The organism is Paenibacillus marinisediminis, assembly GCF_054343325.1.
On the sequence record NZ_JBTGUH010000006.1, the window covers coordinates 57,672 to 115,342 of the forward strand.

53 protein-coding genes (2 of these 53 cut by a window edge) are annotated in these 57,671 nt (G+C 47.2%); 18 read left to right on the plus strand and 35 right to left on the minus strand.

Features of this window, described 5'->3' with window-relative positions; genetic code table 11:
* On the minus strand, nt 1-73 hold the 5' end (the start) of the coding sequence (locus ACXX53_RS14570; protein WP_458569386.1) for a cold-shock protein. Its footprint begins 146 nt before the window's first position; the window shows 73 of its 219 coding nt (coding positions 1-73); the start codon lies at nt 71-73; its stop codon lies off the left edge, out of view.
* A gap of 522 nt (nt 74-595) precedes the next feature.
* Here ACXX53_RS14570 and ACXX53_RS14575 point away from each other — a divergent pair.
* Nucleotides 596-1,576, plus strand: a complete 981-nt coding sequence (locus tag ACXX53_RS14575; RefSeq protein WP_458569387.1) for a Gfo/Idh/MocA family protein — start codon at nt 596-598, stop codon at nt 1,574-1,576.
* Between the two features lie 125 nt (nt 1,577-1,701).
* On the opposite strand, the gene ACXX53_RS14580 is transcribed toward ACXX53_RS14575, so the two are convergent.
* Nucleotides 1,702-2,496, minus strand: coding sequence for an AAC(3) family N-acetyltransferase (locus ACXX53_RS14580; protein WP_458569388.1), 795 nt, complete (start codon nt 2,494-2,496; stop codon nt 1,702-1,704).
* A gap of 96 nt (nt 2,497-2,592) precedes the next feature.
* On the minus strand, nt 2,593-2,904 hold the full coding sequence (locus ACXX53_RS14585) for an antibiotic biosynthesis monooxygenase (protein WP_458569389.1): 312 nt from the start codon (nt 2,902-2,904) through the stop codon (nt 2,593-2,595).
* A 261-nt stretch (nt 2,905-3,165) separates the two neighbouring features.
* On the opposite strand from ACXX53_RS14585, the gene ACXX53_RS14590 reads away from it, so the two are divergent.
* From ACXX53_RS14590 to ACXX53_RS14630, 9 genes are all read left to right on the plus strand, one after another.
* A complete protein-coding gene (locus ACXX53_RS14590) occupies nt 3,166-3,693 on the plus strand; it encodes a hypothetical protein (RefSeq protein WP_458569390.1) in 528 nt (175 codons plus the stop codon).
* Between the two features lie 184 nt (nt 3,694-3,877).
* Complete coding sequence (locus ACXX53_RS14595; protein ID WP_458569391.1) at nt 3,878-4,258, plus strand: spore coat protein; 381 nt, start codon at nt 3,878-3,880, stop codon at nt 4,256-4,258.
* A gap of 59 nt (nt 4,259-4,317) precedes the next feature.
* Nucleotides 4,318-4,776 carry a spore coat protein gene (locus ACXX53_RS14600; RefSeq protein WP_458569392.1) on the plus strand — a complete coding sequence of 153 codons (459 nt, stop codon included), beginning with the start codon at nt 4,318-4,320 and terminating at the stop codon, nt 4,774-4,776.
* Nucleotides 4,777-4,816: 40 nt separating this feature from the next.
* A complete protein-coding gene (locus tag ACXX53_RS14605) occupies nt 4,817-5,053 on the plus strand; it encodes a hypothetical protein (RefSeq protein ID WP_458569393.1) in 237 nt (78 codons plus the stop codon).
* A 553-nt stretch (nt 5,054-5,606) separates the two neighbouring features.
* Complete coding sequence (gene qoxA / locus ACXX53_RS14610; protein ID WP_458569394.1) at nt 5,607-6,548, plus strand: cytochrome aa3 quinol oxidase subunit II; 942 nt, start codon at nt 5,607-5,609, stop codon at nt 6,546-6,548.
* Nucleotides 6,549-6,587: 39 nt separating this feature from the next.
* Entirely contained in the window at nt 6,588-8,531 is a 1,944-nt protein-coding gene (gene qoxB / locus ACXX53_RS14615; RefSeq protein ID WP_458569395.1) for a cytochrome aa3 quinol oxidase subunit I, read from the plus strand.
* Nucleotides 8,528-9,124 carry a cytochrome aa3 quinol oxidase subunit III gene (gene qoxC, locus ACXX53_RS14620; RefSeq protein WP_458569396.1) on the plus strand — a complete coding sequence of 199 codons (597 nt, stop codon included), beginning with the start codon at nt 8,528-8,530 and terminating at the stop codon, nt 9,122-9,124. Before qoxB ends, qoxC begins: the two co-directional genes overlap by 4 nt.
* Nucleotide 9,125: 1 nt before the next feature.
* Nucleotides 9,126-9,419 carry a cytochrome aa3 quinol oxidase subunit IV gene (qoxD, locus tag ACXX53_RS14625; protein WP_458569397.1) on the plus strand — a complete coding sequence of 98 codons (294 nt, stop codon included), beginning with the start codon at nt 9,126-9,128 and terminating at the stop codon, nt 9,417-9,419.
* A gap of 322 nt (nt 9,420-9,741) precedes the next feature.
* Complete coding sequence (locus tag ACXX53_RS14630; protein WP_458569398.1) at nt 9,742-10,881, plus strand: ATP-binding protein; 1,140 nt, start codon at nt 9,742-9,744, stop codon at nt 10,879-10,881.
* Between the two features lie 84 nt (nt 10,882-10,965).
* Here ACXX53_RS14630 and ACXX53_RS14635 read toward each other — a convergent pair whose 3' ends face one another.
* The gene (locus ACXX53_RS14635) at nt 10,966-12,246 is read right to left on the minus strand and encodes a Gfo/Idh/MocA family oxidoreductase (RefSeq protein ID WP_458569399.1); all 1,281 of its coding nucleotides are present in this window, start codon (nt 12,244-12,246) and stop codon (nt 10,966-10,968) included.
* A gap of 251 nt (nt 12,247-12,497) precedes the next feature.
* The gene (locus tag ACXX53_RS14640; RefSeq protein ID WP_458569400.1) at nt 12,498-13,010 is read right to left on the minus strand and encodes a GNAT family N-acetyltransferase; all 513 of its coding nucleotides are present in this window, start codon (nt 13,008-13,010) and stop codon (nt 12,498-12,500) included.
* A gap of 161 nt (nt 13,011-13,171) precedes the next feature.
* Here ACXX53_RS14640 and pepT point away from each other — a divergent pair, with 161 nt between their 5' ends.
* Nucleotides 13,172-14,404 carry a peptidase T gene (gene pepT, locus ACXX53_RS14645; RefSeq protein ID WP_458569401.1) on the plus strand — a complete coding sequence of 411 codons (1,233 nt, stop codon included), beginning with the start codon at nt 13,172-13,174 and terminating at the stop codon, nt 14,402-14,404.
* A 189-nt stretch (nt 14,405-14,593) separates the two neighbouring features.
* Nucleotides 14,594-15,445 carry an ROK family protein gene (locus tag ACXX53_RS14650; RefSeq protein ID WP_458569402.1) on the plus strand — a complete coding sequence of 284 codons (852 nt, stop codon included), beginning with the start codon at nt 14,594-14,596 and terminating at the stop codon, nt 15,443-15,445.
* 81 nt (nt 15,446-15,526) lie between these two features.
* On the opposite strand, the gene ACXX53_RS14655 is transcribed toward ACXX53_RS14650, so the two are convergent.
* The 15 genes from ACXX53_RS14655 to ACXX53_RS14725 all read right to left on the minus strand — a co-directional run bounded on the left by ACXX53_RS14655 (nt 15,527) and on the right by ACXX53_RS14725 (nt 29,459).
* Nucleotides 15,527-16,066: a GNAT family N-acetyltransferase gene (locus ACXX53_RS14655; protein ID WP_458569403.1), complete on the minus strand. Its 540-nt coding sequence runs from the start codon at nt 16,064-16,066 to the stop codon at nt 15,527-15,529.
* Complete coding sequence (locus tag ACXX53_RS14660) at nt 16,057-16,398, minus strand: hypothetical protein (protein WP_458569404.1); 342 nt, start codon at nt 16,396-16,398, stop codon at nt 16,057-16,059. Before ACXX53_RS14660 ends, ACXX53_RS14655 begins: the two co-directional genes overlap by 10 nt.
* A gap of 333 nt (nt 16,399-16,731) precedes the next feature.
* Nucleotides 16,732-16,986, minus strand: coding sequence for a hypothetical protein (locus ACXX53_RS14665; protein ID WP_458569405.1), 255 nt, complete (start codon nt 16,984-16,986; stop codon nt 16,732-16,734).
* Between the two features lie 62 nt (nt 16,987-17,048).
* Nucleotides 17,049-18,047 (minus strand): phosphotransferase enzyme family protein, encoded by a 999-nt coding sequence (locus ACXX53_RS14670; RefSeq protein ID WP_458569406.1) that lies wholly within the window; start codon nt 18,045-18,047, stop codon nt 17,049-17,051.
* A 170-nt stretch (nt 18,048-18,217) separates the two neighbouring features.
* Nucleotides 18,218-18,925: a DNA alkylation repair protein gene (locus tag ACXX53_RS14675; protein WP_458569407.1), complete on the minus strand. Its 708-nt coding sequence runs from the start codon at nt 18,923-18,925 to the stop codon at nt 18,218-18,220.
* 70 nt (nt 18,926-18,995) lie between these two features.
* Nucleotides 18,996-19,601: an SdpI family protein gene (locus ACXX53_RS14680; protein ID WP_458569408.1), complete on the minus strand. Its 606-nt coding sequence runs from the start codon at nt 19,599-19,601 to the stop codon at nt 18,996-18,998.
* Nucleotides 19,602-19,614: 13 nt separating this feature from the next.
* The gene (locus tag ACXX53_RS14685; protein ID WP_458569409.1) at nt 19,615-19,875 is read right to left on the minus strand and encodes an autorepressor SdpR family transcription factor; all 261 of its coding nucleotides are present in this window, start codon (nt 19,873-19,875) and stop codon (nt 19,615-19,617) included.
* A gap of 136 nt (nt 19,876-20,011) precedes the next feature.
* A complete protein-coding gene (locus tag ACXX53_RS14690) occupies nt 20,012-23,620 on the minus strand; it encodes an S-layer homology domain-containing protein (protein ID WP_458569410.1) in 3,609 nt (1,202 codons plus the stop codon).
* Between the two features lie 405 nt (nt 23,621-24,025).
* Nucleotides 24,026-24,709: an N-acetylmuramoyl-L-alanine amidase family protein gene (locus tag ACXX53_RS14695; protein ID WP_458569411.1), complete on the minus strand. Its 684-nt coding sequence runs from the start codon at nt 24,707-24,709 to the stop codon at nt 24,026-24,028.
* Between the two features lie 243 nt (nt 24,710-24,952).
* Nucleotides 24,953-25,780 carry a ZIP family metal transporter gene (locus ACXX53_RS14700; RefSeq protein WP_458569412.1) on the minus strand — a complete coding sequence of 276 codons (828 nt, stop codon included), beginning with the start codon at nt 25,778-25,780 and terminating at the stop codon, nt 24,953-24,955.
* A gap of 172 nt (nt 25,781-25,952) precedes the next feature.
* The gene (gene pyrH, locus ACXX53_RS14705; RefSeq protein ID WP_458569413.1) at nt 25,953-26,705 is read right to left on the minus strand and encodes a UMP kinase; all 753 of its coding nucleotides are present in this window, start codon (nt 26,703-26,705) and stop codon (nt 25,953-25,955) included.
* A gap of 463 nt (nt 26,706-27,168) precedes the next feature.
* A complete protein-coding gene (locus ACXX53_RS14710; protein ID WP_458569613.1) occupies nt 27,169-27,780 on the minus strand; it encodes an alpha/beta hydrolase in 612 nt (203 codons plus the stop codon).
* Nucleotides 27,780-28,727, minus strand: a complete 948-nt coding sequence (locus ACXX53_RS14715; RefSeq protein WP_458569414.1) for a ring-cleaving dioxygenase — start codon at nt 28,725-28,727, stop codon at nt 27,780-27,782. The genes ACXX53_RS14710 and ACXX53_RS14715 overlap by 1 nt, the downstream gene beginning before the upstream one ends.
* A 74-nt stretch (nt 28,728-28,801) precedes the next feature.
* Complete coding sequence (locus ACXX53_RS14720) at nt 28,802-28,942, minus strand: hypothetical protein (protein WP_458569415.1); 141 nt, start codon at nt 28,940-28,942, stop codon at nt 28,802-28,804.
* A gap of 28 nt (nt 28,943-28,970) precedes the next feature.
* Complete coding sequence (locus tag ACXX53_RS14725) at nt 28,971-29,459, minus strand: hypothetical protein (protein WP_458569416.1); 489 nt, start codon at nt 29,457-29,459, stop codon at nt 28,971-28,973.
* Between the two features lie 279 nt (nt 29,460-29,738).
* Here ACXX53_RS14725 and ACXX53_RS14730 point away from each other — a divergent pair, with 279 nt between their 5' ends.
* Nucleotides 29,739-31,022, plus strand: a complete 1,284-nt coding sequence (locus ACXX53_RS14730) for a histidine--tRNA ligase (RefSeq protein WP_458569417.1) — start codon at nt 29,739-29,741, stop codon at nt 31,020-31,022.
* 88 nt (nt 31,023-31,110) lie between these two features.
* Here the strand turns inward: ACXX53_RS14730 and ACXX53_RS14735 are convergent, their stop codons facing one another.
* From ACXX53_RS14735 to ACXX53_RS14755, 5 genes are all read right to left on the minus strand, one after another.
* A complete protein-coding gene (locus ACXX53_RS14735) occupies nt 31,111-32,085 on the minus strand; it encodes an aldo/keto reductase (RefSeq protein WP_458569418.1) in 975 nt (324 codons plus the stop codon).
* Between the two features lie 98 nt (nt 32,086-32,183).
* Nucleotides 32,184-33,104 carry a DMT family transporter gene (locus ACXX53_RS14740; RefSeq protein WP_458569419.1) on the minus strand — a complete coding sequence of 307 codons (921 nt, stop codon included), beginning with the start codon at nt 33,102-33,104 and terminating at the stop codon, nt 32,184-32,186.
* Nucleotides 33,105-33,276: 172 nt separating this feature from the next.
* Nucleotides 33,277-34,014: a MerR family transcriptional regulator gene (locus ACXX53_RS14745; protein ID WP_458569420.1), complete on the minus strand. Its 738-nt coding sequence runs from the start codon at nt 34,012-34,014 to the stop codon at nt 33,277-33,279.
* 154 nt (nt 34,015-34,168) lie between these two features.
* Complete coding sequence (locus tag ACXX53_RS14750) at nt 34,169-39,001, minus strand: S-layer homology domain-containing protein (RefSeq protein ID WP_458569421.1); 4,833 nt, start codon at nt 38,999-39,001, stop codon at nt 34,169-34,171.
* Nucleotides 39,002-39,177: 176 nt separating this feature from the next.
* Entirely contained in the window at nt 39,178-39,819 is a 642-nt protein-coding gene (locus ACXX53_RS14755) for a TVP38/TMEM64 family protein (RefSeq protein WP_458569422.1), read from the minus strand.
* A 226-nt stretch (nt 39,820-40,045) separates the two neighbouring features.
* On the opposite strand from ACXX53_RS14755, the gene ACXX53_RS14760 reads away from it, so the two are divergent.
* Nucleotides 40,046-40,582, plus strand: a complete 537-nt coding sequence (locus ACXX53_RS14760) for a CueP family metal-binding protein (RefSeq protein WP_458569423.1) — start codon at nt 40,046-40,048, stop codon at nt 40,580-40,582.
* Nucleotides 40,583-41,104: 522 nt separating this feature from the next.
* On the opposite strand, the gene ACXX53_RS14765 is transcribed toward ACXX53_RS14760, so the two are convergent.
* Both ACXX53_RS14765 and ACXX53_RS14770 read right to left on the minus strand, forming a co-directional pair.
* Nucleotides 41,105-41,392 carry a DUF6509 family protein gene (locus ACXX53_RS14765; protein ID WP_458569424.1) on the minus strand — a complete coding sequence of 96 codons (288 nt, stop codon included), beginning with the start codon at nt 41,390-41,392 and terminating at the stop codon, nt 41,105-41,107.
* Nucleotides 41,393-41,544: 152 nt separating this feature from the next.
* Nucleotides 41,545-42,612 (minus strand): branched-chain amino acid aminotransferase, encoded by a 1,068-nt coding sequence (locus tag ACXX53_RS14770; protein ID WP_458569425.1) that lies wholly within the window; start codon nt 42,610-42,612, stop codon nt 41,545-41,547.
* A gap of 125 nt (nt 42,613-42,737) precedes the next feature.
* On the opposite strand from ACXX53_RS14770, the gene ACXX53_RS14775 reads away from it, so the two are divergent.
* Nucleotides 42,738-43,649, plus strand: coding sequence for a LysR family transcriptional regulator (locus tag ACXX53_RS14775; protein WP_458569426.1), 912 nt, complete (start codon nt 42,738-42,740; stop codon nt 43,647-43,649).
* 229 nt (nt 43,650-43,878) lie between these two features.
* On the opposite strand, the gene ACXX53_RS14780 is transcribed toward ACXX53_RS14775, so the two are convergent.
* The 5 genes from ACXX53_RS14780 to ACXX53_RS14800 all read right to left on the minus strand — a co-directional run bounded on the left by ACXX53_RS14780 (nt 43,879) and on the right by ACXX53_RS14800 (nt 49,461).
* Nucleotides 43,879-45,051: a GNAT family N-acetyltransferase gene (locus ACXX53_RS14780; RefSeq protein WP_458569427.1), complete on the minus strand. Its 1,173-nt coding sequence runs from the start codon at nt 45,049-45,051 to the stop codon at nt 43,879-43,881.
* 148 nt (nt 45,052-45,199) lie between these two features.
* A complete protein-coding gene (locus ACXX53_RS14785) occupies nt 45,200-46,204 on the minus strand; it encodes a hydroxyacid dehydrogenase (protein WP_458569428.1) in 1,005 nt (334 codons plus the stop codon).
* A gap of 15 nt (nt 46,205-46,219) precedes the next feature.
* Nucleotides 46,220-47,725, minus strand: coding sequence for a hypothetical protein (locus ACXX53_RS14790; RefSeq protein WP_458569429.1), 1,506 nt, complete (start codon nt 47,723-47,725; stop codon nt 46,220-46,222).
* 159 nt (nt 47,726-47,884) lie between these two features.
* Nucleotides 47,885-48,370, minus strand: a complete 486-nt coding sequence (locus ACXX53_RS14795) for a GNAT family N-acetyltransferase (RefSeq protein ID WP_458569430.1) — start codon at nt 48,368-48,370, stop codon at nt 47,885-47,887.
* Nucleotides 48,371-48,387: 17 nt separating this feature from the next.
* The gene (locus tag ACXX53_RS14800; RefSeq protein WP_458569431.1) at nt 48,388-49,461 is read right to left on the minus strand and encodes a helix-turn-helix domain-containing protein; all 1,074 of its coding nucleotides are present in this window, start codon (nt 49,459-49,461) and stop codon (nt 48,388-48,390) included.
* 249 nt (nt 49,462-49,710) lie between these two features.
* Here ACXX53_RS14800 and ACXX53_RS14805 point away from each other — a divergent pair, with 249 nt between their 5' ends.
* Both ACXX53_RS14805 and ACXX53_RS14810 read left to right on the plus strand, forming a co-directional pair.
* Nucleotides 49,711-50,721 carry a YeiH family protein gene (locus ACXX53_RS14805; protein WP_458569432.1) on the plus strand — a complete coding sequence of 337 codons (1,011 nt, stop codon included), beginning with the start codon at nt 49,711-49,713 and terminating at the stop codon, nt 50,719-50,721.
* A 205-nt stretch (nt 50,722-50,926) separates the two neighbouring features.
* On the plus strand, nt 50,927-51,811 hold the full coding sequence (locus tag ACXX53_RS14810; RefSeq protein WP_458569433.1) for a pirin family protein: 885 nt from the start codon (nt 50,927-50,929) through the stop codon (nt 51,809-51,811).
* A 25-nt stretch (nt 51,812-51,836) separates the two neighbouring features.
* On the opposite strand, the gene ACXX53_RS14815 is transcribed toward ACXX53_RS14810, so the two are convergent.
* Nucleotides 51,837-52,316 carry a MarR family winged helix-turn-helix transcriptional regulator gene (locus tag ACXX53_RS14815; protein WP_458569434.1) on the minus strand — a complete coding sequence of 160 codons (480 nt, stop codon included), beginning with the start codon at nt 52,314-52,316 and terminating at the stop codon, nt 51,837-51,839.
* 366 nt (nt 52,317-52,682) lie between these two features.
* Between ACXX53_RS14815 and ACXX53_RS14820 the strand changes: the two genes are divergently transcribed.
* Nucleotides 52,683-53,309: an FMN-dependent NADH-azoreductase gene (locus tag ACXX53_RS14820; RefSeq protein ID WP_458569435.1), complete on the plus strand. Its 627-nt coding sequence runs from the start codon at nt 52,683-52,685 to the stop codon at nt 53,307-53,309.
* A 67-nt stretch (nt 53,310-53,376) separates the two neighbouring features.
* Here ACXX53_RS14820 and ACXX53_RS14825 read toward each other — a convergent pair whose 3' ends face one another.
* The gene (locus ACXX53_RS14825; RefSeq protein ID WP_458569436.1) at nt 53,377-56,625 is read right to left on the minus strand and encodes a hypothetical protein; all 3,249 of its coding nucleotides are present in this window, start codon (nt 56,623-56,625) and stop codon (nt 53,377-53,379) included.
* Nucleotides 56,622-57,671, minus strand: partial view of a glycosyltransferase family 2 protein gene (locus tag ACXX53_RS14830; RefSeq protein ID WP_458569437.1) — the 3' portion only. 363 nt of this gene lie beyond the right edge of the window; 1,050 of the gene's 1,413 nt are visible here — the last part of the coding sequence; its start codon lies beyond the right edge, outside the window; its stop codon occupies nt 56,622-56,624. Before ACXX53_RS14830 ends, ACXX53_RS14825 begins: the two co-directional genes overlap by 4 nt.

The following is a 57,671-nucleotide window of genomic DNA, read 5'->3' on the forward strand; positions in this document are numbered from 1 at the left end:
TATCTGTTTCACATGACCATATCGCAGTACTCACTTCGGGGATATCCTCTACCGCATTTTTTCGATTATACATGACAGTCCCTCCTACAATCCCTTAACAAGCATACTGTACTCATCATGCGACAAGCCGTAAGCTGTTTATGTGCGCTTGCAGATACCAAACCATGCTTACGGTCCATAAGCGATATTATGACCCGCAACATTACATTTTATTTACAGTGCCGCCTAATTATGACTAACACCTCAAAAATGAACGGAACCTACTATTACATAGTCCCTCAACATCTTATTATACCCTATATTTTCCGAAAAAGGTTGGCCTTTTCAGAACCTGTACAATAAAGTGAGTTGGCAAAAAACGCTAATTACAACTATAGCAGGCTTCACCATTAATAATATGAGTGTTCTCATATATTTTCACATATTTTATTTACGTGATGAACCATGTAGAAATATGGCTGCCTGAATGCGACAGCACCATTTGGGGCAACGTGATGTAGAGCCTTGATCAGATCGATATGCCTTCCTGACCTCATACTCTGGTATAATCAATAACAACATCCTACATAAAAGTACATAAAAGGCGGGAACCTCTATGATTCGTTTTGGAATGATTGGTACGAATAAGATTGCTGATGAATTCGTTAAAGCGGCGGCAGCTGTCGACAATGTTCGAATTGCAGCGGTATATTCACGCTTGAATGACACTGCTGCTTCATTTGCCCACAAACATGCGATTGCACGGACTTATACCGATTTGGACACTTTCGCATCCGACCCCGAGCTGGATGCCATCTATATCGCTACTCCCAACATTGTGCATGCGCCGCAAGCGATGCTGTTTCTGCGCCATGGCAAGCATGTATTGTGCGAGAAGCCGATCACAACAAATGTTCGTGAGCTTCAGCAATTAATTGCCGCTGCCAAGCAGCATGGAGTGCTGCTGATGGAAGCGATGAAGCCCGCTTGCCTGCCGGCGATGGCAGAACTCCGCTCTCTTATAGAGAGCATAGGCCCGGTTCGCCGGGCTGTATTCTCTTACTGCCAGTACTCTTCTCGTTACGATGCCTTTAAACGAGGAGAGGTGATGAACGCCTTTAAGCCTGAGCTCGGCAATGGTTCATTGATGGATATTGGCGTATATTGCGTCCATCCGTTAGTGGCTTTATTTGGCGCTCCCGCGAATATTCACGCGAAAGGCTATACACTATCTACTGGTGTAGACGGCAGCGGCCTGCTCACGCTAAGCTATCCGGAGATGGATGCGCTCATCTCCCATTCTAAGATCACAGATTCCTATCTGCCGAGTGAGATTCAAGGCGAACAAGGCACCATACTGATCGATCGAATCTCTACCCCGCAACAGCTTGTGCTGCATCTAAGAGGCAAAGAGCCGCAGATACTGGATTATACTTGTGAACTTCCTATTATGGCTTATGAAATTCAACACTTTGCAAACTCGGTCGAACAAGGGCTGACTGAAGCGCCGCTTGTCCCTCACGCGGTGTCATTAGAGACGACGCGCATTATGCAAGAAGCTCGTCGCCAGATCGGGCTGGTCTATCCGCGCGATTGATCCTGACTGAGCTGCATATACAGCAATAGACCCGATCCCTCATATAGGGACCGGGTCTTGTTCTATAAGAGACTGCGCCGTCTTCACATCGTATGTAATAGCGCTGTATGACAGCAGTTCTGTTGTTAGTATTCATTTGGCACACGAAATCGGGTGATCAGCTCTTCCTTCAGAGGCTCTGAATTCGAGAACAGATCTGGATCAAGCTCCAATAATCGCGATATGAGCTCCGTCATCCATACTGTTTCACATATCCATACATCGGAATCGCCGAATCTGCCTCGCTGAATCGCTCCTCTGCTCTCCAGCAGCTCTTCTAGCTTACCAAAGTAATGGTGCGAGGAAAGAGAATGACGGCGTGAAGGAACTTGAATCTCTGTTCCATCAGGCAGCACCGTAATCAACCTCTCGTGGTCTTCCGTCAAACGACCGGGGATGTCTTCCCATTCCTCAATGCCATGAATAATGGTATTTCGCGTCAAGTCTACACCTGCAAGCAGAATCTGCGCTTCTCGATCCAACAGCTTGCCCCAAGCAGAGCCGCGAGCAACCGGTGTATCAAACCGTTCGTCCCCCGTTACAAAGGATACGGCATCTTCACCTAATGCAGCTACCGAATGAGTAGGATGCCACGAACGCACTACACCTGAACGCTTGCGAAACAGTTCTGGCAGAATACCAACGCAGACAGGAGTGTCCTCAACGTAATAGCGCGGGTTATCCGCATTTATAGTAGACCACGTATGCGTTGGGAGGACCAGTAACCCATCCTTCATATACTCTGATAAAGCATCCAACACGGTGTCAGCTCCGCCTTCCACGTCTCCGATCTGCTTCATTGAAGAGTGGACGAGTAAGGTCCCTTGGGGACGGATATCCATCCTCTTCAATTGTGCTAATAGACTCTGCTTCGTATGCATGCAGCTCACCCTCCATATCTGGTATGGTACGCTTTCATACTAACATCATTATGCTCCATTTGAAACTTTGTTTAGACGGGCACAGCCATATTGAGATTAATCAGCTTGATGCGATACGACAAGTTCATATTGATTCAGTGCAGCACCAAGCATGTATTCCTTCAGATCTCCCGACCCGCGATGCGATTCGCGGAAAGCATCAGATGAGGTCCATGCCCGGAAGGAGGCTTCGTCCTTCCATAGTGTACATACCTTCAACTCTTCTTCGCCTTCCTTGCCAGCTCCTAGCCATACTTCCAGCCGAACAAAGCCCGGCATCTGCTGCACACCCTTCGCCTGAGCAAAGCGCGCAGCTACTTGTTGGCCATATCCTTCCTTAACACGAATGGTATTCGTTACAACTAACATCGTCTCGCCTCCATCTCTCTGCTAATGATCTGAGCATCAGTCCACTTTCAGACGATGTAAGCGCTGAAGGGACATGCATGTTCTTCTCTATTATACGTTATGACGTGATATTTATCCAAAATATTCAATATATCTGTAGTGAATCCATCTACGTCCAAACCATTTGTCAGGGCTGCACATAGAATAATTCACATAGAAACACACCCGTCTGGTACACAGGAATACATCGTCTACAAAAAAAACATAGGAGGCACGGTTACATTGAGTGAAGAAAAAGAAAAAGATAGTAAGTTTATACTACCTAACAGTGTAGTCGATCTATTGATATTAGACACCTTCAAGCGTAATGGGGCAGACACTGCTCCTCCCACAGAGCCGTTACCGGACCATGAGAGACAGATGCTTCGCAATCTAGTCACCGATCTATCGAAGCAGGTAGACGGCTTCGTGAAAGCGCAAAAGAAGAATGAGGAGAATATCCGAAAAGCGACGTTGGATCCGGCTAATATTGAGTATGTGAACCAACTGAAGCTAAAGGCTGCTATCCAAGAGGAAGAAGCAAGGAGAGAGAAAGAGAAAGAAGCCGCTCCTCCACCAGCTAAAGAAAGAGAAAGAGAACGAGAACGAGGAAGAGAACGAGAAAGAAGCAAGCCAAGAGCAAGAAGATTTGATGAGGAAGAGGAAGCAATCTACCGAGAATTCATGCAGCCGAAGGCACAGCCTAAGGAAAAACGTCCAGAGCCGAAAATAGAAGAACAGCCTAAACCCCGCCGCAAGAGAGATTGGTAGTTCAACGCCCATCTATAAAGACGCCGCTAGGCGTCTTTTTTTATTCATAGTACCAATAGTCTATGTCTGTAAGCCTCAGCGCTATATTAGCCCTATTATTCAAAATATAGGGATTTAGGAACCAATTCGTCTATACCATCCCCTCTGTCAGCACATAGAAATAGAGTAAAGGAGGTGAGATCCTATGAAAGGTCCAGATGTAGAACAACAAGCAGAACAATCTATCGATACATGGCAAGGTTCTCATGAATTGATTCATATTAAGGATTCGTGCGGTGTTAAAGTCCAATCTACAGATACGAAGCTGGCTGCTTCTCTACAAGTGGCTCTCCAAGCGGCTATCGCTATTGTAGTCAGCATTTCGATCGCTGATGGTGAACGTGCCAAGGCTGTAACGCAAGAATTGCTGCAAAAGATCCATGTAAAACAGCAAAATCACCAGAAAACAGTCATCTTACGCTCCGCAAACGTTTCGGTTTCTACGACAGACACAGATGTGTCACTGAATATCCAGGCTCTGTTGCAGATTCTTTTGGCGCTTGTCATTCGTATAGATATCCTCTAATCCTACTAGTTAAAAGATTCGCAACCCCCATACTAAAGATGTAAGCGAGGTGTACAACGTTGAGAAAAGAAGAAAAATGCGAAGAAGAAGAAGAATTCTATTGGTCGGCTACAGACAATTGTCAATGCAAGCATCCGATGGATCATGCGACAGTGAATCAAGAAGCGAAGCAAAGCATTGACAATACTCAAATTTCCCGAGAATTAATCTTGATCAAGGACTCCTGCAACGTCGAGGTTAGTACAACGGATACTAAAGTAGCTGTGTCTATTCAAGCTGCATTGCAAGCTGCTTTGGTCGCAGTAATCAGCATTTCACTCGGCAGCTCGACACGGGCTGAAGCTATAGTGCAAGATCTGATGCAGAAGATTCGTGTTGATCAAGAAAATCGCCAGAAGATCCTTATCGAGAACTCCAAAGAGGTCTTTATCACAACGACTGATACGTTCATTGCCGTCAACATTCAGGTGCTCTTTCAGATCTTGCTTGCTCTTGTCGTTCGCATCGATGTTCTATAATTCCGCCCGAACCCTACTTCCCTAGAGAGGAGGGATCGAATTGGATAATCTGAAGTCAATGGACGACGTATTAGAGCGATTGAAGGCTCTTAATGAGAAGAAGCTGGAAGAAATGATGAATTCGTACGGTCGTGTCCGCGCTAAGCGGAAAAGAGAACGTCTTGTCGCTCCAATTAATGATATTCCTGAAGTCGTCGAAAAAGCATCTCAATCCTCTGCAGTAGACGCTTCGATGGATCAATGGCTTAAGCTCCTTAATGAATTAGGAAGAAAATAAGCAATCCACACTGCCACTGCAACCGAATTTGATATAGATACTTCATCATAAGCAGAAGCCCCAGCGCTCCGATCGAGAGCCGCCGGGGCTTCTATTCGTGTTCGCCCTAATTATAGCAAGACAAGCAGAGGGGCTGATTCGATTCGATCTTCCACGGTTATTAATCTATATCCAGCGTATTCCATAGGAGGATAATATGTTCTAATTATCACAATACCAAGCTTTTCATGTATTTTCCATCGCGTTATATGATGTGAATATTATCACAACACAGCTTTTCAAATGTGACAATATAGCGAAATGATATTGTGACAGAGTCAATTATGAACAATATGCAAAGTCGGAGAAAACGGACGATATTGGACATAAATCGCCGAATTTCCGATAAAAAATTGTGAACAAGCACTCTTCTCGTCTTCAAAACTGGATTCAATTGTAAAATGTGGTTTTATTTATGTGGTGCTTCTTTTTAAAGTTGTGACTACTATATATCTGACCAGAATTATTATCCAATTATAACTTTAATAGTTCATCTTAGAGAAAGGGGTACGTTATGAAAAAGAAAGGTTTATTACTCACCGTTCTTTTATCCCTCTTAGTTCTGTTGACCGGATGTGAACCGCTTACGGTTCTTGATCCAATGGGTCCTCAGGCAGAGACGCAAGCAAAGGTAATCATCTTCTCCATCATCTCGATGGCGACAGTACTGCTTGTGGTGTACGTGCTGTTTGTCGTCATTCTGACGAAGTACCGCGCTTCCAAGGCAGCACCAGATTATGAGCCTCCGCATGAGGAAGGAAGCAAATGGATGGAAATTACATGGACAATGATCCCGGTAATTATCGTGGCCGTGTTGTCTGTAGTCACCGTCCAAACTACTACCGCAGTTGAGAAAGTTCCTGTAGGTTATGAGGATCAAAAGCCGCTCGTGATCTACGCCTCCTCTTCCAACTGGAAATGGCATTTCAGTTATCCGGAGGAAGGGATTGAAACCGTTAACTATGTAAACATCCCTACTAATCGTCCTATTGAGTTCCGTATGTATTCGTATGGTCCTATTACGAGCTTGTGGATCCCGCAGCTTGGCGGTCAGAAATATGCCATGAGCGATATGGTAACAAAGCTTAACTTTGTTGCTGAACAGGAAGGCTCGATGATGGGTAAAAACGCAAACTTCTCAGGTAAAGGCTTCGCGAGTATGGAATTCGAAACTTTGGCCATGTCACCTGCAGCTTATGATGAATGGGTGAAGGATGTTAAGAAAACTGCACCTGAGCTGACAGAAGACGAGTTCAATACGCTGCTTGATACAGAGATTGTTGGCCGTAAGTCATATTCATCTACTCACTTGGAATTCAGTCCTCCGCCTGAAGGGGAAAATGCTTCACATCATCACGGCTCTGATGCAAATGCAGATGCAGATGCCGACGCTGATCATAACATGGAAGATTCCAATATGGATCACTCCAATATGGATCACTCCGGGCATAAGTAACCAAGCAACTAGGAATTCATCGAAAGGAGTCTAATCTCTATGAAATGGGACGAATTTTTCGTTACCGGCGAACCGATGATCTACGGCGCTATGGTCAGTATCGTCGTCGTGTCACTCGCCATCATCATTGGTTTAACCTATTTTAAGAAATGGGGATACCTGTGGCGCGAATGGCTGACAACGGTCGATCACAAGCGCATCGGTATTATGTATCTTATATCTGCGCTGATTATGCTGTTCCGCGGCGGTGTTGACGGATTGTTGATGCGTGCACAGCTAGCCGTACCAGAGTCGGGATTTCTCGATGCGCAGCATTACAATGAAATATTTACAACACATGGTATCATCATGATTCTATTTATGGCTATGCCGTTTATCATAGGTCTGATGAACCTCGTCATTCCGCTTCAGATCGGTGCGCGTGACGTTGCATTCCCGCGGCTGAACGCCTTAAGCTTCTGGCTGTTCTTCGTAGGAGCAATGCTGTTCAATCTCTCGTTCGTTATCGGGGGCTCCCCGGATGCAGGCTGGACCGCATACTTCCCGCTTGCAAGCAATGAATTCAGCCCTTCAGTGGGCATGAACTATTATTCTATCGCACTTCAGATCGCTGGTATCGGTACACTCATGACAGGTGTTAACTTTATCACGACGATCTTGAAGATGCGCGCTCCTGGCATGACGCTGATGAAGATGCCAATGTTTACTTGGTCGATTCTGATCACAAGCGCGATAATCGTATTTGCTTTCCCTGCATTGACTGTTGCGCTTGCGCTTATGATGTTCGACCGTCTGTTCGGTACCCAGTTCTTTACGATGGCTAACGGCGGTATGGATATGCTGTGGGCTAACTTGTTCTGGGTATGGGGCCATCCAGAAGTTTATATCGTTATCTTGCCAGCCTTCGGTATCTTCAGTGAGGTCATCTCGACATTCTCACGCAAGAACTTGTACGGCTATAAATCAATGGTTATCAGTATGGTTGCTATCTCACTCTTGTCCTTCCTCGTATGGGCGCATCACTTCTATACGATGGGACATGGCGCGGTCGTCAACGGATTCTTCTCCATTACGACGATGGCCATCGCGGTACCGACCGGGGTCAAGATCTTCAACTGGCTCTTTACGATGCGTAGAGGCAGGATCGAGTTTACGACTCCAATGATGTACGCGCTGGCGTTTATCCCGATCTTCACTATCGGTGGTGTAACGGGTGTCATGCTTGCGATGGCAAGTGCCGACTATCAATATCACAATACGATGTTCTTGGTCGCTCACTTCCACTACACGCTGATTCCTGGTACTGTATTCGGAGTTCTTTCAGGTCTGTACTATTGGTTCCCGAAATTCTTCGGATTCAAGCTCAACGAACGTCAGGGCAAGCGTGCCTTCTGGTTCATTGCTATTTCGTTCAACGTTACCTTCTTCCCGCTGTTCTTCCTGGGACTGAATGGTATGACGCGCCGGATGTACACCTACTCCGAAAGCACAGGCTTCGGACCGCTTAACATGATTGCCTCTATCGGTGCAATGGGACTTGCTATCGGTTTTGCTCTCTTGGTGTACAACATCTACTGGAGCTTCCGCTACCAGCCAAGAGAAACATCCAGCGATCCATGGAATGCGCGTACGCTGGAATGGGCAACTCATAGCCCAGTTCCTGAATATAACTTTGCGCTCACACCTACTGTCAAGAGCGCTGAGGCATTCTGGGACTTCAAGAAGAAGAAATATCCGTTATTTGAAGGCAAGATTGAAGAGATTCATATGCCTAATAACAGCGGACAACCGGTTATTATGAGCGGTCTCTTCTTCGTGGGAGGATTCTGCATGGTGTTCAGTTGGTGGACGCCTGCCATTATTTGTGGTATCGCCATTTTGATTATGCTCGCAATGCGTTCTTTCGAGCAGGATCATGGACGACATATTTCGGTGAAAGAAGTTAAAGAGACGGAACAACGATTGCGGGGTGAACAAGCATGAAGATAGATAAGACGCTTCCGCTAGAATACAGCACAGAGGAGAACAGAAACCGAATATTCGGTTTCTGGATCTTCCTTGGAGCAGAGATCGTGCTCTTCGCCGTTCTCTTCTCCACATATCTGACACTTTGGAATCGACCAGGCAATGGTCCATCAGCACAAGACATCTTTGTGATGAAGCCTGTATTGATCGAGACGTTCCTGTTGCTCACAAGCAGCTTTACGATCGGGTTGGCTGTCAACGCTATGCGACTTGGCATGAAGAAGGCCATGATGTGGTTCTTCGCCATCACGCTTCTTCTGGGTCTAGGGTTCCTTAGTGTAGAGATCTTTGAGTTTATGACTTACATTCATGAGGGTGCGACACTGCAGACTAGCGGCTTTACTTCCAGCTTGTTTGTACTGCTCGGCACACACGGCGCTCACGTAACGATGGGTCTTCTATGGGGCACTGGCATCATGATTCAGCTGAAGAGCCGCGGCTTGAATAAGGATACAGCGAACAAATCATTTATATTCTCGCTGTACTGGCACTTCCTGGACGTAGTATGGATCTTCATCTTCAGCTTCGTATACTTGAAAGGACTGATGTGATATGAAACAACTATTCCCTATACGTCATGTAATGGGATACGTATTCTCCCTCGTCCTTACAGTAGTTGCGATGGTCGTCCTTCTTCCGGACTTCCAGATGTCACACGGAGTGGAGATTGCAATCCTGATCATCACTGCTGCGGTACAGACAAGTGTACAATTGTTCCTGTTCATGCATATTGATGAGGATAAATCCAGTAAGTCATCGTTGTATACCAATATCGCTTACGCCCTGTTTGTTGCTCTCGTAACGGTATTCGGTACACTGTTTACGATGATCTGGGGTTACTTGTAGAATATATCGCAGTAAACAACAGAGGCTGTCTTGTCCTTGAAGTCATTGACTTCAGGATAAGACAGCCTCTTCTTTATTTATACTGATTCCTACTGTGCTGCCATTTCCATATCGCGTGAATCACCTGCTTGTATTTTTTTCATGATTATCAACCGATCTCAACACAGCATACCACAAAAAAAAATCTTTGAATGTTTTGTATTTACATGGTTTGGTTAATTTGTTATTATTGATTTATGATGTTACGTAATTACGTAATATTGTGATACTCAGTTTGCGTTATACGTAAAAGGTGCAGTCGAATAATGATGAGGTGATTCCTATGGTGCAAGGCAATGAACGGGATTATGGCAATGAATTGGATGAATTGAAGGCTCAGATGAAGGAGCTGCAGCAGCTTGTCCAACAATTATGCACACCTTCTTCAATGAGCAGCAACATGCTTCTTCCTCATGACACACATTCAGACCATTCACTAGAGCCTGCGGAGCAGCAAGAAAGTGTAGTTTATTATTCGGGACAATATCGCAGTGAAAAGTCGCATTATCGATGGGAATCGCAAGCAAGAACGCTCCATCAATTGTTGGAGCAGGACGGCGAGAAGATGGCGCGCGTATTGGGGGCTCTTGGGCATAAACAAAGAGTGGACATTCTGCGCTCCCTGATGATTCAGCCCATGTCAGGTCCTGAACTAGTAGAACGATTGAATATGGGAACGACCGGCCAGCTTTATCATCATATTAAAGCATTAATCGGCGCTGATCTCCTCCTTCAGGAAGAACGCGGCGGCAAGTATGCTGTTACCGCACATCGTGCGCTGCCGCTGCTCTTGCTGTTTACGGGAGCCGCTGAATTGTTCGATGCAAGCGATTATATGGAAATGACGGATGCACGCAAACATCCGGAACAGTATCTGGGCGATAAGGGCGACGGTGTCGATCTGGAAGGCTACGATCGTCATATGCTGCTGCGGGCTGTAGTCGAGAACTGCATTCTCGAGCATCAAGCCGGATATTGCACGGATATCGGTATCTTCCAGCACGAGGATGGTAGCATCACAGTCGCGGATAATGGCCGCGGTATTCCAGCAGTGGCCTTATCGCATATGTATAAGTCCCGAATTCAAGACGTGCTCACGAATATGGGGCATCTGAACCCTAGCGCGGCTTATGTCGCACCGGGCAGTGAGAAGGGCATCACGATGAGCGTCGTTAATGCCTTGTCGCGCAAGCTCAGCGTAGAGATTCGCCGCGACGGCAAGGTGATGCGTCAAGAATACAGTCTGGGTCATCCGCATACGGAGCTGCGTACCATTGGCGTCACTCAGGAGACGGGAACAAGCATTACCTTCCAACCGGATCATCAGCTCTTCGGCAATATCGGCTTTATCCCGGATATACTGTGCCAGTATGCCGATGAGATCATGTCCGCTTATCCTGGTTTAACCGTCAACGTCTATTAAGCGTGACATGCACAGGCTAAGCCTATCACACAAAAAAACTCGCTGACCCGTCAGCGAGTTCTTCTTCATGCTATGCGTATGGATTTATCTCTGAGGCTGTGCCGCAAACTGGTTGTAGAACTTTTGAATCTCTACAGGCGCGCCGCCATTCAAACGAGATTGTTCAGCCGCGAATGCCATCAGATGGCTGCGTACCGAGATAGAAGCAGAGGACAAGCTCTCGACGCCCTCTTGACCAAAGTTGCGCACTCCATCTAGGAATGACGCAACAATGCCGAAGTCGCCGCCGCCATGTCCGGAAGCCGTTTCCTCAAGCTTCACTTCACGGGATTCCTTCGTTACCAAGTTGGTAACCTCGAAGGAGTAATCCTCCATATTCCCACGAATCTCACCCTTGGTTCCCATAATCTGAACGATGCGAGTATTGTCCTTCGTGAAGCCGCACATGCTGAACATGGCCGTAGCTCCGCTCTTGAACTCCATATTCACGACTTGGTGATCTACGACATCATTGTCAGTCTGATAGACGCATCGTCCGTAAGGGCCATCCGTCAACGCAGCAAGAATCTCCTCGTCCGTCCCCTTATCCACGAACTTTCTCGCCCAACCTCTGCCCTCTTCACTTAAATAATAATTTACCGCATGATACTGGCAGTTCTTCTCAGCCGGGCAGCCTTGAATACAATAAGCTGGTGCGCCTTCAGGCTTATTCGCTTCATTATAATGCATCAAAGATCCAAAGGAACTGATCCGCTCACAAGGCTCATCCATTAGATAAGCAAGAATGTCCATATCATGACAGGACTTTTGCAGAATCATCGGGCTTGATTCCTGGCTGTTCCGCCAATTGCCTCGTACAAAGCTATGGGACATGTGCATGTTGCCTACATTTTCATTTAACTGTATAGAAACGATCTGGCCGATCTCTCCATTATCAATCTCTTTCTTAATAGCCTGCCAGAACGGCGTATAACGCAAGACATGGCAAATGGTTAACAGGCGTTGATGCTTCTTCGCAGCAAGCTCCATCTCGACGCATTCCTGAGGATCAGGCGACATTGGCTTCTCTAGCAGAACATGATAGCCGAGCTCAAGCGCCTTTAAAGTAGGTTCCCGGTGCATACGGTCCATCGTGCATATGATAGCTACATCCGCTAATCGTTCTTTGCCCAGAATAGATTCCCATGAATCATACTGCTGCTCTAGTGTTAATCCATGCGTCTCTGCAAATCGCTCACGGCGCTCCTGTATAGGCTCAGCCACACCTACAAATCGAATCTCAGAGGGATGCTGCAGTGCATACGGCGCATAGGCTCGTTCCCCTCGGTCTCCTGCTCCAATGACGATAGCTGTTACTGCTTTCATCTCTATCTCTTCCTCCCTAATTGAAAATGTCTGTGGGCTCATGACACAAGAAGATCATTCTTACTCTGGCAAGCATCTTGTACAATTCATCGAACCCAATCTGCAGAATATCTCCATTCAAATATTCGACATTCGGAGATCATTTCCTTCAAGTTCTGAGATAATTATGACTTTTTTAATCATTTTTTTGTTCATATCAATCGTTTTATTGCTAAATTAGATAGAAATATGTAAAAATTAACATCCAATTACTAAAGCTTCGGAATGATATACTCGTATACCGGCTCCTCTTGTCCAGTATCCTCGAACCATTCCATACCCGCTGACGTAAACCCTGCTTTCTCCAGCGTCTTGAACGAGGCTGCATTACTAGGATCTGCTGAAGCATGTATACGTCTTACCCTTCCGTCCGCTTTAGCGAGCTGAACACAGGCTGTTGCCGCTTCTGTGGCGTATCCCTTTCCCCAACTGGTTTTGGCATAATGATAAATGAGCTCGATCTCTTCTACACCTTCCGTTACATTGAAGCCACAGGCGCCAATTACAGTACCGCTGACCTTCTCCACCACGGCATATACAGACAGCCCCAATTTCTCATCGCATGCTATGTATCCGGCAAGCACCTTCGGCAAGAGTTCGAGTGGAGTAGCCCCTAAACAATACTTCATCACTTCATCATCGCCCCAGAACGATGCCGCCGCTTCACGATCCGTCTCTTCAAACACTCGCAGTTGCAGTCGTTCCGTCTCACATACCATTTTCATCTGACTCCGCCTCCCCCCAATCATTAACAACTAATATTGTAAATTACACCAGATAGGATTACAATTCAAACAACTCTTTAAGGACAGTACTGCATAGTTACTGTTTGCAGGTGCAGAACATGATAATATGAAATGAAGGAAGATGAAGGGAGCGATTGAACTTGAAGCAAGAGCTAATCGATCGATTAATCACTTATGCAAAGGTAGATACGCAATCGAATGAAGACAGCACCACCTGCCCGACAACACCGGGACAGCTTACGCTTGCCAACATGTTAGTAGAAGAATTGAAGCAGATCGGGATGGAAGAGGTGACGATTGACGCGAACGGTTATGTCATGGCCACTCTCCCGTCCAACACGGACAAGCAGGTGCCTACGATTGGATTCCTGGCTCATGTAGATACAGCGACTGACTTCACTGGCACCAATGTGAACCCTCAAGTGATCGAACAGTACGACGGCAAGGATATCGTCTTGAATAAACAGCTGAACGTCGTTCTTTCGACCAAGGACTTTCCTGAGTTAGGCCGCTATAAAGGACATACGTTAATTACGACAGACGGCACGACATTGCTTGGTGCTGATGACAAGGCTGGTATCGCTGAGATTATGACCGCCATGTCCTATCTGATTCAGCATCCTGAGATCAAGCACGGTCGCATTCGCGTTGCATTTACACCTGATGAAGAGATTGGCAGAGGACCGCAGAAGTTCGATGTGCAAGCGTTTGATGCTGTATATGCGTACACGATAGACGGCGGACCGCTTGGCGAGCTGGAGTACGAGAGCTTTAATGCCGCTGCGGCCAAGATTACGATAAAGGGAGTTAACGTCCATCCCGGCACAGCGAAAGACAAGATGATTCATTCCTCCAAGATCGCCATGAAGCTGCATGCACGTCTGCCAGAGGAAGAAGCGCCAGAGCATACGGATGGGTACGACGGCTTCTATCACCTCATCTCCTTCGAGGGTAATACAGAGTTGACGAAGCTGCATTACATCATACGCGACTTCGATCGCGACAACTTTGAAGCGAGAAAGGCGAATATGCAGAGCATCGTCGATGAGTTCAAACAGATCTACGGCGACGAACGCGTCCAGCTCGATATGTATGATCAATACTACAATATGCGGGATAAAATTGAGCCTGTCATCGAGATCGTCAACATCGCCCGCGAAGCGATGGAATCGCTCGACATCAAACCGGTCATGAAGCCGATTCGCGGCGGTACGGACGGCTCCCAACTATCCTATATGGGACTGCCTACACCTAACATCTTCACCGGCGGCGAGAACTATCACGGCAAGTTCGAATATGTCTCCGTCGACAACATGATGAAAGCGGCTCAAGTGATCATCGAGGTGGTACAACGCTTTGAACGGCAAGCATAAGCTTACAACGCATTGCTTCACCGTCTAACGATTCTGTTCTGAATTCAAGAATCATAAGATATAAACCATAACAGCATGGAGCTTGTTCAGGAGAGTACAGCTATCACTCCGTTCAAGTTCCGTGCTGTTTCTATCTTACTCACCTTATCTTGTTCGACCTAAACACTATAATAAGGAGGGACATCTCGTATGAACCGATATGTAGGCGTTGATATTGGCGGCACAAAGATGTATATGATGGCGGAAGCACCGGATGGAATAATAGAACATAGAGCTCCGACAGGTGCAGGATGTACACGCGCACAGATGAAACAGGCACTTGATGACTTCATCGCGCAGCTGCCTTACACGCCGGATGGAATCGGAATGGGCATACCTGGGCTCGTGGACGGCAGCGACAAAGTGGAGATGACCGATCTTCTCACCACTTTGAACGGTGTGACAGCGGATTATTTCGCAACGGATTGCCCCGTTGCGTTCATCAATGATGTGAAAGCGGCTGCGATAGCTGGAGCCGCGGATCATGCGGAGAGCCATACAGTAGCCGTCATCATGGCAGGTACCGGCATCGCGGTAGGTGTCGTTGAGAAGGGCGAATTGCTGCTTGGCTCAAGGGGCTGGAGCGGTGAGATGGGCTATATGATGCTGGCGACCGACAGCGCGAATGGAAAGGCGGAGAGGATTGACAATCTCGCCGGCGGATACGCGATCCTGCAGCAAGCAGGCACCGATGTGACGACGTTTCTGCAGCAACTGGAAGATGGAGATGAGCATGCCGCTTCGATCATTAGGCGTGCGGGATTCTACTTCGGGCTGTCGCTCACGAATGTGCTGCACTTATACAACCCCGACGTGATAGTGGTTGGCGGCAGCGCTTCTACCTATAAGGGCTACATGGAGGCAGCCCTTGAAACGCTGCGGGCTCATGCTCTGCCTGAGTTGCTGGCCTGCTGCACCATCACACAGCCGAAGGACTTGAAGCGCATCGTCGCATTAGGCGCTCGCGAGTGGGTGCGCAAGCTGAACGCCCGTGCATACTAAGCTCGATTGAATCCGAACAAATGAAGCAGCGGCAGCCTTGGACGGGGAAATAAAGTCCTAGACTACCGCCTTTTTATTGAGCTATCGTTCTCCGATAGTTGAGGACTGCTGGCACCACTCTTCTCGCAACATTGCATAGTAATACTCATCCCACCATTCATTTTCATGGGGAATACATTTTTTGAAATAACCTTCTCGTCTCATCCCGATCTTCTCCATAACCCGATAAGATGGAATATTTTCTGGCTGACAGGTTGCAATAATTCGGTGCAAATTCATTTCCTCAAATCCATATTTCAATATGGCTAATGCCGCTTGAGAAGCGTAACCGCGATTGTGATACTCAGGATTGAACACCCATCCAATCTCATATGTATGCTCACCAAAATACTTGTGGAATACAATGTGACCAATAAGTGTTCCATTATCCTTTAATATAACAGGGAAATTCCGGGCCTCGTCGCCAATGTTTTTCCTAATAAATTCTTTAACTGTCTCTTCGTTCAAAACCCCATCTGGCATATATTTCATGTTATTAATTTTTGAAGTATATTCAAGTACTGCTGTCCAATCCTCGAAATCAAAACTTCGAATGATCAATTTATCCGTTGTCACATACATCGTCTTCCATCTCCTTGAATGATTAGATCTACCTGACGAATAAAATCTTCCGCAAGTTCAAGCTGCTTAGTTGCAAATTCCAAATCTCCGTTGCCTGCAAGGGCGAAATCCAGATTGCCTAATGTGGACATGAGTATACGTGCGATAATAGCAAATCGAAAAGCTTCTAGATCTGATCTATTGTTTATTTGGCTCAATATATATTTAAAGGTTGGCTCCTGAACTCCGTTGAATAATGCACGAATACTAACAAATGAAGCCAGATCCCAGTATGCAGGCATCAGGGATATATCTTCAAAGTCCGCCCAGATCCAACCTTCAGGACTTGGCAATAAGTTTACCTTTTTCAGACACTAAAACAGCTCCTCAACAAAGTATAATCATATCCTAGCACCATAATTTTCTTGCTGATAGGTAAAAAACCTTTATAACCATTAATTCAAAATAAAAAAGAGAATGCTCCCGCGCCTAAGCTTGGGCTGCATCCTCACATCTATCACCTTATATAAAATAAAGCTCATACCTCGGAAGGACTAATATGTAGGCGTTGATATTGGCGGCACGAAGAGCTCAGAATGATCAACTATGTTGTATAACGTACAACATAATGCCTATTATCGCGGACTATTGCAAATATTGTTGTATTCCGTACAACATTTTGCCGATTACAATACAATTCCATCACTGTCGGCCTTCGGCTGCTGTTGCAGCCGTAACCCCTTAACCCGCTGCTCATACCGCTCGCGGATCTTCGGTATCGCCTCTTCGCGTGCCTTTTGGAATCTCTCCTCCGCTAAACGATCGAGCTTCTCTTTCTGCTCCGGACTGACCTTGTACACATAAGTCGTTATGACTTCGGCTGTTTCAAACACCGTTTCCGCTTTTTCCAGAGCCATTTTCTCCTTGTCCAAGTTCGACATGCTCCCCCGCCTCCGTGCAAAGCTAAAGTTGTGAAAGTTAGCTTATTGGCTGATGAACTAGATTATAGCTGCAGTTCCATGCATGGCACACCATGATCGATATCCTGCAGATTATGCTTCAACCATGCCTTACGCTCAGGACTGCCACTGCTCGACTCTTGGCAGGAAGCATACAGCAGCAGGCACAGCTCCAAACGCCGCTTCTCCACGAAGAGCGGCAGCTGCTTCAACCATTTCGCATCCAACTGATACTCGCGATTGTATCCTATCATGAAGGACGCAAGCAGTTCATTCGCCAGCTTCGATACACGCGCGTTCTCATACTCAGGCGTTCTCCACGCGCCAAATACTGCTCCGTAATATACCGCCATCGCGATATCCTGCACGTAGTAGTCATACCCGCAATCGTCAAAATCAAACGCGATCATGTTGCTCTCATGCACATAGAAGTTGCCATGGTGCAGATCTCGATGACATAGCCCGTATGCGCCCGCTTCATGCGGGAGAGCGTTAATCTCCTTATCTACCTCTTGCAATCTATCGTATATCTTATGCTCTTCTGGGCCGAAGCTCGACTTATTGAATCCAAGAACATCCTGATGCGGTCTTGCTGTCATGTCCGCAGGCAGGATGTATTCTTGCGCCAATGCATGCATCTTCCCTGTAATCTCGCCCCACTGCTCGAACAGCCTCGGTCCCCAATCCTTGTGATTACAATCGATATGACCGCCTGCCGCTTTCTCGAACATCGTTAAGATAAAGATGGCATCCTCACTCTCTAGCGTCTCTATTAGCTGCCCCGATGGAAAGGCTACAGGCCTTGCAATGCGAACACCGTGCTTCGCGAGGTAATCCATAAAGTGCATCTCGGAAGCCATCAGTTCTACCGTGCGATGAGAGCTGTGCCCTACCCGCAGGATGAGATCCTGCCCTCCCTGCTGGAAGCTGTATACGACATTTTCAAAGCCTCCACAGTGAATAATCGATTCTTGCTCAACACCAATACGCTGCGCGGCCTGCGCCAGCAACTCCTCATTGAACTGCTGCTGCCAGTTTGGCATGATATCTCCTCCTCTATCTTGTGCATCTTTGAAATGGTCCATTAAATCAATCGTATCCGTGCCCCGTATTGTTATATTCTGCATATCGCTCTTCATTACCTTCATACAGAAAAAAGGGAGTCTACCCGCATCATTGTCGGATAAGCTCCCTTTCGTTAAGTATCGCGTCATTAGCATATGCACGTCTTCTTCTTCATGCCTAGCTTGCCTGCCGCTTCAACCTTATGAATATAATCTACCGCTAATGGTACTTTACATGCCGTCCTGCCGACATTAACATGTACCTTGCCTATCGCTTCTCCAACTCTCAATGCTTCCTCGTGCAGGTCTATAATAGACGATCCAACCATGATGACAAATGAATTCATCGTATACCGCACTCGATTCGGCTGCTCATGAATCGTAGTCTCCACTCGATGCAGGAGCGCTCTGATCTCCTCTATATCCAGCTGGTCATCCGGAGTCAGCGAGATATAATTCGCATACGTCGACCAACCGCAAGTCGCCACTATTTCCTCATCAGACTGTATCCATTTCCGCGCCAGCTCTAATCCGAACGGACTCTCAGCCGCAACTCCCGCTACGATCGTCTCCGCAATCATATGCCAACTCGCCTTGCTTACCCACTCCTGCAGCTGCTCCTTGGACATCTGCTTAGGATTGACTGCAAGTCCCGCCAGATACATGGCATCACTATTGCCAGAATGATAGAGAGCTAAAACGAGATCTTGGTCTTTCTTCACTTCTCGAACAAGCTTCTTCAAATCTCCTATTTTCACACCGAATAGCGGCTCCATCGCACCATGTCTAAGAAATGTCCGCTTCGTCTGTTCCGTGCCGAGCGCTTCAAGCTTGCTCATAACCTCATCATAATTCATGGTAACCCTCCTCGTTTCATGTCTCCCCTTATATAGCCAATTTCATACAACTAATCTGACCGTTGTTGAATTAGACGTTTAAACCCTTGGATTTTCTATAGAAGAACCATAAGGAGTACAGGCCGGGAATAAGAATCCACGTTAGAATACTAGTTGCCGTTACCTTCTCAACAGGGAAGAAGAAGGCTGATACAAACATCGCAATAGCGATAGGAAATGAAGCATACCCAACCACCTTGTGCGCCAGTCTCCATGTATCTTCGTCCCGTATCGTCCATGGAAGTCTTAGTCCCATATTGCGATTAAATGGAATCTTTGGCGCAGCATTGCCAAATGCCATCATAAACACCGCAATTAAACCCACCGCGATAAGTTCACTCGTTCTTGCGGAAAAGACGCCCTCAAGCGGTTCCAGCACCATGAATATAAATACCAATGCAACTGTGCTTAGCGTCAGTCTATTTAGATTGCGCATCGTCTTCACTTTCGGATTATCTGGGGACAGCTTAGCGATCCGAGGAGCTTGAATATCGAATATAACTAAAGCTATAATCACTGCCGCCCCGATAATGGCATTGGTCACATGGCCATCCGGTACGAAGATCCCCACAGCTAAGATCAGTATGGAAATGACAATAAAAAATAGGCTTGTAAAGGTAATATCAGACTTTCTCATCTCTAATTCCTCCCTACTTATTATTAAATAGGCTCAAAAAGCCTCCTAAAACATCCTGCAGCACCGTTGTGTTAATGGAATAGATCACATACTGGCCCTTCTTCTCCGAGCTGACCAGTTCCGCTTCCCTCAATATATCTAAGTGCTTGGAAATAGACGGCTTGGACATATTAAAATGATCGGATATCTCACCGGCACTCATATCTCGGGTGTGGAGCAGCTGTAATATGGATCTGCGCGTCTCATCGCTTAAAGCTTTAAAAGCTTTATGCATAGGGGAACTCCTTTCTGCTCATTGTAAAGTTATTTAGCTAATTAGTTAAATATATTATAGATGTGGGCGATGGAAAATGCAATAGAGAAAGGGTTATCCTTATGGATAACCCCATGGCAAACTATATGCGCTCCGCTTATCTATGGTCCAGCATTCGTAGAATCATCACCACAGCCTCAGCCCGGGTTGCATTATTATGCGCCTCCAAGCGGCCGTTGCTTCCTTCCACTATGCCTTCGCGTCTCAGCGTCTCCGCCATTGCCTTGACCCAAGCCGGTATAGAGGCGTCATCATCGAAGCCCGTCTTCTTCACATTGAGCGGCTCGATGCCCATCGTACGGCCGATGATGGCCGTCATCTCCGCGCGGCTAATTGACGCATTCGGGCGGAAGCTTCCGTCTTCGTACCCCGTTACTATCCCCAGTCTCACCGCCTGGGAGACCGCCTTCTCAGCCCAAGATGGAATCTTCGCCTGATCTGTAAAGGTGATCCTGGATTCCGACGTATTCAGATCCAATGCATTCATGACCATGACGACGAACTCCGCACGCGATACGGAAGCATTAGGTCGGAATCTTCCGTCCGGATCTCCTTTCACAATCCCCATCTCAGCAGCGCGAATAATGGCATCCTTGGCCCAATGCCTTGCGATGTCCGTGAAGGATATCGGCTTGTTGCCATTGTCGCCTCCATTACCGTTTCCACTGCCTCTGCCGATAACCGCAAATATGGCGGAAGATCCGATATTGTCAACGTCAATCGTTATCCGACTGCCGTCGACCGTGCTGTTCTTCTCTACCCATCTCTTGTTCGCTTTATCGTAGAAGTACACGCCTGGATCGCTATTCCGGCTTAACTTCGTACGGTCGTAGGACATCGAGATCGTGATCGGCTTCAAGAACTTGTTGGAGTGATTCTTCTCTAGCTGATAGACCGGGCTTAACAGCACATAGCCGCTATCCAACGGCTTATCCTGTCCGCTTACCTGCTCCAAGTACATACACAACGGCATATCAGTAGCATCTGCCGGGACTTTAACTGTGATCAGATCCGCAATACTCATTTCCCCCGCTTTCCATGCAGATAAGCGAAGGGTGTAGGACTTAAGATCACACCATGGCGGTGTCATCGGCTCGGAAATGTTGCGGATATCCACCTGCTTTACACTTTCATTGCCCGCTGCATCCTTCACATATACCGTACACGTACCGTTGGAGGTTACTCTGAACTTCGCCGTCGATGTAATGTCGTTGCCGTCTGCAGCAAAGTATGCTACATTACGATCTCCCGCAGCCCACTTGATCTTCGAGATGGCGTTGCCTGTACCGTGCACAGTCGCAGATACAGTAACATCAACCGATCCTGCATTGGAAGTCTGCGGATAGCTGGACGTTGCGATCGTCGGCTTCGTCAACAAGATATTGATGATCTCAATCGTCTTAATGGTGACATTGCTTGCCGAATCTTTGGCATAGATCGTATACGTATCGCTCTCGGATACGGTAAATTTCTTAGCTGCTGTAATATCAGTACCTTTGCCCGCAAAATAAGCCTCATCACGCTTTCCTACAGCCCATTTTAACGATGCGATCGTATCATCCGCTCCCTGAGCGTTGGCAGTCACAATCACTTCTACTGGTTTATTGGTCAATGTGGATGGCAGCAGCGTAGTCGTGACCGTCGGTTTTGAGGTTAAGATGTTGCTGACTTCGACTTGGCTAACAGCTTCATTGCCTGCTTTATCCTTGGCATAGACGGTATAGGTGCCGTTCTTGGATACGGTAAATTTCTTGGTCGAAGTAATCTCTGTGCCTCCGTCCGCGAAGTAAGCTGTGTCGCGTTTGTCTGCCGCCCATTTGATCAGAGTAATCGTATTGCCTTCTCCTTGCGCATTCGCTGTTACGCTTACTTGTACGGGTTGACTGGTGGATTCGGATGGCGTTAGTTTGGCGGTTATCGTTGGCTTCGATGCTAAGATGTTGCTAACTTCGACTTGGCTAACGACTTCATTGCCTGCCTTATCCTTAGCATAGACGGTATAGATGCCGTTCTTGGATACGGTAAATTTCTTGGTCGAAGTAATCTCCGTTCCTCCGTCCGCGAAGTAAGCTGTGTCGCGTTTATCTGCCGCCCATTTGATCAGAGTAATCGTATTGCCTTCTCCTTGCGCATTCGCTGTTACGCTTACTTGTACGGGTTGATTGGTGGATTCAGATGGTGTGAGTGTGGCGGTTATCGTCGGCTTCGAGGTTAAAATGTTGCTGACTTCGACTTGGCTGACGGCTTCATTGCCTGCCTTATCCTTGGCATAGACGGTATATGTGCCGTTCTTAGATACGGTAAACTTCATGGCTGAAGTGATCTCAGTGCCTTCGTCCGCAAAGTAGGCTGCGTCGCGTTTGTCTGCCGCCCATTTTAATAAGACGATCGTATTGTCTTTCCCTTGAGAGCTTGCCTTTACATTCACTTGCACCGGACCGATAGTCGGCGTATCTGGTGTGACACTTAATGTGATCTTCGGCGCCGCATTCAGTCCGTATTCATAGGCTCCCATGTCCACAACGCCGTTGACGATCCGCGGCGAACCGTTCAAGTCTGTCACGATCTTCGACAGGTTCGGAATCTGTCCAGACTCATATACGATGTTCGACCCCTTATCAATCGCTGGGGATGCCGCCTTTAGCTGGTAGCTTCCAGCCCCTTGGAACAGCGGGTCGGAATCTAGGTTACCGCCTTCATTTTTGCCAAGAGCCGCAGCCAGCTTGCCATCGGCCTTGGAATCCTGAACTAAGCTATGGGAGATAAGAGACTTTCCTTTATCGTTGTATATGCTTCCTTCCGCTGGATCTTGATTGCCCCAAACGATACTGTTGCGCAGCTTCAGAACCGCAGCTTTAGCATTATAGATTCCTCCGCCAGACTTCTGTGCTTCATTACCGCTTATCGTCACGTTGGTCATGACTGCATCCGAATCCGCCGCATTAAACACACCGCCGCCGCGCTGTGCCTTATTATTAATAATAAGGACATTCGTCATCGTCGTTCGGCTCTGCGAACTGTTATGGATCCCGCCGCCTGATTCGGCACTGTTGTTGCTAATCGTGACGTTGGTGAGCACTGGACTGCCATCATTACTCATGGCCCCGCCGTTCACAGCCTTGTTCCGGTCAAATGTCACATTGGTCAGCGTCGGACTGCTCTCGGAGTTCAGCATCCCCCCGCCAGCTTGAAGCCACCCATCTGCATTTCCGCCGGTGATGGTTACACCATCTAGGACAGCCGTGTTGTTGAGACCGTTGTTTACAAATACATTGTAAACATTGTTATCCAGCTTTCCATCCTTGTCGATATCGCCGCTTAGGATCGTTTCATTCTTCTTGAATTGACGATTAGCGAGAATATCGGATGCAGACGATGACTGCACATCCTCCGAGCCTTCAAATCCACCGCGAATGGCAACTCCATTCATCATCTCAAAATGCATTCTGCGAACATCATCGGCTGACATATTGCCGCTCGGCATATAGGTTCCCTTTGCAATCCACACTTCGGTCTTGCCTTCTTTGCCCGCTTCCGTCAGCGCTTGATGCAAGTCCGTGTATGCATGAGTCCAACTGCTGCCGTCATTGTTGCCAGCGGCATCCGCCTTTACGTAGATAATGCTTCCGCCCTCCGCCGCATGAACTGATATTCCTCCTATCAGTAATGCAAACATCAGACTAAGCCACAAGAGCCTTTTCTTCACCCATTTAGCACCCCCTGTTTTTACCATTCATTGTAAATGACGTAACTTATATACAAATAGTTGCGGTCATAAATGCACAATTGATACATTTTGTATACTTTGTGGGTGGAAAAGGGTCGGCGTCTGGTGAGGGGGGGCGTGCGGCGTGGGGGCTCGCTCGCTGTAACGGGGTTTTTACCCGTTACAGCGTGTGCAGCTCGCACCTCGAGGCGCCGTAACGGGGTAGTTCCCGCTTACAGGCGTAGAACGGGGCGACTCAGGGGAGGTCGCGTACGCGGTAACGGGCCTTTTACCCGTTACCGCGTGTGCGGGGCGCTACTTCGAGCACCGTAACGGGGTAATTCCCGCTTACAGGCATGATACGGCGAGACCAAGGGGGGACCGCGCTCGCGCTAACCCGAAAAATCAGCGCAGCTTGGATTCGTTCGTTGTGAAGTACTCTTTTAATCCGGTGACGATAGCTTCTGCCGTGCGATTCTGCCACGTCTTGTTAAACATGTTGGCTTCCTCGCTCCCGTTGGTGAGATACCCCACTTCAACCAGCACGGCCGGTACTTGGCTATGGGTCAGTACTCTCCAATCTTTTTTCCGCACATCGCGATCATTGAAGTCTACACTTTTGACTAGTCTTTGGTGTATCGTATATGCCAATAGCACACTATCATCCGCATAGTAATACGTCTCCATTCCATGTACACTGGAGTCCTCGAAGGTATTGCCGTGAATCGAGATCAGCACATCAGCATTTAGGCGATTCGCATAAGCCGCCCGATCCTCTAATTCGATAAATGTATCGTCACTCCGCGTCATATGTGGTTCAAACATCGCTTCCTTCTTCAGCAATCGATAAACTTCTTCCGCAAGCGCGAGCGTATATTCCTTTTCATATTTGCCGCTTACCCCCTCTGCTCCGGGGTCTTCTCCTCCATGTCCAGCATCAATTACGATCGTGTACTTAGAATCAGATGCGCCAGCCATCGCCACTAGATAATCCTTGATCTGCAAGACCATATAACCGATCAGAAATAGAGAACACAGAAGGATCATCACTCTCTTAACACGATTACGTTTCTTCCTTCTTTTCTTCATAGCTTCTCCCTTTTGGTGATCAGGACAACCACCTTTCCATTATGTTCCTAGTATACAATGGCGTGCAGATTTATAGCGCATGTCTCCAGTGATCTTCATAGTAAAATCATTATTTGTAGAGTTGTGGCAGGCTATTCCCAGCTTGCAGGCGGCTTTTTTCGTTATCACCCGAGCCATGTATGCAAAAAAGCCATCAAAGTAATAACTACTCCAATGACTTTTTATGAAAATGAACCTGTGTTCTTATCCCAACGCGACATCAAGCACCATCATTACGGTGAATCCAAGAATACAGCCGATCGTAGCCAAGTCAGCGCTGGAATTCTTCCCATCGCGATTGCTGGACTGCGCTTCGGGAATCAACTCTTCCACCACGACAAAGATCATCGCGCCTGCCGCAAAGGCCAGTGCATAAGGCAGTATGTCCTGCACATAGATAACGAGCGCAGCACCGATAACACCTGCGATCGGCTCTACGATACCAGATGCTTGCCCATACATAAAGCTCTTCATTCTCGATAGGCCTTCACGTCTCAATGGAATCGAGACGGCGGCCCCTTCCGGAAAATTCTGAATTCCGATACCGATTGCTACAGCTAGAGCTGCCGTGATCGTGCCACCATTCAGATCATTCGCCGCTGCGCCGAAGGCGACACCAACTGCGAGCCCCTCCGGAATGTTGTGCAGTGTAATAGAGAGTACGAGCAGAATACTCCGCCGCAATCTCGTAGGAACCCCTTCGCTCTCCCCATGCCCAGCGTTCAAGTGCATATGTGGAATCAGCTTATCGGCCAACCATAAGAATGCCGCGCCGCTTAGAAAACCGATTGCTGCGATGAGCCAAGCTGGTAACGTTCTGCCTTCAGCCATCTCGATGGCTGGAGCTAGCAGCGACCAGAAGCTCGCGGCGATCATGACTCCTGCCGCAAAACCGAGCATCGTGTTGAGCACCTTCTGGTTAATCTCTTTAAAGAAGAACACCAGCGACGCTCCAAGCGCAGTGAGACCCCAAGTCCCCAAAGTGGCAATCAAGGCAAGTAGAATCGGATTCTGTACATCTAACCACTCCATCGACATAACCTCTTATATTTCGGGCAGATGCCCTTCTAGTAGTAGTAGCCCTTAATTTAGACTATATGCCGATCATTGGAATTGTCAATTCTTTATTGTGAAGTCATGTACTTACTTGAAATGCATAGATTGGCTGCTCCGCGCACATGGCGAGATGCTCTTTTCCTACCTCTCAGCTCCCTAGCTTGTTCTCAAGCTCCAGCACGGAGTCACTGCATATGATCGTACCGTTATTTTTCCCATTGCATATCTCTTTCATGGAACCTGGCTTATCGAAATTGAATACGTGAATCGGCAAGTTATAATCCCTGGCTAGTATAAATGCGGACTGATCCATCACCTTCAAATTACATCGGATGACATCATTATAGTGCAGCGACCTATACTTCACAGCATCCTGATTATACTTCGGATCGGCATTAAGCACTCCGTCCACCCCCTGCTTCGCAACTAGCAGCGCATCGCAGTTCACTTCAATCGCTCGCTGCACGGAAGGGTAATCCGTCGTTACGTATGGCTGCCCATTTCCTCCTGCAAATATAACAATATAACCTTTCTCTAGATGGTGAATAGCCTTCAAACGAATATAAGGTTCAGCTACGGAACTGATCGGTATAGCGGTCATCACTCGGACTTCCTTATTCGTCTTCGCCTTTAGAACACCGCGCAGCATTAAGCTGTTAATGACTGTGGCAAGCGTGCCAATGTTATCGGCCTCTGCTCGTTCAATGCCCCAGCTCTCTGCCATATTGCCGCGAAATATGTTCCCTCCCCCGATGACGAGACAAACTTCCACTCCCATGTTGACCACAGACATAATCTCGTTAGCGATGTGATCCAGTTTATCCGGCTCGAAGCCGAAGTCATTTGCGCCTGCTACCGCGCCGCCGCTCAGCTTGATGAGCACTCGCTTATACCTTGTCAATTCTCGCACCTCCAGATTAAATAAAAAACACTAAAGCTACAATCGCTTTAGTGTTTCAATGGAATGCAAATATAAGATAGCCTGCGTGCACTTCTTACGCTTCAATCTCATATTCTCACTCCCTCCATTTGTATGAATCCCATTTATTGTATTCATATTAGGTTGAAAATACAATACTCCACGGCAATTTCATCATTTATATCTTGGATTGCCCATCCATACCGCCGGAAGCGGACACACGGGACGTTATTTGTGACTTAAACCGCCAGTTTGCCGTACTCGCGGACCGTAGAGCCGTTATTTGACCGGAATTAGCACAAAATCGATCATTTTACAGCAAATAACGGATTCTGTGTCCGCTAAACTCCAAAAAAGTCTCATTATTACAAAATAGCGTCTCCTGTTTCCGTTCGAGCAACTAAGCGACTGAGCCACTGAGCGAGTTAGATCCTGGCCACATCTCTTATTTAGCGAAATACTGCCCATACCAAGCTGCCGCTGCGGTTACTTCGGTGAATGTGAGCTGGTGTCCAGCTCGTTCCCAGTGGATCTGAACAGCAGCGCCTGCTCCTGTGAGCAGCGCAGCCAGCTCCTCTGTTTCTTGAGCCGAACAGATCGGATCATTGACGCCGGCGCCGATAAAGCATGGTGTGCCGGTTAGATCAGGAAGCGTCACACCGCGACGCGGCACCATCGGATGATGGAGTATAGCACCCTTCAGCGAGCCTGGATGATGGAACAGGAGGCTTCCCGCGATATTCGCGCCGTTGGAGTAGCCCACGGCGACAAAGTTACTGCGATCCAATTGGTAATCCATCGCTACCTGATCCAAAAATTCATTCAGCTCTTTCGTGCGAAATACGAGATCTTCCTCGTCGAACACACCCTCCGCTAAGCGGCGAAAGAATCTCGGCATCCCCTGCTCCAGCACATTGCCTCTAACACTCAGCACGGCAGACGTTGGCGAGATCTCTTTCGCTAATGGCAGTAAGTCGTATTCATTGCCGCCCGTGCCATGGAATAGTACGAGAGTCGGAGCAAGCGGGTCCGTTCCTTTCTGAAATACATGCTTCATCATTTATCTTCCTCCAATACCCGCACTTCAATCGGCGGTAAATTCGCTATAATCTGTGGTCGGTATTCCTCATACCACGCTGGCAGCTTCAGCTCTTGACCGAGCGCTTCTGGTGACTCGTCGCGGGCAAAGCCCGGCGGGTCTGTCGCGATCTCAAACAAGATGCCACCCGCTTCACGGAAATAGATCGCATTAAAATATTGTCGATCCGCTACAGGCGTTGGATACAATCCGCTGTTCTCTACATGCTCTCTCCATAACGCATGCTCTTCATCATTCTTAGCGCGCCAGGCAATATGGTGCACAGTACCTGCACCGCTAATTCCTCTCGCTGCTGGTGATAAGTTGACATCGATGATATTGCCTAAGTCCCCCGAAGCTTTGAACCGCGCGTAACCATTTTCCTCGGCAATCTTCTCAAGGCCCAGTACTTGTGCCAACGCACGTTCAGTCTGTTCTGGAGCCAGGCTATAGAGTACAGCTCCACCAAATCCTTTAATAGCCTTATCCGCCGGAACGCCGCCATATGACCAATCGCTAAACGCTCCTTCTTCACGCTCCACGAGCTCAAGCTGCAGACCATCCACATCCTCGAATCGCAGAACCGTTTCGGAGAATCTCTCGCTTCTTACGACTGGAACATGGAACTTAGCCAGCCGTTCCTGCCAGAAATCAAGCGCGCCTAGGGGCACAGCATACGTCGTAATTCCAACCTGCCCACCGCCCACGCGACCTTTTCGGGAATCAGCCCATGGAAAGAACGTAATGATCGTCCCTGGACTCCCCAGTTCATCGCCAAAATACAAGTGATACACCTCAGGAGCATCAAAGTTAATCGTCTTTTTTACCAATCTTAGTCCAAGCACACCTGCATAAAAATCAACATTCGCCTGCGCGTCGCGTACAAAAGCTGTGATATGGTGAATACCTGCCGTTGGTTTAAGCATGCTTTTCACTCCTTGGATGATACGTTTAATAAATGTTAAATTCTTTGTTTTATATATCTTGATTTCAAGATACTTTAAATCAGTCTTTTTGTCAAGCTAGAAGGCCTTCTAGATGAATAGGCATAATGATCATGCAGCTGCGGCTGCAGGCATATCGTATGCTGCAGAGATACAGTCTCTGCTGGTGTAATCGGCATATCTGATTCAGCTCTCATCATCAACACAACTCGCTGAATATCGACATCAGTTGTCCGCTGATCCCAGCTTTAGAGCTCGTTCCATATAAGCGATTAACTCCTGCTCCCCTTCTATTCCTTCTGTGCTGAGCGATGACCATATCCATGTGATGGACGCTCCAAGCAGTGTACAGATCAGAGCCATTAATAGAATGAAATGAAGAGGGATTCCAGAGGAGGACAAGCTTGCCAATGTGACGATAACCACTGAGCTTGCAAATAAGCCTAATACCGAAAATATGTCCGTTAGCCCCTTGTACGTGCGAAAGGAAACGATCGTCTTGCCTTGCTTCGTCTTAATTCTCCCTACTGCCTTGTTAAAGATCGGGTTATTCCTTCTGATCTCGCCGTTTCGATATGATAGGCTGAATAAGCTGAATCGGGTCCATCCCTTTACATGCTCTATGCCATATTGGAGCGAGACAAAGTCTACATTCTCTTTAATAAAAGATATACATTCCTGTTTGGTATAGCCTGAAGTATAAGTTCGTTTCATGTTATCCCCCTATCTATCCGATCTAAAATATGATTTGCACATTTACTTTATTTTGGCTATAATCAATCCAATTAGCTGAAGGGGGCGTACGATATGTACACCAGCAATATAATCATGTCCCAACTTCATCATCACAAGCGGCGTTAGCACACCTGAACGATTCAGGGTGGGCTGACGCTATTCGCGTTGGCCTCCCTGCAGCATACAAGGCGCGCAGGACCAAGAGGTCCTGCGCGTTTTTTATTTTACCCCGACTATATTAGAGAGGAATGAACTGACATGCAAAATGTAAAAGGAACCTACGATTACTTCGGTAAAGAACAGGCGCTGCGCAAGCAAGTGCAGTCTGTGCTTCGGAACATGTTTGAGCTGTATGATTACGACGAGATGGACTCCACGATCTTAAATGAACTGGACCTGCTGACCTCCAAATACACAGGCGGCGACGAGATTGTGAAGGAGATGTACCAATTCAGCGATCAAGGCAATCGGAGCCTTGGGCTTCGGTATGATCTGACGATTCCCTTTGCGAAAGTTATCGCTTTGAATCCGGGAATTGAATTGCCATTTAGAAGATATGAGATCGGCAAGGTGTTTCGTGATGGCCCTGTCAAGCGCGGACGGCTGCGGGAATTTTTACAGTGTGATGTAGATGTAGTTGGAATTGCAGGCCCCGAAGCTGAAGCCGAGCTGATGCAGCTTGCCGTAGAAGCCTTTCGCAAGTTGGACATAGCCATTGTGCTGAAGTGGAACAATCGGCGATTTCTTGGTGAAGTGTTAGAGCGTATAGGCGTTCTCAAGCAAGATCTATTATCCGTGATGCTGACACTCGATAAGATCGCGAAGATCGGGAGCAGCGGCGTCATAGCGGAATTGCGCGCTAAAGGTCTGGAAGATGCCGTCACGAACACTGTGATGGAGCTGATTCAGATGGATAACCCAACATTTGAACGGATATGTGAGAAATATGGTCTGCAAAATAAACCCGGCACTCTAGAGGTCACTGCGCTTATGGAGCTGATTCAAGACATTGGACTGGAACAAGTCTGTATATTCGACCCCTTCTTATCTCGGGGATTGTCCTTCTACACAGGCACGGTCTATGAAATATTCGATGCTGCCAACAACTTTACTTCGAGCTTGGGCGGCGGCGGACGGTACGATGCCATCATCGGCCAATTGGTTGGGCGAGAAGATATCCAATATCCGACTGTGGGGCTGTCCTTCGGGATGGAGTCGATCATGGAAATGCTTGAAGGGCGCCAGATCGAGACGGCTCAAGCCGCAGTGGTCATCATCCCTATCGGAAACACACTTCCTAGCGTGTTGAACACTGCCGCTCAGCTTCGCAAGAACGAGATTCGCGTCTCCTGCGACACGAGCGGCCGCAAGCTGAAGAAGTCGCTTGCCTCCGTATCCGCGAAGGGAATACCATTTGTCATTTTAATAGGCGAAGATGAAGCTGCTCAAGATATGATACAGGTAAAGGACATGTCTCAGAATACCTCGTACACCGTTACCGTAGATGAGGCTATCCATTTCATATCGAAGTGTGAAATTTAAGCTCCGAACAAATTAGAGCTCTTGGCAGTAGGTAATGAGTACTCGCCCGCCACCAGGAGCTCATTTTCAATCGAGAATGCCCGCTTCCCTAAGATAACCGGTACACCGCAAACGGCTCTCCCTGTCGGAAAGGTTCGCTGATCGTCTCAAGTTCACGCATGAGGTCGGAACCAATCTGAACGGATACGCTCTTCAGATTAGCCTCTAGCTGATCCACACGAGTCGCGCCCACAATGACTGAAGACACGACAGGCTGATGCATGAGCCATGCCAATGACAGTGCACTGGAGGTGCAGCCATTGTCCTCCGCCAGCTTATTCACCTGTTGACCGAGTGATATCGTTTTATCATTAATGAATCGATTGAAGTTCGGATCTGTTTCCGCTCTAGATCCTGTTGGGGCACTGCCAATCTCAAGATATTTACCGCTCAATATGCCGCCTGCCAACGGAAAATACGGAATAATGCTGACGCCCTGATCCAGACACATCGGAATCAATTCCCGCTCCGGTGTTCGATCCGCGAGTGAATAGCAGGTCTGTGAGGATACGTATCGATTCCAGCCATGCCGATCACTGATGCCAAGCGCCTTCATAAACTCCCAAGCCGCATAATTGGATGCGCCTATGTATCTTACTTTTCCCGAAGTCACCATATCTTCTAGAGCTCGAAGCGTCTCCTCAAGTGGTGTGTAGGGATCAAAGGTATGGATCTGGTACAGGTCGACATAGTCGGTCTTTAACCGCTTCAAGCTCTGCTCCAGCTCTTGCTGCAGATGATAGCGTGAAGAACCGCGCTCGTTAGGACCCTTCCCTGTAGGCAAACCAGCCTTCGTGGCCAATACGACTTGATGGCGTTTACCCGCCAGCGCCTCGCCAATGATCCGCTCCGATTCGGTTCCGGCGTAGATATTCGCTGTATCGATGAAGTTGATCCCATGTTCGATAGCATGATGAATGATCTGGATTGAGGTTTCTTGATCCGCTCGTTTACCGAATGCATTGGTACCCAGTCCTAATGCGGATACTTCCAATCCGCTGCTCCCAAGACGGCGATAATTCACATGCAACAACTCCCCTGCAAAGTTTATGTAAATAGGATATCTCACTACAGTTAATGTCAGCCATATGTTAGCTGCGGCTATATGATAAACAGTGTACTTTACTTGTATACCTGTGTAAATGTCGCCTCGGGTGCTCGTTTGTTCATACGACTTGTTTGATCCGAGATGAATACTCCCGCTACGATCAGGAGGCCTCCCAACAAGGCATAAACTGTGATCGTCTCTTCCAGGATCATAGCAGAGGTCAGCATCGTGATGAGCGGCACTAAGTATATGAAATTGTTCGCGTTCACTGCGCCAATCTTCCATATCACCTTGTTCCACAGCAAGAAGCAGGCCGAAGAGGCTATGATACTTAGGAACAACAGGTTAGCGAGAATCCTGCCGTCATATAGAACAGTAAGATCCCACCGGAAGTCCGTAACGAACACCGCAGGCAGCATCGTCACGATGGAATAGAAAAATATTTTGCGTGTAATGTAGATGCCGTTATATCGAGTGCCAATTCTCTTAATTAATACGGAGTACATCGCCCATGAAGCAGCGCCTGCAATAGCCAGCATGTCTCCAAGAGGATTGAGCTTCAGCACGAAATGACCGTTGAAGATGACGAGAAACACACCGAGCATCGCAACGATAAATCCGAAGACCAAGCCTTTATTGAGCTTCTCGCTTCTAGTAAAGAAGTGAGCCATGATGGCCGTCAGCATCGGTGCGGTAGCGACAAGCAAGCCTACGTTGGAAGCAGTCGTATATTTTAAGGCATAATTCTCTGATAAGAAATATAAGGTTCCTCCAAATACACCTGCTCCGATAAAGAGAAGCTCCTCTCTGAAGCCACCCAGCTTATGAAACTTAGGATAGACCACGAACAGAGCCGCATAGGCTATCAAATAGCGATAGAACATAATCTCAACAGGGCTTAAGCTTTGAAGCAGCACTTTGGTAGATACATAGGTCGTACTCCATACGATGATGACGAGCAGAGCGATGACATAGTATAGGGTCTTGTTCTTCATATGACTTGCCTCCGTGATACATATGGACGAGGAATAATATTCCTAATCCTTACTATCATACTCTATCCATCACTCTAACGTAAGGCAGTACGTGAACTAATATTGGCTTTTCCTCATTCACAGTAAAAAAGGGCTGTAAACAGCCCTCTCTTACATTCCAACTTATTCGCTATTATCGGTTGTTATCTGCGTACACAGCCATTGCATCGCACATGAACTGGGCTAGGCCTTCTCCGAACTGATCGATATTTTTCGTAAAGCGCTCGTCAGCGACGTACATCTGACCCAATCCCTTAAACGCATCGAGTGAATAGTTGCCCATCTTGTTCAAGAGGTCGTACCATTCTTTGATCACTGCTTGTGAAGCTTCCGCTTCAGGCGCACCGTGGCGCAGAGCTGCGAGCTTCGTATACAGCTCATTGAAGGCGGCAGTGAACTCGCTCTGTTCACTCTTGGACATCTTGCCAATCTTGGCATTCGATTCGTCAACCGCTTGATCCCCCCAGCGTTCACGCGCTTCTTGTTCGTATGGATTGTGGCTGAAGTCAAAGCCTTCGAATTTTTCTTTATTAGACATCTGAATTTCTCCTTTCACATGTTGAATCGTCTTATCAATCGTCGTGATCATCTGATCCAAATGGCGACGCTTATCCAGCAGCATCTCCCGATGCAACAGAAGCGCCTCCTGTCGATCGAACGTGGGACTGCTGACAATCTGCTTAATCTTCTTCAAAGGGAATCCTAGCTCTCGAAAAAATAAAATCTGCTGCAGCAGCTCGAGATTATCATCGGAGTAGAGGCGGTAGCCTGATTCCGTTGTCTCTTCCGGAACTAACAACCCAATCTCATCATAATGGTGCAGTGTGCGCACACTGATTCCCACTAAGTCAGCTACTTCCTTCACTTTCATGTGATCCAGCCTCCCTTCAACATTTACTATAAAGTATCACGTAACGTGAGAGTCAATACATCGTTTTGAAAAATGTTGGAGCCATTTGGTGTGCTATAACAAAAAGACGCATTCGATAGGTCCGAATGCGTCTCTTGACTATGCGCTATGGCTATTACTTGCCTTGCAATTGCATCAGATGGTAGATCACCTGCGCTGCCTCAGCGCGAGTTGCGGAGGATAACGGTGCGAACACGCCGCCGTTTCTGCCCTTCATCAAGCCGAGTGCTGCCGCATCCTGAACAGCACTCTGTGCCCACGCAGGAATCGATGCTTGATCTGCGAACGCATGAGATTCCCCGCCGCTTAGCTTCGCCTCGGTGCCTTCCAGCATCTTAGCGACACGCGTGAGCATAACAGCCATCTCCGCGCGGGATACTGCGCGGTTCGGCTCGAACTTGTCGCTGGACACGCCTTGCACGAGTCCGCTTGCTACTGCTGCGTTCACGCTGTCCGCATACCACGCGGATGCGTCCACATCCGTAAATCCGCCGCCTTCAACGCTTGTCAGCCCTAGCAGGCGAACGAGCAGCGATACGAACTCGGCGCGAGTGATGTCTCTTGCAGGCTCGAAGCGCTGCTCGCTGACACCGTTAATGAGACGCTTCGCAGACAATTCTGCGATGACATCCGCCGCCCAGTGATTCGCTTGGATATCATCGTACTTCTTCAGGTAGGTGTATGCCGCATAAGTGCCTGCCTCATACACTTTGGCAGTCAGGCTGCCGTCCTTCACTTGACCGCCGATATACGACAGACTGCCATCCTCTTTCCATGCGTACCAGCTGGTCAGACGCGGGTCTGCCGTTTCAGGCAGCTTCATCGAAAGTGTGATGCCTGCCTTGAACTTCTCAATCTTATGTTCTTCGCCTTTAGCCGGCTTATTGATCAGATGGATGCCGACCAACACACTTGCTGCTGTCACATCTGCATACTGCTTCTTGCCATATGCCAACGCTGCGTTCTGTGCATCGCTTGCAGCTGGGTATGTGAAGCGAAGGATAAGCTCTCCGTCTTTATCTACGGCTTGCCATTCAGCAAGCATCGCTGCATCCAGCTTTACAGAACCGAATGCGGCATTAAGCGTAAAGCCCTTGTCCGCTGCTTTCTTCACAGCGTCCTTTGACAGCACCACTTCCGTTATGCCAGCGCCAGAAACATCCACTGACAGTGTACCGTCAGCGCTCTGTTTCATGGCATCCGCATCAACCTTCTGCGTAGTGGCATTGGAAGGGATGTTCGGTATTCCGAATCCGCCACCACCTCCACCAGGTGTTTCTGGGTTCTCACCGCCACCTGATTCTCCCTCCTTCGTAACTCTAAACGACTCAATAAGTACGATGGATTCCAGAGGTCCAATTGGGAGATTCCATTCCAATTTATAATTTCCAGGCTCCAAGGGATCGATGCTATGTTGATATGATTTTAAATTTAAACCGTCATTCGTAGTTGTCGCTCTCAGCGTCGTTCCTGCCTCATTCTTTACGTATACTGTCGGTCCAACTACCTTGCCGTTTGTGAATTGGCCATCATACGGGCGCTGTACTTGGTTGCTGTTGATCGTAAACATTTGATGCTCTTGTGCCGCGATTACTCTAACCAAGCTCCAATCTCCGCTATTTAATTGTACATCTCCTGTAATGGTAGCGACATTACCATATGATTTGTACGAAACATTCGACAGTTTCTTCTTATCTAACCTAGCCGTATTAATCAAAGACATTGGAGCTTTAACTTCAACATCTTCTTTCTTCCAAGTCTGAATCCACGGAGTTTCGTTGGCCTTTAGATCGAAAGTTTCCATGTAGATATCATATTGACCTGGTGTTACTAGGATTTTATTAATGGATTGATTAGCAACTTGATATAAATTGCTATCAAAAAGCGGTTGTACTTGATCAGCATTTTTAAACTCGACTCGTGATACATAGGGTGATGAAGCCACAGACGCATTAATCGTGATAGGCACAGCCGCTGCGACCCAATCCTTCATACTAACACTTACATCTCCGGTCGCCCCATCTATCTTCTGGCTAAGATAGATAGCCTCCCCCTCAGAATTTATATTCCTATTTTGGAGAAGTACACTTCCGACATCCCCGTATATGGTAAGGCTTTTGTTCGGATCAAATCGATTTACAAAATACTCTTGCCCATGAAGCATTGAGTGTGTATCAAATGTCGTAATAGATATTCGGCCTGTTCCAGTAGGGGCATCATCCACTACCTGAATATTGCCCTGATGCTCAGATAGAGGAATCTTGTCCAGCTGAAGCAGTTCCTCTCCGGATAGGATCAATTGCCGGACATAAGCTTCTGAATCCAAGTCATTAGCCAACAAACTTAGTACATAGGTTCCTTTGGGATTAATAAGCGCAGATATCCAGAGTTGTCCCTCCGCAGGAATAAGATAATATCGATCGCCATCTCGATATTGACCTTCACTTACTTCTTCCCACTCTGTCAAGTGGGCTTGTACTGGCATCATATAAGAATCCGTTATCTGCTTTGGCAATTCGATCGGGAGCTTTTTGTCGATTTTAGTCTTTTCATGTACCAACCGACTGACAAGGAAATCAGTATCCATCACGAGATCAACGACACCTGCTGGCAGATTCGTACTCAGCAGCTTCAGTCTATATTTACCTGGTTGTAGACCATCCGGCAATGGGAATTCATCGAGTTGATTCGTTACGATAGGCTGTCCGATTGGTTTACCCTCTAGTTCATACAACTGATATGTGTATTGCGTTGTAGTGGTCCCAGCCTCATGAGCGATATCATGAAGCCTCAGATTGGACTGACTATTCTCATAAGTAATGAATGCAAAACCTTCAATAACAGTAACAGCATTCCCTATAAAACTCTTATCGAATGGAAGCTCGATAGTAGCTGTATCAGGGGTAATATACTGTTCGAACTGATAAATATAGCCATTCTTCTTAAGAGACCAGCTGGTCATCAGCTTTTCCTTCTGCTGTATTACATGAAGACTCTCTGCTTCATAGTAAGGGGGATATCTATGTATACTGAATTTGGGTTGATCCGGCTTCCATACCTGTGGCAAAGTAATAACAGCGTTGTCTTGATGCAGCTTGATCGTGCCTTCATAATTTGGCTCAATTCGCTTATATAGTGCGTACCCTTCAGCGTTTAACTTATCGACCCCTGTAGCTGCAACCTTTACGGGAATGTTGGTTGCCAGCAAGATGTTGCTTTTGCCTTCCTTCAACGGCAGATACACGTCATCAGATATAAAGGTTATATCAACATACGATGACCAGTTGACTTGAAGTGCAGCATCGACCTCTATCTGAATCTGTCGAAGTTGTTCACTGTCAAAGTGCATATCCGAGTCTTTTTGGACTATCATTTTCTTGATATATAGGATTGGCGTCTTATCTGCATCCGTACCGCTGACCTTAACGATATATGTCTGCCCGTTCATAAGGTAAGCATTAGGAATAAATGCTTCTCCATTGTCAATTGTTGTCCGATATAGGAGTCTGTATGAAGGCTCATAATCATCGTAATCATAGTTGGAAGTATTCTGGTAAATGGCAACCTCGCCGTTAGACAGCTTATTCCCTGCGCGGTCCTCTGCAGTGATGAGGTAGCCATTAAGAACTTTATCCGGATGAGTGCTGGTGAAGCTGTACTCCGTTGATATCGGCTCAGCACCAGGATAGTTAAACGTATACTTTAAGGTATAGTCTCCGCTCTCCAGATAGGCATTAACATCTAACTGAATCAGTGGTAAGAAACCACTATTCCAAGAGTGAACCACTTTACCCTTCTGGATCAGTTCTACCTTGAAAGGAGAGCCGTCGCCTGAATGTTCAAAATAGGTTAAATTGAACGACCCATAAGTTATATCTGGTTTAATAAAGGAATATGGGGTGCCTAAGTTAAGTGTGGTTTGCACTTGGAGTTTGTCAGGCACTATTTTCTCAAAATGCATGTCATTCTGGATATGGAATCCCCTAGACTCCCACTTAGCAAAGTAGCTCTTATTACCAGCGCCTATTGTTTGATCATTAAGCACGACATGATATGAGCCTTTAGTAACTAAGATCTCATTATTAGTCGGACGATTATGATCGCTGACGAATAACGACATACTATCTGTATTACTGTTCGAGTGCCTGTACACCTCATTCGATGCTATTTGGATTGACGTCTTATCATTAATTTTCAATTTTACAGCATTGGCTCTACCCTTTGAAAAGTCGATTATCGGATTACCCTTCATATTTATCTGTTCTGATAAGAACAGCGGCCCATCAAGCTGCTTAATCCAGGTAGCTTTCAATTCAGGTAGCGGCGTAAGTACGGCTGAAACTGAATTATTGTTATAATATTGAGTATTCATGATGTATTTGGCTTGTCCTGACTTGTCTAAGTATTGATAGTATACATCCCCGCCTTGATTGCGCACTTCGTCTGCTAAGGTAAGCTTGAAGTTTGATTGATCCTCAGTCTTCCACTCTGTAAGATTAGCCAGTTCCCAACCTTTGAGCTCTTTGACATCAAGAAATACAACATTTCCATAGGGATCAGACTGTTGACTGTACATCGTCTGCCGAAGCACATCGTATGTGCCATAGGTATCTACAACGACCGAGCTTAGATCCGTTCCGTCTCTGTATTGCGGAGCGATAACAGATTGTTGATCATAGATAGCAAACTGTGTTCCACCAGCAGTGTACCCCTCCAACGCCCCCAGATCTATGCTAGCCGGCCCCTGCGACTTACTGTTCGTACCCGCCTCAGCCTGAACCTGAGGCTCTACTTGCTCAATTGCTTGATCCTGCTCCTGCTGCTGGATCAGCTCTGACAGTTCAATCTGCTCTTCAGCCCGCACTGCTCCTACCGGCCCTAATAATGAGCCTATTAGCACCCCAACAAGGACCATACTTATCATTCTCTTAAAGCGCTTCCATTCCATTCTGCCCATGGATCTCCTAGCACCTCACTCGATGTATTTATTGGATATGCAAAATTACCCATATATACTATACATCATACCTTGAAATGCGACGCTTATCTACCATATCTTTCTTTTTGTGGGACTATACGATTATAGAATGCTATATTCGAAGCTCCATATTTGCTCCCACAGAGCTATATCGTCTCCAGCTTATCCTTGTTTGACGCCTGACTGCGTTTCCAGAGCTGATGCAGGCCTAACGTCACAGCAAGAAATACAGCATAAGTACCGATCGTGATCATACTATTTCGCGGGTTGGTCATCAGATTGTCGCCGACCACAGCAAACAGCAGCATCAACGGAGCTTTGCCGATCAAAGAAGCAATGGCGTATGACGTAAAGGAAACACGGCTTAATGCGGAATACGTGTTAATCATAATTGAAGGAATGAATGGAAGGAGTCGGGAGAACAGGATCGTCACGAACGCATTTTTTTCGAACAATACCGTTACTTTGTCTATGCTCTTGTGACTGTGCAGAATCTTGTCGCCCCATTCTTGATACCCATAGCGAACCAATAGGAAAATTAAGAGCGAAGCAGCCGCTGAACCCGACCAGATGATGAAAGCACCTAACGCAGGACCGTATGCAGCCCCGATCACTCCGCCAACTAGAGGATAGGGAACGATCGGAAATAACGCCAGCAACGTCGCGATAGCGATCACGATGCCTACATGGTCTGATTCCCGAACCCAGGATAAGATGACATCCCCATATATGTATATAAGATAGGCGACACCTATATAGAAGATTGCTAGGCTTATTTTCTTGAACATATACCGTCCCCCGCAAAAGTATACATCCATATTACCATAACATGAAGCGTCTAATCTCTTAGTGAACAGGTGTATCATGATACCGCAACAGCATACAATTACTGTTAATATAATATGTGAGATTATATACTTAAAATTTATAGGATTGCATGCTATTATTCGACTAGCTGGAAGATTATCGAAAACGAATTGAATCAACTATTATTCAACAAGGCAGGGATAATTGATGAAAAAGCTAATCATTGGAGTTACTGGGGTTGTTGTCGTTGCGCTTGGGGCTTATTTGTTTACAGCATCTGTTGGACAAGAAGGAACGAGCAAAGTCGCGTCAAGTGACATTAAGCAGATGGTACAGGACTTCAGCTCAGGCAATAGCACAGCCAAAACGGCTTCTATTACATCCAAGGAACTCAAGGTAGTTCAACAAGATCCAAAAGAAACGACCTATGCTTTGCCTGATGATGAATTTTTCGTTTCTATCGCTCCATACGTAAATGAAACGCACCCTTGTGCGATCCACAACTTGGTCTCTTGCCGTGGTGAAATGGCGAACGAACAATTCGATGTGTACATTGAAGACGCTGACGGAAATGTGGTACTAGATCAAACGATCCAATCGCAACCCAATGGATTTATTGACCTATGGATCCCGCGCGATAAAGAACTCAAAGTAAAGATCACCCATGATGGAAAAACGTCGGAGTCAGAAATTTCAACATTTGAACAGGATAATACATGCATCACGACGATGCAGCTTGCATAACCATTCACAACAGCATACGTCCAGCATGACATGACCAAGCCCATACTACACTTCTCAGGAGTATGGGCTATCTTCTTATTTACGCTGCACACGACAAGCACCACAAGCTCGTGCCCTTTTCGAGTCGGCGCGGCCTGGTAAATGAGTTAACGGGGATTTAGCCAGTTACAGAGCGAGTATTCATGTCGTGAGACACGATAACGGGGAATTACCGTCTTACAGAAGCATGACTACGAGTTGGTGCGGCTCGGAAGGTGCGCTAACGGGGATTTTGCCAGTTACAGAGCGAGAATCCATGCCGTGAGACACGATAACGGGTAATTACCGTCTTACAGGAGCATGACTACGAGTTGGCGCAGCTCGGAAGGCGAGCTAAAGGGAATTTTCATTCATTTTCCGATGCACGATCACCCATACTCGCACAGGCTACAAGTCAATTAATTCACATATCAAAAAATAGCCGCCACCCTGCCGCACAGAGCAGCAAAGCAGCGACTTCGTCAGCCAGCCAAGCTAAGCCCTCTATTCCGGCAAATGCTCCTTGCAGAATGCAGCTACAGCCTCTTCCTCTTCCGGCTCCATATCGAAATCAAGATACTCATTCGTCGATCCCTCATAGAAATCGTACTTCGCGATGCGCGACACTTCACCATCCACCATGAAGATCGCTCTAATAAATACGCCGTTCTCCGAGTACAACTCATCTTCCTCTGGTACATCCAGATCAAGTACAAACTCATAGCGCTCACCGGATAAGATTCCGAATGGATCTCTTATAGGTTCAACGCTGTATTCTTTAATGTTCAGCATGTTCTCATCCCTTCCGTCACATTACGTACTATTATACACCTTAACCACTCAAGCCCTATCTTATAAAATGAAAAGCCAGCCCCTCTCACTGCAACTGCGCGAAAGGAGCCAGCTCCATACATAGAATTTGCTATAACGATCGATATGATCGATTATACTTGAACCGTCCAGCCAAATGAATCTTCGACCTTGCCGCTCTGGATACCCGTCACCGCATCATACAGCTTCTTGGACACCTCGCCCGTCGAGCCTCCGCCAATGACAAGCTTCTCGTCATGGTAGTACAGCTCGCCAACCGGCGAGATCACAGCCGCCGTCCCCGTGCCGAACGCTTCTTCGAGCGTACCGTTATGCTGCGCTTCAACCAGCTCATCAATCGATATTCTACGCTCTTCAACAGGGATATTCCAATGCTTCAGCAATTGGATAACCGAATCTCTCGTAATACCTGCCAGGATGCTTCCGTTCAGCTCAGGCGTGATTACCTTGCCGCCAATCTTGAAGAACACGTTCATGCTGCCTACTTCTTCAATATATTTGCGGTGAACGCCGTCCAGCCAGAGCACCTGAGAATAGCCCTTCTCCGAAGCTTCCTCCTGCGCCTTCAAACCTGCAGCATAGTTGCCTGCTGTCTTCGCACTGCCGACGCCGCCCTTAACTGCGCGAACATATTCCGACTCAACATGAATCGAGACGGGATTAATGCCTTCAGCATAGTAGGATCCTACCGGCGACAGAATGATCATGAACTTGTACTGGCGGGAAGGTGCTACGCCAAGCGCGGGCTCAGTCGCCACGATGAACGGACGAATATAGAGTGATGTGCCTGCAGCAGACGGAATCCACTCTTGATCAACCTCAACCAGCTGCTTCAACCCATCCAATACCAGCTTCTCATCCAGCTGAGGAATGCTTAGGCGGTTGTTGGAAAGATTAAGACGCTTGAAATTCTGCTGCGGACGGAACAACAAGACACGTCCATCCTCTGTCCGATAAGCCTTCAACCCTTCAAATACACTCTGACCATAGTGGAAGATCTTAGCCGCAGGGTCAACCGATATCGGTTGATAAGGTACGATTCGTGGATGATGCCAACCTTCACCAGCATCATAATCCATAATAAACATATGGTCAGTGTAGTACTTACCGAAACCGAGCTTCTCAGAATCCGGCTTCTGCTTCTTGTTTGTCGAAAGCTCAACTGTAATTTGCTGCGTCATCTTGAACACCTTTCCTTTACCTGTAAATTTATTAATTGAATAATAGCAAATCCCTTAATATATTTAAAATATCTGTTTTATATTCTAAACATATATCTAAGGTATTATTGAGGTGAACATATCGGATGGATATGCGACAACTCCGTTATTTTCTCACGGTTGCTGATGAAGGACAAGTTACAAGCGCGGCCAAGCTATTAAATATGGAACAGCCTCCACTAAGCCGCCAGCTAAAGCTGATGGAGCAAGAGCTGGGTGTAAGCTTGTTCGATCGAAGCGGCAAACGGCTTAAGCTCACACACGCTGGTGAATTATTGCGTCAAAGGGCTGAAGCCCTCTTATTACAGTTTAACGAAACTATCAAAGAAGTCAAAGAGCTGGATGAGGGCATTCATGGCGTTCTGGCTATAGGATCGGTCGTTTCCTGCATTTCTCTCCTGCCGCAAGCCATTAAACAGTTCCAAGAGAAGTACCCTCAAGTTACGTACAAGATACAAGAAGGCGACCACTTTCTTCTTAGCGAGCAGATGGAGCGGCGCAAGATCGAATTCATCATCACTCGACTTCCATTCGAAGCCACAGTTAATCCAGAGCGTTATTCAATTGTTAGACTGCCGTCTGATCCTTTCGTCGCTCTGCTTCCAAGTCAGTGGAATTCGATCCCCGACCAGCAATCGATGAGCATTCATGAACTGGCGCAGTATCCTTTCCTATCCTTGAAGACCGATCTAACCAAGTGGATGCACGAAAAGGTGATGAGTGAGTTCAAGAAGCATGGCTTCGAGCCCCCAGTTCTGTGCGAATGCTCAAGCGTAGCGATCATCTTAGCCTTTGTAGCAGCAGGCATAGGCGTGACGATTCTGCCGAAGTCCGTGATGTCCTCCTTCTCGCTGTCGAATATTAAGATGTACGATATAACCAACACCGACTTTGAATCCGAGGTAGGCATTGTTTGGCTGAAGGATCGATATCTCTCCAAGAGCGCTCAACATTTTATCGATACGTTTTCGAGCCATTGCACACCAACAACAAGTTGATCCCTAGAAAGCCAAACAGCATCCAACAGTGTCTAAGTAATTTTCATTTTTGTCCTATATTTCTATTTTACGCCTAATATGAAGATGGAGGTAAAGTATTTTTCGTTCTTATGTATGGGTATGTGAAAATGGATTAGAAGGAATAACACCTGGAGAGTAACGGCTCATGTACCCCGTTATAGTGGGGTACATGAGTTCCGTGGTGAGAAATATATATTGCAGTGCTTGCCTAACAGCAATCCAGTACTGGCGCGTACAGCGGCAGCGGGAACCAGCCCTGCGGGCATTGGCTCTGAACAGCGGATGGCATCCACTCGGAATACGTGCTGAGCGGAGAGAATAGGAATGCGATTGCTTCCCGCTTCGACATGCTCACATCCGCTGTAATATCCGCAGTATGCTCTTCGTGGCGGTTCACGGTGATCTGGTTGCTGTTCACGATGACTTCCACCGTTTCACAGCCTTCTATGCGCAGCGTGAACTTGCCGTCTTGCAGCGTCGTGTAAGACGCCTTGCACTTCATAAACGCTTCAATAACAGCGGAAAAATTCATCACATTATAGCTTTGATGATGACCGACCGAATACATGTCGGACACATCGCCCAAGATCGCGAGCTTCTCCCGATCATAAGCCGGCAGGGTGAAATGTAGCGAATTCAGCCCAAACTTGGCTGCCAACGCTTTACTTACCACTGGCAGGCTCGACTGCTCGAGCAGCTCAATCTCTTGGATAGCTCCGCCCGTCTTCGACAAGGCCACATACCCTGCGAATGCTCCGTCGCGCAGGATGGCGTATGGACTTGAGTTCCAAGTCTGCAGGATCGTCACGAACTGCTCCTTGCTTCTGGCTCCACTGACGATGCCCTGCTCATATAATGCGTATGCCGCGTCCAACCATGGAGACACGTCGGACAATGGCTCGAACTGTACCGCGCTGGCATCCAGCCCGCTGTACTTGTGACGAATATTATCGGCAGTCAGCGTGAAGTCCAGCTTCACTCCTGCTGGTTCATAGCCGAAATATTCGTACCGCTGACGTTGTCCCCCCAACATGCTGATAGCATATCCCTGTGCCTTCATGTCGTCCAGCGCCATGTTGAGCAGCTTATTCATGTAGCCCTTGCCCCGCGCACGCGGATGGGCGGACACTGTACCCACACAGCCTGCTTTCAACTCTATGCCTGCTACGTTAAAGGTTACGGGGAGCACGCAGACCATCGCTCTGATCTTGCCGTCCTCTTTCACCAGATAGTGATACTGCTGTGTATCCTGACCATCCCCATACAGCTTCGGAATCAACTGCGCGAAGTTATGCGGGCCTGAGGAAGCACTGAAGATATAATCCGCAAAGTCCACTATATTCAGAGCATCCTCTCGGGAGCCCTTAACGAACATTTCCATGTGTAAACCTCCATCCATACGATTTAAATATAGAAGAACAGTAATCCAAGGAAAAGGAACTCCTCTCCTAGACTACTGTGTTATTCATGAATGTTTGCAATTCTATATGAAGCTTACCATCACTCGTTGTTCAACTCATGCGCTGATGCTAACTGACTGACATCTTGCTGGCATATGCGCGACTAATCTCACCCTTCATCGGTTCGCCATTCAAGAAGCTCTTCATATCTTCAATGAGCGTCCGAGTCACGATCAAGCGACGATCGATGGTAGGTCCACCCATATGAGGCATTAAGATGGCATTGTCCAGCTCCATCAGCTTATGACCTGGAGGCAGCGGCTCGACTTCGAATACGTCAAGCACAGCCTTGATCTTGCCTTTCTCCAGCACTCTGCACATGGCTTCTTCATCAATGATAGCACCGCGTGCTGTGTTAATAAGGAGAGAGCCGTCCGGCATCCTATTCATCAAGTCCTCGGTAATGAGATGATAATTCTCTTTCGTATTCCCGCTATGAATGGATACGATATCGCAGGTTGAGAAGATCTCGGGAAGATCCGCTTTCTGCATGTTATGTTTAACAAGCTCCTCCTCGGCGATATGTCTGGAGAATACTTTAATATTGGCATGGAACGGTTTAAGCATCTCGATAACGAACTTGGATATCATACCGTAGCCTACGATACCGATCGTCTTGTCAAGCAGCCCTTTATTATTGAAGTTATCAGGCCAGATTCCCTGCTTCAACTCACTTGAATAACGAGGAATATCCCGCAAGGAAGCAAGTGCGTAAGCAATGACGCTCTCCGCAACCGACTCCGCAAACACGAGGTTGCCGCTTGTGGCGCGAATGCCTTGTCCATACGCTTCATCCGTTACATAAGGCCTTACAGAGCCCCCGGTGTGAGCGACCAAACGCAGTTTGTTCGCATGACGGAGTACCTCTTCATCGAATATCGGTGTTCCCCAACCGGTCACACATATATCAACATCCTTCAGATTGGCGCATAGCTGCTCCTTGGTGAACTGGTCACCGCCTTCATTCCAGACAACTTCGCCAATCTCCTCCAGCTTCCACATTAACTCATCACTAAAAAAAGTATTAAAGATATGACCTTTCGGTATCGTCACTAGAATCTTGACGCTTGCCATGATATTGCCACCTTTCTACATTTCGTCGCGAATGTTAATCTTTGAAGTCACAGCTCTATCCCCTTCACGAACAATCTCAATTCCATTTCTGAAGTGACAATCTTGGACAACGTTAGGACGCTCCGAGCGCGAGCTGCGTTGAGTAAATACCAACTTATCCGCGGTACACCCGCGAACTTGAACACCGTCAGCGTTAATCAGCATCGTGCCTTCTTGCGGATATTTCTCCGTCTTCGTTATGTACACATCTTCCAGAGTCAGATCCGTTACCTTAGCGTGGGCAATGAACCAAGATCCCGAATGACGCTTCACCGTTATTCGCTTCGCGCTGTCTCCCCATGTGAATCCACTGTTCGCAAATGAGATCAGACCTGAATTGCCGATATAAGTTAAGTCATGTTCGAACTGGCCATGTGTTACAAAAGCGCCATGGAAGTCGCCATCGGCGTGACAATTCTCCACCATGCAGTAAGCGCTGCCAGTAAAGTCGTTCAAGTGGCGTGAGTTGCTTGCTGCGCAGTCGCGCACTTTGCCGTATAGGCAGTGTATCTGCTGCGTCAGATAGCCCGTTCCGCCAACAACTACCTCCACAGGGTTGGTTAGCGAGCACTTCTCGGTTACGAAGTACGTATTATGCCGTCGCATCAGAACAGGCCAATAGGTATGGTAGGCATGCAGACCGAAGGCATTGCAGTCCACTGCGTATTCGAACGCAAGCGGTTGCGCCCCTTTGTCTTCCCCGCCGTGATTGCCCCAGAACACCATGTTGCGAACGTTCACCTTCTCAACTGGCTTTACCTTGCGATAAGTGAGCACTCGCCCCTGTTCCAGCGGCCACCCCATCTTGTAGTTAAACCGTACATGGGTAGCATCGATAATCTCGGTTACCATCAGCATCTTATCAATCTCTTTTTCTTCCCTGCCTATGTGATTGTTCACCGACACGATCCACCAGTCATACAGCTGAAAGGCACTACTGTCTTCTACTTCAAATATATCGTACAGCTCCGATAGAGGTTCGGTCAGCGCGAGCTGCTGCTCGTCTCCCGTCGGCTTGCCGATGAAGTGCATCACGGCTCCGAAAGGGTCATTGTGCTGAGCAGGCTCAATTCCATCGGTTGTCATATTGAAGTCATGAAAGTCGAGCTCGAGATTGCTTCTAGTAAACTTGTGACGCTTAACAAATCTCAGATCCGTAAACGCCTCGATTCTCTTAATTGCAGGGTCGTTCACCATCGCCTCCAGTGCATCATCAGCTGGCGTATCAGGTCCGAATACGCCGAAGACTCTGAAGTCGCATACACCGTTATGGATAAGCAACCATCTTCCAGACTCCCCACCTTGCGCCGACGCGATTACGGTTCCGCCATTGTGGGGTAGAACGCAGCCTGCCTTCCACAGCATCTGCATAGAAATGTCGCCAGGCCTATCATATCCAAGCATCATAGCCACATCTCCGTCCTTCAGATTCTCAACTTGCAGAGCTGTTAACTCTTCAATGGAACATATCTGATAGAACAAGCTTACCCCTCCGTTTATACAGAATGATGCAGCTGTCGAATTTATCCAGAGCCTCTAATCCAATCATATACGCAGTTGTTCTTATTGTCACATAGGTAAATAAGACATTTCGATAACATTTCCTTTCTATAACTCTACTTCCACCAATTACACCTTTAATCATAATTGATCCGTTTTGAGATCCTTGAGGTACCATACATCGCACGAAAAATGGCCTGTGTCGCCTATCGGCTTATCTAAGGATGTGAAGCCATACTTTCGGTAGAACCTATTAGCCGCCTCCATATTGCTTAACGTTTCAATATAGCACTGGTTATAATGCTGACCCGCAAACTCCAGTGCTGTCGCCATAAGCTTATGAGCGATTCCCGTACCTCTCGTCTCTGGCAAGCAGTACATCTTCTGCAGCTCGCAGATCCCTGCCAGATTGTCTACTGGTCCAATGCCGCAGCCTCCAACGATCTTCCCGTCCTGCTCAACGACCCAATACTTTGCATTATCCGCCTGATAGACCTCCGATAGTCTGCCCAACAGTGGATCCGCCCAAGCCAAGCCTTCCCGGTCCCCGCCGAATTCCTTGAGACAGGTTCTAATAACATCCTCTATTTGTTTGTTATCTCTTTCTTCCAGTTCTCTTATCAGCATGCTGCATCCCTCTTTCTCTATTCCATCGGAGTCCCATATTTACTTAGCTGTTCCGTGATAGCTATCGCCTCTTCCCGCGTCTCGGCAGGAGCGGATATGATCAAATCCTTCGTTGTCTTGGCATCCCCACTAATCGGCTCAAATACCTGAATATTTATTTTTCCCATATGCTTATCTATCCATATGCTTCCCAGGGATTCTAGGATTGGTCTACCATTGGAAAAGGAACTGTAGATCAAATATCCCCAGCCGTTTCTGATGTCATCGTAGAACACAATATTAACCAACTGATATTCCTTCGTATACGGATATTGCTCAATGACGAACGTGCCTTTGAATCGAGGATCAGAGAACCATCTCGTATAGAGCTTGCCATCGACCTTAATCTTCGTTCGTTCCATATAGCTGGCATCATTTGCTCGATATTGTACCGCAGGGTATTCTGCATGGATCGTCTCAGGAATGGCGGATATGCCGATCAACACTGACATCACCAATCCAATACTCAATAGAGCAGCCAATATCCACTTCATCGGTCTCCAGAAGATCTGCACCCGATCATTTATACTGTCTTCTTTAGCTTGCTTCACTCTGAATTTCATATAAGCGTCTGCTTTTTCTTCTTCCGTCTCAGGGTCAAACTTTCCGAAATTCGGCCCTATTCCGATATTCTGATCCCTTCCGAGGTTCGGCTCCATATCCGTGACTGGAAGCGGCATATCTTCTACTTCACCCGTAAAGTTCATCGCCAGCGTGTGGATGTCACTCACCATAGAATAATCTAATCGATCATGCACAGCCAATATCTTCTGTCGGAGAGCAACCTCCTCGTTCAATGCACAGCAATGTTTATAGCAGACGTCCTCTATCTTTTCGGGGTGCTGCTGCATGTCCTGAATATCAGCAATTGAGAACAGCATCTTTCTAAGAGTCATGATGGCTTTCAGATTCTCAACATCCTGTTCAGAATATTCCTGATACTCCCTGCCGTTTTGGATCTCTATCTTCGGATGAATAAGTCCGTTTTCCACATAGAATCGAATCGTATGCTCGGAGAGCCCTGTTAACTGACGAGCCTCTTTCAAGTTCATGATCAGCACCATCCTTTAAATCCTGTAAACATTAGCCATGGTATTATTGGAAATTCGCTATAAAGACCGCATTCCCTGCTTCCAAAGCATTCAGCACTTGATATGGAAGGCGCATCACACTCTTTTCTACTATTATGATTTCTTATGCTAAGTATCAGGAATTCGTATTGGTGTTTCATATGGGTTTCTCTTATTATGAAAGCTGATCGTTTGTATAAATATTCATAATAATTGAGGGGACTCACCACCATGATCACATTGAAAAGATTGGCTCCCGGGCTCGGGCTTGTACTTGCTATTTCCATCATTGCGGTTGTTCTAGGTACATATTTTCCTATCGTAGGAGGTCCTGTATTCGGTCTATTATTCGGTCTTCTACTGAACAATACGGTAGGAAAGCCACAGAGTACGTTAAACGGGGTAAAGTTCAGCTCCAAAAAAATACTGCAATGGTCCGTTATTATCATCGGATGCAACTTAAGCTTAGCCAGCGTCTGGAGCACAGGCGTAGAATCGTTAGCTGTACTGCTGTCCAGCTTGTTGGCGGCATTCCTGGCGGCTTATTTCTTCGGCAAGCTTCTTAACATTCCTTCTCGACTAAAGATCCTGATCGGGGTAGGCACAGCCATATGCGGCGGTTCGGCAATCGCAGCTACATCTCCAGTTATAGAAGCTGAAGAGACAGAAATTGCGTATTCGATATCTACCATTTTCATGTTCAATATAGCTGCTGTACTGTTGTTTCCGTTTATCGGACATCTGCTCGGGTTATCCGATACGGGATTCGGGTTATGGGCAGGCACGGCTATCAACGATACGTCTTCTGTCGTCGCTGCTGGCTACTTATACAGTAATGAAGCAGGCGATTACGCAACGATCGTGAAGCTGGTCAGAACGACCTTTATTATTCCGATCACGTTCTTCCTAGCTATGTACTATGCGAGAAAGAAGAAGAAACAACAGCAAGTCGAAGGTAATTCAGAGACCTATAAACTGTCCAAAGTGTTCCCATGGTTTATCGTTTGGTTTCTAGTCGCCTCGCTCATGAATACTTTAGGATTGTTCAGCGAGTCGGTACTCGCATTCACGGGAGAGGCCTCCAAGTTCATGATTGTGATGGCATTAACCGCAATCGGCCTAAGCGCAAACTTGAAAGCGATGCTTAAGACCGGGGTTCGGCCTTTGATATTTGGACTTAGCGTATGGTTCTCTGTCGCAACCGTAAGTTTAATTGTGCAGTCGTTGTGCGCGCAGTTGTAATAGCAACTTTTCAAATATTTAAAGGAGGAGTCCAGGGTAATCCTTGGGCTCCTTCTCTTATGACGGATTCAATACATCGATAGGGATGGATCAACTGCCGAGCAATATGGTGTTGACAAAAATCGCTTGATATATTATCTTTAATTCAAGATACTTTATTTAAAGAATTAAGTTGCTAACATTATGTCAGAAGGAGCGTAAGCCTATGACAAACACATTTAGAAAGATCGAGGGGATATATAGAGGGGCGCCATTCAACATGGTAGGGGATGGGTTTCGCGTCTCCAACTACTTTCCGTCAGGGAATAACTTTGCGCACCAGATGAGTCCGTTTATCCTGTTGGACTATAACTCGCCGTTTGTATTTCCGCCAAGCGATCAAGTGAAGGGTGTTGGAGCTCATCCGCATAAAGGCTTCGAGACGGTATCCATCGCTTATGAGGGCTCTGTCGAGCATAACGACAGCTTCGGCAACCACGGGATTATAGGACCTGGGGATGTACAATGGATGACAGCAGGTTCGGGGCTTCTGCACAAGGAGTACCATGAGAAGGAATTCTCCAAGCGCGGAGGTACATTCCATTTCATCCAACTATGGGTCAATCTCCCTGCGGCACACAAGAATCATCCACCTCGCTATCAAGCGCTCTTGAAAGAGGATATGGGCAGAGTCGAGCTTCCCGATAACGGTGGAACTGTGCGCATCATTGCAGGAGATTACAATGGTATCAGCGGACCAGCTAAGACCTTTACGCCAATACACCTGTTTGATATCGACTTTAATACCAATGGTAAAGCGCAATTCGAGCTTCCGGCTTCCTTCAATACTGCGGCACTAGTGCTTAGAGGAAGCGTCAAGATCAATGAATCGCACATAGCTAAAGAGAGCGACTTCGTGCTGTTCGGAAATGCTGCTGGAGAGATTGCAATCGAGGGGCTGACCGATGATGCACTTGTAATCATCTTAAGCGGCGAACCGATTGATGAACCGGTTTATATGCATGGGCCATTTGTCATGAACACTCGTGAAGAGATTATCCAAGCGTTTAAAGAGTATCAGGCTGGAAAGATGGGGAGTCATGATTTCTAACGTTAATCACGACATCGCACCATCCTTACTTTAATTGACCATCACATGTACTTGACATATCCTTATTGGCAATGAGCTGGAGCAGAAGATCAAGAAACTGCTTGCGCTGATCTTGAGATAGATTGCCCAGCAATTTATCTGCGATCTCCGCCTGATAGGTTAGAACCTGATTCAGGTTCGTTTCCGCAAGCTCCGTCAGTTGGATAAGTGTTGCTCGGCGATCCGTTGGGTCAGGGATACGTACAAGAAGGTTCTCGCGTTCAAGCGCATCGACGAAATCCGTAACGGTACGAGCCTTGATCCCCAGCTTGGCTGCCAATTCATTCATGCGGATCTTGCCAGATTCGGATACAACGGATAACAAGCGCAATCTAGGGCCTGTAATCTGGTAAGGCATGTTGAATGCAGACAACTGCGCATCAAATTCTCTTTGAATGTAGTGGGCTGATCGGATCAGTACATGGATAACGTCAATCGGTATCGGGTGATCGGTCGTGGAAAGCATAAAACTCCTCCTTGATCTGTTGGGAAAACTATTTCTATTCTCATTTCAATAGACGAGTTTGCTCTTAGTGTGTATGCTCACAATATTATACACTCGGCATCTGGCCTCAACCATAGTTAAGCTCTGGCAATTTACTTCTTATTGTAGCTGATTATGAAATGGATGCAAATTCTAACCCGAAAGAAAAATGCTTGCCTGCTCCATCTGTCATCTTTACTTGACACAACAAAAAATACTGTGTATCCTCAGTATATCAACATAGAGAGCAACATCATAGTGAGTATACTCATTTCTAATGTTTTATATATCGCTCGTTTCTCTCATGTTAACCCTACTCTATTACTTCATTTAATGGGAGGAACTACAATGTCTACTGTATTATTTGTCAAAGCAAACAACCGTCCTATCGAACAATCCGTCAGTGTGAAGCTTTATCACACTTTCTTGGATCAATATAAGCAATCGAATCCGAACGACAACATTATCGAGTTGGATCTGTTCGCAGAGCAGCTGCCCTATATGGATGTCACGATGATCAACGGCCTGTTCAAAGCAGCTAACGGTTATGAGCTATCCGCTGAAGAACAAGCGCAAGCCGATATCGCTAACCGCTACATCGATCAGTTTCTTGCAGCAGACAAGGTTGTGTTTGCATTCCCGCTGTGGAACATGACAGTTCCTGCGGTTCTGCACACGTATATCGACTACTTGAACCAAGCGGGCAAGACGTTCAAGTATACGCCGGAAGGTCCAGTCGGACTGGCAGGAGATAAGAAAGTCGCGCTGCTCAACGCTCGCGGCGGGAACTATTCCGAAGGCGAGGCTATGGCAAACGAGATGGCGGTTAACTTCGTGTCGAAGAATATGAAGCAGTTCGGCATTCGCAATCTGACAACGGTTATCGTGGAAAGCCACAACCAGTTCCCGGATCGAGCAGAAGCGATTATTCAAAACGGTATAGATGCAGCAGCTCAAGCAGCGAAAACGTTCTAATCACTCATTAAAAAAGCCCGTTTGCAGCCGAATATGGCTTCAAACGGGCTTTCTGTTTGTATAATCATCAGTATTTCGAGAAGGTATCCTGCATGATATAATACGAATCCTTCAGCCGCTCGTGATAGATCGGAACATCCCATTCATCCCAGAAATAAGGCTTCAACATCTCTCTAGTAACCGCCGTCCCTTGCGGGATGACAGGGAGCGTCTCCACACGTTCGGTATTCCCATTCTCCCCCTCGTTCAAGACAAGAAGTCGGAATCCCTCCGTGGTTGCACTGGACTTCACTCCTTGTCCTGTACCCCACATATCGCCGATTATCTCATGCTTGCTTGGGTCCTTCACATTCAGCATCAACCATGGAATGCGGATCTCCAGTACGCCTTGCTCCTCATTCACCGCATAGTCTGTCAACGAGTCATAGTCCTCTGACCGCACATCACTGTTCCCGTGCTTCAACTTGCCTGTTGTATAAGACATAAGCGGATATACGATATCCTCCCCGCCAGGAACGTCAAGCGTCAGCTTGTTACGCAGGAGCAGACGGATCGGATGATAGATGCCGTTATCCTTCTGCTTCACATAGCTTTCCTGCGGTATGATGTTGAGCTCATGCGCGTAGCTGTAATAATAGCTGTCATAGTAGCTGTCGATGAACATTTCGGCTTGATCCGAGCTCTTGACGTCAATATAGAAGTCGAATCCCGCTTCATTATGGAGACCGCTCTGGCCTGGCAGCTTCGTGATGCCTTGGTTATCAATCGTATCCAGCATGATCTTCGTATCGATCTTATCCTTATTCAACTGCCCATAGTCGAGCCGCAGATATAGATACTCCGAGTCACTCGTCATATACAGCCGCTTCAGATTCTGCTTGCTGTTCTCCGGCACCTGATAGATCGGACTCAGATTCAGACCGTCCCAATCCGCCGTATGTCCGTCAATGTTGATCACAGCCTCATTGATTCCCGGATCAAACGACATGATGCCGAAGAATTGCTCATTGGTCTGAATATTCGGCCAATATGGCCGACGATCTGGATTGTCATACTCCATCGTGTTCCAGGTTCGTTTAAACCACTCGTCCTGCCACGCGAATATCATCCCTCCGGCATAGTTCTCCGCGATAATATCTTCGTAGAGCCCTTTAATCAGCTCACCTTGCTCCTTCTCGGAATGACCGCCTTGATCCTTGCCTTGCGGATTGCTGTGCGTGATTCCGCGCGATGCAGGTATCCCGAATTCAGCTACGACGATTGGAAGCCGATGAACTTCCTTGAGCGCTTGAAGATACCCAGCATATGCATTTTTCTCCCCCCGCTGATCCACATAATCCTGGTACTCATTGTTCATGAATTCAGGATAATAAGGGTAGATGTGATAAGAAGCAAAGGAGCCCGGGTAATGCACATCCGTCGTGTAGATATGGTTCGGATCGACAACAGACATGTCCTCTCTCACATCGGCTTCCGATGGATGGTCTAACAGATCGGTCGTAATCCAGTTCGTGAAGCTTAGAAGATGCTGCTGGTTATAATGATCAGCTTCATAGGAAGCTGTATATTCCATACTATTCGCCAGCCACAACTCAAACGGCGAGGCGTCCTGGGTATATACATATTGGCCTTGAAGCTGCTTCGCTTGTTTATGGTTCGCATTCGTGTTCTGAACCACAAACGGGTCCCATTCAATTCCGATGATCCACCCTAACAAGTAAGGCGACACATCGTACTTATACTGACCCGAAGCATGTCCCTTTCGCTCCGCAATCACCGCATTGCCATGTACCGCATCGACTACATTGCGGATCTCCTCGTAGAATGGCTCGGTGACCTGATCCGAATAAGCATCCTGCGTATCAACCAATTCCTCTTCCAGCACCCACGCTCCATGGAACAAGTACAACGGATTAGCGGCTGTCTGGTTATAATCATACAAGGCCTCATAGAATCCTGGAGGCTGCAGCGTGTACACCCGAATCGAGTTGGCATTCATCGCGCCAATCTGCTGAAACCAGCGGTAATACTCGTCTCGAGTAATCGCCGCTTCTCCAGGAAATACGCCTGGCTTACCCATGCCAATGTTAACGCCCTTCACCGTAAAGTCTACCCATTGACCGTCCTTGAGAATCTGAAGCTTATCGCCTTGCGAACGGGCATTATAGGTTACGCCGTTATCTGTCTGATGCTCGACTATAGCAGGCTCCTCAGGCACATGAAGTCCGTTGTGCAGAATCTCCTTCATCAGTGGCACGTAAGCCTTCCAATAGAATTCATCTTCTTCACCATGCCAGTTAGGAAGCCTCTTGAGATCCGCGTAGAAGAAGCTCTCATACAATTCGGGTACCTCTCCCTGATTCAAGTAATCCCCGCAGAAATAATAGCTCGCATACCGATTATTCTGATGATGAATGACGGCGGGAATCTCGAGTGGAATAGAGCGTTCTTTAAGCTTATCTTGGCCTGAAGCCGTCACTCCAAGCTTATAGGTAGCCAGCACTTCTTTCGGCTCTGCCGGTTCCATAATATCAAACCAGCCTCGATAAGCGACTTCGTCGGTTAATCCTAACTGCTCTCTGCCTTGGTCCGTGTACGAGAATTGAACCGGCGTGCCTTCTGCCTCAATATCTTCTTTCGTCAATACGAGAACATCGTCATGATATTCGTTCAGCAGCAGGATGCCTTCCCCGCTATAGGACCAAGGCTTGCCCGACTCTTCCTCATATTGAGTTTTCACCTTGGCAGGGATATCCGCACCTGCCAGATCGCTTGTATACCTTCCCGTCCAGCCTGTCCACTGTACGTTAAGCAGCGTATACATATTCTCCTTGACTTCAGCAGTGGTGGATGGGCCGAACAGATTATATTCCGCGATTAAGGTTCCGCCCTTATTCAACAGGTGGTCGCGGATCGCTTCATATTCCGCTTGCTGCAGCCCGTTATGAGGCTTGACCTCTTGCTCATCGACCCCGTACATATCTGCTAAGTAGATGAGATCGTACGCATCCAAGCTGCTCGGCAACTTATCGACACTGTAGCTATTGCCTTGAGACAGCTTGATACCGATATAATCGGAAGCCGGATTATAAGGTTCACCGGATTCGGGCTTGATCTTCTCGTTGTTCAACAGCCAAGTTAATCCCTTATGATGCCTATAGGTATCGTCTGGAACCGTCTTATCGAAGATGAGCACGTTCAGTGTAGTTGACGGCTTCAGGAACCATAGCCAGAACGGCGAAGTTAAGACCAGAAGGACTAAGACAAACGTTAGGATAACAACCCACTTCTTATTGATCAGATCAACATTTTTCATGAAGACAGTCCTTTTCGTTTCATTTCACCCCAAGAACGCTTGCGGAAGAAGAATTGAATAATTCCCTCGACCCTCCATATGACAGTTAGCGGGCGATACCATATAATTTCAGTCAATGAATAGAAATAAAGCTTCAGCACATCCTTATAGCTCGAATACTTGCGTAGATTCCACTGCTCCAGCTGCATCGCTAACAGTGAAATGATAGAGCCATACAAGATCAGGACGAGCAGCAGCAGTACCGCAAACTCATAATAGAGGTTCCCTAAGATAAAGGAAATAATAATGAATATATACCCTCCAAGCTCAACGACGGGACCCAAGAACTCGACGATCCAGAAATACGGAATAGACACCATCCCTATAGGACCGTAACGCGGATTAAGGAACATCCTACGGTGTGCCGATAGACTCTCAAGCAAGCCGCGATGCCATCGATTGCGCTGTCTTCGCAGATCGCGCATCGTTTCCGGCGCTTCCGTCCAACATACGGGATCAGGAACAAACACAATACGCTTATTCAGCTTCTTTTCCTTGATGATCCGCTGCAGTCGAACGACCAGCTCCATATCTTCACCGAGCGTATTGGCGGAATATCCGCCTGCTTCCACGACCCATTCCTTCGAGAACACTCCAAAGGCGCCAGAAATGATCAACAGCAAATTATGTCGACTCAAACCAATTCTACCAATTAAAAAGGCTCTTATATATTCGACAATCTGATAAATGACAAGCGGCTTGCTGGAAAGCTTAATATTTTGCACGACACCCATCTGAATATCGCTGCCGTTCGCGATTCTAACCGTCCCGCCTGACGCTATAACATCATCATTTGAATCAATAATAGGCTTCATGACCTTGATCAATGAATCTCTCTCCAATATCGAATCCCCATCTATAGAACAGAAATGCGAATAATGAGCAAGATTAATGCCGGCATTCAACGAATCCGCTTTGCCGCCATTTTCTTTATCGATCATATAGAGATTCGGAAGCAGTTCAGATTGATACACCGCTCTTACAGGCTTCGTATGAAGAAGCTGTCT

Excerpts from the sequence above, each read along its gene's own strand:
- ACXX53_RS14630 (WP_458569398.1), top strand. The coding sequence starts at position 9,742 with ATGGTGCAAGGCAATGAACGGGATTATGGCAATGAATTGGATGAATTG.
- qoxA (WP_458569394.1), top strand. The coding sequence starts at position 5,607 with ATGAAAAAGAAAGGTTTATTACTCACCGTTCTTTTATCCCTCTTAGTT.
- ACXX53_RS14670 (WP_458569406.1), bottom strand. The coding sequence starts at position 18,047 with ATGCCAAACTGGCAGCAGCAGTTCAATGAGGAGTTGCTGGCGCAGGCC.
- ACXX53_RS14580 (WP_458569388.1), bottom strand. The coding sequence starts at position 2,496 with ATGCATACGAAGCAGAGTCTATTAGCACAATTGAAGAGGATGGATATC.
- ACXX53_RS14675 (WP_458569407.1), bottom strand. The coding sequence starts at position 18,925 with ATGAATTATGATGAGGTTATGAGCAAGCTTGAAGCGCTCGGCACGGAA.
- ACXX53_RS14650 (WP_458569402.1), top strand. The coding sequence starts at position 14,594 with ATGAACCGATATGTAGGCGTTGATATTGGCGGCACAAAGATGTATATG.
- ACXX53_RS14785 (WP_458569428.1), bottom strand. The coding sequence starts at position 46,204 with ATGGCAAGCGTCAAGATTCTAGTGACGATACCGAAAGGTCATATCTTT.
- ACXX53_RS14750 (WP_458569421.1), bottom strand. The coding sequence starts at position 39,001 with ATGGAATGGAAGCGCTTTAAGAGAATGATAAGTATGGTCCTTGTTGGG.
- ACXX53_RS14695 (WP_458569411.1), bottom strand. The coding sequence starts at position 24,709 with ATGAAGAAAAGAAGGAAGAAACGTAATCGTGTTAAGAGAGTGATGATC.
- qoxB (WP_458569395.1), top strand. The coding sequence starts at position 6,588 with ATGAAATGGGACGAATTTTTCGTTACCGGCGAACCGATGATCTACGGC.
- ACXX53_RS14715 (WP_458569414.1), bottom strand. The coding sequence starts at position 28,727 with ATGCTTAAACCAACGGCAGGTATTCACCATATCACAGCTTTTGTACGC.
- ACXX53_RS14595 (WP_458569391.1), top strand. The coding sequence starts at position 3,878 with ATGAAAGGTCCAGATGTAGAACAACAAGCAGAACAATCTATCGATACA.
- ACXX53_RS14725 (WP_458569416.1), bottom strand. The coding sequence starts at position 29,459 with ATGAAACGAACTTATACTTCAGGCTATACCAAACAGGAATGTATATCT.
- ACXX53_RS14685 (WP_458569409.1), bottom strand. The coding sequence starts at position 19,875 with ATGCATAAAGCTTTTAAAGCTTTAAGCGATGAGACGCGCAGATCCATA.
- ACXX53_RS14740 (WP_458569419.1), bottom strand. The coding sequence starts at position 33,104 with ATGAAGAACAAGACCCTATACTATGTCATCGCTCTGCTCGTCATCATC.
- ACXX53_RS14820 (WP_458569435.1), top strand. The coding sequence starts at position 52,683 with ATGTCTACTGTATTATTTGTCAAAGCAAACAACCGTCCTATCGAACAA.
- ACXX53_RS14780 (WP_458569427.1), bottom strand. The coding sequence starts at position 45,051 with ATGGAAATGTTCGTTAAGGGCTCCCGAGAGGATGCTCTGAATATAGTG.
- ACXX53_RS14680 (WP_458569408.1), bottom strand. The coding sequence starts at position 19,601 with ATGAGAAAGTCTGATATTACCTTTACAAGCCTATTTTTTATTGTCATT.
- ACXX53_RS14745 (WP_458569420.1), bottom strand. The coding sequence starts at position 34,014 with ATGAAAGTGAAGGAAGTAGCTGACTTAGTGGGAATCAGTGTGCGCACA.
- ACXX53_RS14575 (WP_458569387.1), top strand. The coding sequence starts at position 596 with ATGATTCGTTTTGGAATGATTGGTACGAATAAGATTGCTGATGAATTC.
- ACXX53_RS14770 (WP_458569425.1), bottom strand. The coding sequence starts at position 42,612 with ATGACGCAGCAAATTACAGTTGAGCTTTCGACAAACAAGAAGCAGAAG.
- ACXX53_RS14585 (WP_458569389.1), bottom strand. The coding sequence starts at position 2,904 with ATGTTAGTTGTAACGAATACCATTCGTGTTAAGGAAGGATATGGCCAA.
- ACXX53_RS14755 (WP_458569422.1), bottom strand. The coding sequence starts at position 39,819 with ATGTTCAAGAAAATAAGCCTAGCAATCTTCTATATAGGTGTCGCCTAT.
- ACXX53_RS14710 (WP_458569613.1), bottom strand. The coding sequence starts at position 27,780 with ATGAAGCATGTATTTCAGAAAGGAACGGACCCGCTTGCTCCGACTCTC.
- ACXX53_RS14635 (WP_458569399.1), bottom strand. The coding sequence starts at position 12,246 with ATGAAAGCAGTAACAGCTATCGTCATTGGAGCAGGAGACCGAGGGGAA.
- ACXX53_RS14655 (WP_458569403.1), bottom strand. The coding sequence starts at position 16,066 with ATGTATGTGACAACGGATAAATTGATCATTCGAAGTTTTGATTTCGAG.
- ACXX53_RS14720 (WP_458569415.1), bottom strand. The coding sequence starts at position 28,942 with ATGAGAGCTGAATCAGATATGCCGATTACACCAGCAGAGACTGTATCT.
- qoxD (WP_458569397.1), top strand. The coding sequence starts at position 9,126 with ATGAAACAACTATTCCCTATACGTCATGTAATGGGATACGTATTCTCC.
- ACXX53_RS14640 (WP_458569400.1), bottom strand. The coding sequence starts at position 13,010 with ATGAAAATGGTATGTGAGACGGAACGACTGCAACTGCGAGTGTTTGAA.
- qoxC (WP_458569396.1), top strand. The coding sequence starts at position 8,528 with ATGAAGATAGATAAGACGCTTCCGCTAGAATACAGCACAGAGGAGAAC.
- ACXX53_RS14815 (WP_458569434.1), bottom strand. The coding sequence starts at position 52,316 with ATGCTTTCCACGACCGATCACCCGATACCGATTGACGTTATCCATGTA.
- ACXX53_RS14765 (WP_458569424.1), bottom strand. The coding sequence starts at position 41,392 with ATGCTGAACATTAAAGAATACAGCGTTGAACCTATAAGAGATCCATTC.
- ACXX53_RS14665 (WP_458569405.1), bottom strand. The coding sequence starts at position 16,986 with ATGTCGAACTTGGACAAGGAGAAAATGGCTCTGGAAAAAGCGGAAACG.
- ACXX53_RS14800 (WP_458569431.1), bottom strand. The coding sequence starts at position 49,461 with ATGAACTTGAAAGAGGCTCGTCAGTTAACAGGGCTCTCCGAGCATACG.
- ACXX53_RS14775 (WP_458569426.1), top strand. The coding sequence starts at position 42,738 with ATGGATATGCGACAACTCCGTTATTTTCTCACGGTTGCTGATGAAGGA.
- ACXX53_RS14730 (WP_458569417.1), top strand. The coding sequence starts at position 29,739 with ATGCAAAATGTAAAAGGAACCTACGATTACTTCGGTAAAGAACAGGCG.
- ACXX53_RS14810 (WP_458569433.1), top strand. The coding sequence starts at position 50,927 with ATGACAAACACATTTAGAAAGATCGAGGGGATATATAGAGGGGCGCCA.
- ACXX53_RS14795 (WP_458569430.1), bottom strand. The coding sequence starts at position 48,370 with ATGCTGATAAGAGAACTGGAAGAAAGAGATAACAAACAAATAGAGGAT.
- ACXX53_RS14700 (WP_458569412.1), bottom strand. The coding sequence starts at position 25,780 with ATGGAGTGGTTAGATGTACAGAATCCGATTCTACTTGCCTTGATTGCC.
- ACXX53_RS14825 (WP_458569436.1), bottom strand. The coding sequence starts at position 56,625 with ATGAAAAATGTTGATCTGATCAATAAGAAGTGGGTTGTTATCCTAACG.
- ACXX53_RS14805 (WP_458569432.1), top strand. The coding sequence starts at position 49,711 with ATGATCACATTGAAAAGATTGGCTCCCGGGCTCGGGCTTGTACTTGCT.
- ACXX53_RS14760 (WP_458569423.1), top strand. The coding sequence starts at position 40,046 with ATGAAAAAGCTAATCATTGGAGTTACTGGGGTTGTTGTCGTTGCGCTT.